Source organism: Amaricoccus macauensis, assembly GCF_049800915.1.
Taxonomy (GTDB): domain Bacteria; phylum Pseudomonadota; class Alphaproteobacteria; order Rhodobacterales; family Rhodobacteraceae; genus Amaricoccus; species Amaricoccus macauensis_A.
Map to the genome: position 1 here is coordinate 598,491 of NZ_JBNAFY010000002.1, position 56,343 is coordinate 654,833.

Annotated in this window: 50 protein-coding genes (2 of these 50 running past the window's edge); 29 read left to right on the top strand and 21 right to left on the bottom strand. The window is 65.4% G+C overall.

Going from position 1 to position 56,343, the window contains the following annotated elements; all coding sequences use genetic code 11:
• The 3 genes in view from ACP15W_RS07030 to ACP15W_RS07040 are tightly spaced (each overlapping or abutting the next) and all read left to right on the top strand, a layout consistent with a single transcriptional unit that may run on beyond the window.
• Positions 1-34, top strand: partial view of a 6,7-dimethyl-8-ribityllumazine synthase gene (locus tag ACP15W_RS07030; protein ID WP_424932141.1) — the 3' portion only. Its footprint begins 503 nt before the window's first position; 34 of the gene's 537 nt are visible here — the last part of the coding sequence; its start codon lies off the left edge, out of view; the stop codon is at positions 32-34.
• Positions 18-518 carry a transcription antitermination factor NusB gene (nusB, locus tag ACP15W_RS07035; protein WP_424932142.1) on the top strand — a complete coding sequence of 167 codons (501 nt, stop codon included), beginning with the start codon at positions 18-20 and terminating at the stop codon, positions 516-518. Before ACP15W_RS07030 ends, nusB begins: the two co-directional genes overlap by 17 nt.
• Positions 515-1,264, top strand: a complete 750-nt coding sequence (locus tag ACP15W_RS07040; RefSeq protein ID WP_424932143.1) for a hypothetical protein — start codon at positions 515-517, stop codon at positions 1,262-1,264. Before nusB ends, ACP15W_RS07040 begins: the two co-directional genes overlap by 4 nt.
• Positions 1,265-1,453: 189 nt before the next feature.
• Here ACP15W_RS07040 and ACP15W_RS07045 read toward each other — a convergent pair whose 3' ends face one another.
• The 4 genes from ACP15W_RS07045 to ACP15W_RS07060 all read right to left on the bottom strand — a co-directional run bounded on the left by ACP15W_RS07045 (position 1,454) and on the right by ACP15W_RS07060 (position 7,916).
• Positions 1,454-2,377: an HNH endonuclease gene (locus tag ACP15W_RS07045; RefSeq protein ID WP_424932144.1), complete on the bottom strand. Its 924-nt coding sequence runs from the start codon at positions 2,375-2,377 to the stop codon at positions 1,454-1,456.
• 100 nt (positions 2,378-2,477) lie between these two features.
• Positions 2,478-5,768, bottom strand: coding sequence for an error-prone DNA polymerase (locus tag ACP15W_RS07050; RefSeq protein ID WP_424932145.1), 3,291 nt, complete (start codon positions 5,766-5,768; stop codon positions 2,478-2,480).
• Positions 5,768-7,273 carry a Y-family DNA polymerase gene (locus tag ACP15W_RS07055; protein ID WP_424932295.1) on the bottom strand — a complete coding sequence of 502 codons (1,506 nt, stop codon included), beginning with the start codon at positions 7,271-7,273 and terminating at the stop codon, positions 5,768-5,770. Before ACP15W_RS07055 ends, ACP15W_RS07050 begins: the two co-directional genes overlap by 1 nt.
• Positions 7,221-7,916, bottom strand: a complete 696-nt coding sequence (locus tag ACP15W_RS07060) for a hypothetical protein (protein WP_424932146.1) — start codon at positions 7,914-7,916, stop codon at positions 7,221-7,223. Before ACP15W_RS07060 ends, ACP15W_RS07055 begins: the two co-directional genes overlap by 53 nt.
• Before the next feature lie 181 nt (positions 7,917-8,097).
• Here ACP15W_RS07060 and ACP15W_RS07065 point away from each other — a divergent pair, with 181 nt between their 5' ends.
• Positions 8,098-9,495, top strand: a complete 1,398-nt coding sequence (locus ACP15W_RS07065) for a hypothetical protein (protein ID WP_424932147.1) — start codon at positions 8,098-8,100, stop codon at positions 9,493-9,495.
• 40 nt (positions 9,496-9,535) lie between these two features.
• Here ACP15W_RS07065 and ACP15W_RS07070 read toward each other — a convergent pair whose 3' ends face one another.
• Together ACP15W_RS07070 and ACP15W_RS07075 are read right to left on the bottom strand one after the other, a co-directional pair.
• Positions 9,536-9,844 carry a DUF1244 domain-containing protein gene (locus ACP15W_RS07070; protein ID WP_424932148.1) on the bottom strand — a complete coding sequence of 103 codons (309 nt, stop codon included), beginning with the start codon at positions 9,842-9,844 and terminating at the stop codon, positions 9,536-9,538.
• Positions 9,841-10,641, bottom strand: a complete 801-nt coding sequence (locus tag ACP15W_RS07075; RefSeq protein ID WP_424932149.1) for an N-formylglutamate amidohydrolase — start codon at positions 10,639-10,641, stop codon at positions 9,841-9,843. Before ACP15W_RS07075 ends, ACP15W_RS07070 begins: the two co-directional genes overlap by 4 nt.
• A 148-nt stretch (positions 10,642-10,789) precedes the next feature.
• Here ACP15W_RS07075 and pyk point away from each other — a divergent pair, with 148 nt between their 5' ends.
• Positions 10,790-12,250: a pyruvate kinase gene (pyk, locus tag ACP15W_RS07080; RefSeq protein ID WP_424932150.1), complete on the top strand. Its 1,461-nt coding sequence runs from the start codon at positions 10,790-10,792 to the stop codon at positions 12,248-12,250.
• Between the two features lie 88 nt (positions 12,251-12,338).
• On the opposite strand, the gene ACP15W_RS07085 is transcribed toward pyk, so the two are convergent.
• Together ACP15W_RS07085 and ACP15W_RS07090 are read right to left on the bottom strand one after the other, a co-directional pair.
• Positions 12,339-13,775, bottom strand: coding sequence for an alkaline phosphatase D family protein (locus ACP15W_RS07085; RefSeq protein ID WP_424932151.1), 1,437 nt, complete (start codon positions 13,773-13,775; stop codon positions 12,339-12,341).
• Between the two features lie 105 nt (positions 13,776-13,880).
• Positions 13,881-14,897, bottom strand: coding sequence for a LacI family DNA-binding transcriptional regulator (locus tag ACP15W_RS07090; protein ID WP_424932152.1), 1,017 nt, complete (start codon positions 14,895-14,897; stop codon positions 13,881-13,883).
• Between the two features lie 95 nt (positions 14,898-14,992).
• On the opposite strand from ACP15W_RS07090, the gene ACP15W_RS07095 reads away from it, so the two are divergent.
• From ACP15W_RS07095 to rplT, 3 genes are all read left to right on the top strand, one after another.
• Positions 14,993-16,171, top strand: a complete 1,179-nt coding sequence (locus ACP15W_RS07095; RefSeq protein ID WP_424932153.1) for a phytanoyl-CoA dioxygenase family protein — start codon at positions 14,993-14,995, stop codon at positions 16,169-16,171.
• 162 nt (positions 16,172-16,333) lie between these two features.
• On the top strand, positions 16,334-16,534 hold the full coding sequence (gene rpmI / locus ACP15W_RS07100) for a 50S ribosomal protein L35 (protein ID WP_424932154.1): 201 nt from the start codon (positions 16,334-16,336) through the stop codon (positions 16,532-16,534).
• Positions 16,535-16,552: 18 nt separating this feature from the next.
• Entirely contained in the window at positions 16,553-16,915 is a 363-nt protein-coding gene (rplT, locus tag ACP15W_RS07105; protein WP_424932155.1) for a 50S ribosomal protein L20, read from the top strand.
• A 135-nt stretch (positions 16,916-17,050) separates the two neighbouring features.
• On the opposite strand, the gene ACP15W_RS07110 is transcribed toward rplT, so the two are convergent.
• The 4 genes from ACP15W_RS07110 to ACP15W_RS07125 all read right to left on the bottom strand — a co-directional run bounded on the left by ACP15W_RS07110 (position 17,051) and on the right by ACP15W_RS07125 (position 21,219).
• Entirely contained in the window at positions 17,051-18,295 is a 1,245-nt protein-coding gene (locus ACP15W_RS07110; protein WP_424932156.1) for an MFS transporter, read from the bottom strand.
• 130 nt (positions 18,296-18,425) lie between these two features.
• Positions 18,426-19,151 (bottom strand): chromosomal replication initiator DnaA, encoded by a 726-nt coding sequence (locus ACP15W_RS07115; RefSeq protein ID WP_424932157.1) that lies wholly within the window; start codon positions 19,149-19,151, stop codon positions 18,426-18,428.
• A complete protein-coding gene (locus ACP15W_RS07120; protein WP_424932158.1) occupies positions 19,151-20,284 on the bottom strand; it encodes an AI-2E family transporter in 1,134 nt (377 codons plus the stop codon). The genes ACP15W_RS07115 and ACP15W_RS07120 overlap by 1 nt, the downstream gene beginning before the upstream one ends.
• Before the next feature lie 170 nt (positions 20,285-20,454).
• Positions 20,455-21,219: an NAD kinase gene (locus ACP15W_RS07125; RefSeq protein WP_424932159.1), complete on the bottom strand. Its 765-nt coding sequence runs from the start codon at positions 21,217-21,219 to the stop codon at positions 20,455-20,457.
• Positions 21,220-21,533: 314 nt separating this feature from the next.
• Here ACP15W_RS07125 and ACP15W_RS07130 point away from each other — a divergent pair, with 314 nt between their 5' ends.
• Positions 21,534-22,292, top strand: coding sequence for a DUF1194 domain-containing protein (locus ACP15W_RS07130; RefSeq protein ID WP_424932160.1), 759 nt, complete (start codon positions 21,534-21,536; stop codon positions 22,290-22,292).
• A 53-nt stretch (positions 22,293-22,345) separates the two neighbouring features.
• Here the strand turns inward: ACP15W_RS07130 and ACP15W_RS07135 are convergent, their stop codons facing one another.
• The gene (locus tag ACP15W_RS07135) at positions 22,346-23,245 is read right to left on the bottom strand and encodes an HD domain-containing protein (protein ID WP_424932161.1); all 900 of its coding nucleotides are present in this window, start codon (positions 23,243-23,245) and stop codon (positions 22,346-22,348) included.
• Positions 23,246-23,385: 140 nt separating this feature from the next.
• Between ACP15W_RS07135 and ACP15W_RS07140 the strand changes: the two genes are divergently transcribed.
• On the top strand, positions 23,386-24,558 hold the full coding sequence (locus ACP15W_RS07140) for an amidohydrolase (RefSeq protein ID WP_424932162.1): 1,173 nt from the start codon (positions 23,386-23,388) through the stop codon (positions 24,556-24,558).
• 15 nt (positions 24,559-24,573) lie between these two features.
• Here the strand turns inward: ACP15W_RS07140 and ACP15W_RS07145 are convergent, their stop codons facing one another.
• Positions 24,574-25,401, bottom strand: a complete 828-nt coding sequence (locus tag ACP15W_RS07145; RefSeq protein WP_424932163.1) for a lipo-like protein — start codon at positions 25,399-25,401, stop codon at positions 24,574-24,576.
• Between the two features lie 466 nt (positions 25,402-25,867).
• Between ACP15W_RS07145 and ACP15W_RS07150 the strand changes: the two genes are divergently transcribed.
• From ACP15W_RS07150 to der, 5 genes are all read left to right on the top strand, one after another.
• Positions 25,868-26,416: a sigma-70 family RNA polymerase sigma factor gene (locus tag ACP15W_RS07150; protein WP_424932164.1), complete on the top strand. Its 549-nt coding sequence runs from the start codon at positions 25,868-25,870 to the stop codon at positions 26,414-26,416.
• Positions 26,413-27,048: an NrsF family protein gene (locus tag ACP15W_RS07155; protein WP_424932165.1), complete on the top strand. Its 636-nt coding sequence runs from the start codon at positions 26,413-26,415 to the stop codon at positions 27,046-27,048. Before ACP15W_RS07150 ends, ACP15W_RS07155 begins: the two co-directional genes overlap by 4 nt.
• 97 nt (positions 27,049-27,145) lie before the next feature.
• Positions 27,146-27,883, top strand: a complete 738-nt coding sequence (locus ACP15W_RS07160) for a tetratricopeptide repeat protein (RefSeq protein ID WP_424932166.1) — start codon at positions 27,146-27,148, stop codon at positions 27,881-27,883.
• Positions 27,884-27,899: 16 nt separating this feature from the next.
• A complete protein-coding gene (locus tag ACP15W_RS07165) occupies positions 27,900-29,261 on the top strand; it encodes a PQQ-binding-like beta-propeller repeat protein (protein ID WP_424932167.1) in 1,362 nt (453 codons plus the stop codon).
• A gap of 114 nt (positions 29,262-29,375) precedes the next feature.
• Positions 29,376-30,827 (top strand): ribosome biogenesis GTPase Der, encoded by a 1,452-nt coding sequence (gene der / locus ACP15W_RS07170; protein WP_424932168.1) that lies wholly within the window; start codon positions 29,376-29,378, stop codon positions 30,825-30,827.
• 37 nt (positions 30,828-30,864) lie between these two features.
• On the opposite strand, the gene ACP15W_RS07175 is transcribed toward der, so the two are convergent.
• On the bottom strand, positions 30,865-32,154 hold the full coding sequence (locus tag ACP15W_RS07175) for a PQQ-dependent sugar dehydrogenase (protein ID WP_424932169.1): 1,290 nt from the start codon (positions 32,152-32,154) through the stop codon (positions 30,865-30,867).
• Between the two features lie 88 nt (positions 32,155-32,242).
• Entirely contained in the window at positions 32,243-33,256 is a 1,014-nt protein-coding gene (locus ACP15W_RS07180) for a glutathione S-transferase family protein (RefSeq protein ID WP_424932170.1), read from the bottom strand.
• Between the two features lie 277 nt (positions 33,257-33,533).
• On the opposite strand from ACP15W_RS07180, the gene ACP15W_RS07185 reads away from it, so the two are divergent.
• The 7 genes from ACP15W_RS07185 (at position 33,534) to ACP15W_RS07215 (ending at position 39,414) form a co-directional block, all read left to right on the top strand.
• Positions 33,534-33,839: a hypothetical protein gene (locus tag ACP15W_RS07185; RefSeq protein ID WP_424932171.1), complete on the top strand. Its 306-nt coding sequence runs from the start codon at positions 33,534-33,536 to the stop codon at positions 33,837-33,839.
• Between the two features lie 161 nt (positions 33,840-34,000).
• Positions 34,001-34,996 carry an N-acetyltransferase DgcN gene (dgcN, locus tag ACP15W_RS07190; RefSeq protein WP_424932172.1) on the top strand — a complete coding sequence of 332 codons (996 nt, stop codon included), beginning with the start codon at positions 34,001-34,003 and terminating at the stop codon, positions 34,994-34,996.
• Complete coding sequence (locus ACP15W_RS07195; RefSeq protein WP_424932173.1) at positions 34,993-35,622, top strand: class I SAM-dependent methyltransferase; 630 nt, start codon at positions 34,993-34,995, stop codon at positions 35,620-35,622. Before dgcN ends, ACP15W_RS07195 begins: the two co-directional genes overlap by 4 nt.
• The gene (gene dgcA / locus ACP15W_RS07200; protein WP_424932174.1) at positions 35,619-36,584 is read left to right on the top strand and encodes an N-acetyl-D-Glu racemase DgcA; all 966 of its coding nucleotides are present in this window, start codon (positions 35,619-35,621) and stop codon (positions 36,582-36,584) included. Before ACP15W_RS07195 ends, dgcA begins: the two co-directional genes overlap by 4 nt.
• 46 nt (positions 36,585-36,630) lie before the next feature.
• The gene (locus tag ACP15W_RS07205) at positions 36,631-37,485 is read left to right on the top strand and encodes a D-amino-acid transaminase (RefSeq protein WP_424932175.1); all 855 of its coding nucleotides are present in this window, start codon (positions 36,631-36,633) and stop codon (positions 37,483-37,485) included.
• A 154-nt stretch (positions 37,486-37,639) separates the two neighbouring features.
• A complete protein-coding gene (locus tag ACP15W_RS07210) occupies positions 37,640-37,972 on the top strand; it encodes a BrnA antitoxin family protein (protein WP_424932176.1) in 333 nt (110 codons plus the stop codon).
• 455 nt (positions 37,973-38,427) lie between these two features.
• Complete coding sequence (locus ACP15W_RS07215; RefSeq protein WP_424932177.1) at positions 38,428-39,414, top strand: alpha/beta fold hydrolase; 987 nt, start codon at positions 38,428-38,430, stop codon at positions 39,412-39,414.
• Positions 39,415-39,588: 174 nt separating this feature from the next.
• Here the strand turns inward: ACP15W_RS07215 and gyrA are convergent, their stop codons facing one another.
• Complete coding sequence (gene gyrA / locus ACP15W_RS07220; protein ID WP_424932178.1) at positions 39,589-42,381, bottom strand: DNA gyrase subunit A; 2,793 nt, start codon at positions 42,379-42,381, stop codon at positions 39,589-39,591.
• A gap of 286 nt (positions 42,382-42,667) precedes the next feature.
• Here gyrA and ACP15W_RS07225 point away from each other — a divergent pair, with 286 nt between their 5' ends.
• The 4 genes from ACP15W_RS07225 (at position 42,668) to ACP15W_RS07240 (ending at position 48,895) form a co-directional block, all read left to right on the top strand.
• A complete protein-coding gene (locus tag ACP15W_RS07225) occupies positions 42,668-44,896 on the top strand; it encodes an RNA degradosome polyphosphate kinase (RefSeq protein ID WP_424932296.1) in 2,229 nt (742 codons plus the stop codon).
• Between the two features lie 40 nt (positions 44,897-44,936).
• Positions 44,937-46,478 carry an exopolyphosphatase gene (locus ACP15W_RS07230; protein ID WP_424932179.1) on the top strand — a complete coding sequence of 514 codons (1,542 nt, stop codon included), beginning with the start codon at positions 44,937-44,939 and terminating at the stop codon, positions 46,476-46,478.
• Positions 46,479-46,985: 507 nt separating this feature from the next.
• Positions 46,986-48,323: a proline--tRNA ligase gene (proS, locus tag ACP15W_RS07235; RefSeq protein ID WP_424932180.1), complete on the top strand. Its 1,338-nt coding sequence runs from the start codon at positions 46,986-46,988 to the stop codon at positions 48,321-48,323.
• A 29-nt stretch (positions 48,324-48,352) separates the two neighbouring features.
• On the top strand, positions 48,353-48,895 hold the full coding sequence (locus ACP15W_RS07240; protein ID WP_424932181.1) for a hypothetical protein: 543 nt from the start codon (positions 48,353-48,355) through the stop codon (positions 48,893-48,895).
• A 6-nt stretch (positions 48,896-48,901) separates the two neighbouring features.
• Here ACP15W_RS07240 and ACP15W_RS07245 read toward each other — a convergent pair whose 3' ends face one another.
• Entirely contained in the window at positions 48,902-49,183 is a 282-nt protein-coding gene (locus ACP15W_RS07245; protein WP_424932182.1) for a helix-turn-helix domain-containing protein, read from the bottom strand.
• A gap of 302 nt (positions 49,184-49,485) precedes the next feature.
• On the opposite strand from ACP15W_RS07245, the gene ACP15W_RS07250 reads away from it, so the two are divergent.
• Positions 49,486-50,019 carry a CBS domain-containing protein gene (locus ACP15W_RS07250; RefSeq protein ID WP_424932183.1) on the top strand — a complete coding sequence of 178 codons (534 nt, stop codon included), beginning with the start codon at positions 49,486-49,488 and terminating at the stop codon, positions 50,017-50,019.
• A 138-nt stretch (positions 50,020-50,157) separates the two neighbouring features.
• A complete protein-coding gene (locus tag ACP15W_RS07255) occupies positions 50,158-52,848 on the top strand; it encodes a GNAT family N-acetyltransferase (protein WP_424932184.1) in 2,691 nt (896 codons plus the stop codon).
• A 71-nt stretch (positions 52,849-52,919) separates the two neighbouring features.
• Here the strand turns inward: ACP15W_RS07255 and ACP15W_RS07260 are convergent, their stop codons facing one another.
• Positions 52,920-54,470 carry a helicase HerA-like domain-containing protein gene (locus tag ACP15W_RS07260; protein WP_424932185.1) on the bottom strand — a complete coding sequence of 517 codons (1,551 nt, stop codon included), beginning with the start codon at positions 54,468-54,470 and terminating at the stop codon, positions 52,920-52,922.
• A gap of 97 nt (positions 54,471-54,567) precedes the next feature.
• Between ACP15W_RS07260 and cutA the strand changes: the two genes are divergently transcribed.
• Entirely contained in the window at positions 54,568-54,927 is a 360-nt protein-coding gene (gene cutA / locus ACP15W_RS07265) for a divalent-cation tolerance protein CutA (protein ID WP_424932186.1), read from the top strand.
• Here the strand turns inward: cutA and ACP15W_RS07270 are convergent.
• Complete coding sequence (locus ACP15W_RS07270; protein ID WP_424932187.1) at positions 54,891-55,193, bottom strand: hypothetical protein; 303 nt, start codon at positions 55,191-55,193, stop codon at positions 54,891-54,893. The genes cutA and ACP15W_RS07270 overlap by 37 nt on opposite strands.
• 136 nt (positions 55,194-55,329) lie before the next feature.
• On the bottom strand, positions 55,330-56,343 hold the 3' portion of the coding sequence (locus ACP15W_RS07275; protein ID WP_424932188.1) for a TonB-dependent receptor domain-containing protein. 945 nt of this gene lie beyond the right edge of the window; 1,014 of the gene's 1,959 nt are visible here — the last part of the coding sequence; the start codon falls outside the window, past its right edge — the gene reads right to left on this strand; it ends in the stop codon at positions 55,330-55,332.

Below are 56,343 nucleotides of genomic sequence, written 5' to 3' on the forward strand. Positions count from 1 at the left end.
TCTTGCAGGCGGACAGAATGGCACTTTCACCTGAGCCCACCGGCAAACCGAAACCTCCTTCCAAGGGACGGCGGCAGCGTTCGGCGTCCCGGTTCTATGCCGTTCAGGCGCTTTTTCAGATGGAAGCGTCAGAAACGCCCTTGAATGAAGTCGAGGCAGAGTTCGAGACCCATCGTATCGGGGCCGAAGCCGATGGCATTGCCTGGGTCGAGGCGGACCGCGCGCATTTCCGCAAGCTGCTCCGCGCGAGCATCGAGAACCAGGCGCGGATCGATCAGATTGCCGATCGGGCTTTGGTGGCGAAGTGGCCGTTGGGGCGTATCGATCCGACCCTGCGCGCGGTTTTCCGGGCGGCGGGTGCGGAGTTCATCGCCTTTGACACGCCGCCAAAAGTGGCGATCACGGAGTTCGTCGAGGTGGCGAAGGCGTTCTTTCCCGATGGCAAGGAACCCAAATTCGTCAACGCCGTGCTTGATCACATGGCTCGCGAGGCCCGACCGGAAAGCTTTAAGGGATGATCAAGGTGCCGGGCGGAAACGAAGGCGGAATGCAGGCGCAGCGCGTGCTCGGCGAAAGCCTCCGGCTGCTCTTTCGCAATTTCGGCACGCTTTTCGTCTTGGCCCTGGCCCCGGCTCTGCTGATCGAAGCTGTTTTCGTGGCCGTCGCACCGGGTTCGTCGGACGCGGTCCCCCCGGAATTCGGCGGCGGCTTCCTCGTTGCCACCATCGTGAGCGCAGTCGCAGGCCAGCTTGTCGTGGCGTTGATCACACTCGCGAGTGTCGACGCACTTTCCGGGCGGGAACGGCGGCTCGATGCCTATTTCAGCATTGCTCTGGGGCATCTGGTACCGATCGTTCTCGTGGGGGTCATGCTCTCGGTCCTCGCCGGCCTTGCGGCGATGGTGTTTGTTCTGCCCGGGATCTACGTCTATGCGATGTTCTTCGTCTGGCTGCCCTGCATTCTCTATGAGGGGCGAGGAATTGGCGCGTTGGCCCGCGCGCAGGAACTCACCCGCGGGCATCGCTGGCCGCTTATCGGTGCGATCGCCTCGCTGATCCTGATCTTCGTCGGCATGATCATTCTGCTCGGACCGATATGGGCCGCGATGAGCGAGAGCGGGGCCGCTGTCATTGCTTCGGCTCTGAGCGGTGTTCTTTCGGCGTTCAGCTATGCCATTGTCGGCACCTTTGGCGCCCTAGTCTACCTGCGGCTGCGCTTTCTGGAAGATGGCACAAGTCCGGAACAGGTCGCGGACGCGATCTGAAATCGCGCGAAACAGCATACAGAAACGGTATGGTTCCGGTATGGAATCAATATGGCAATTTGCCTTACCAGCGACATGGCGCATGGGCCCCATCCGGAGATCTGCTCCCGGCTCGTCGGGAAACAGGCGGCTGGGCTGGCAAGGTCGCGTTCAGAAAACCCTGCCGAACTGATTTGAATTCCCGCTGACCTACTCCCATGGGGCGCCTGGTTCGGGCACAAAAGTACCGAAGACGTTTTCCCGATGCCATTTTAGGTTTTCAGGGTGAGGAGCGTCGCGAGGATCTTTCGGCGAGATTAGTTTTCCACCTGGCGAGATCAGGCGATTTACGACATCAGCCGGTACCTTGTTGGCCGATACGAGAATTGTTTCGCGGTCCTCCGCTATCGAGATCAGTCCGCGATCAAACATCCAATGGAGCGTACCTGACAAGGCAAGGCCGTTGCGCACCGAGTCACTTCCCTGACTTTCAACCGGGCGAATATGGGCAGCCTGAACTTCTGGACGACCTCCCCCATTGCGAAGCTGGAGTCCGGAAATGGCGCAGCGGTAATCGTAGGCTTCCCTGACCCTGCGCCGAAATGCGACGTCTCGATATGGCCGCCTTGTAAGTCTCTCCAAGACGGGGCGTTCGAAGGGCGCGGCCGCTTCCTCGAAAGCGGCCCGATCCGAGGTGTAGCGGGCCGCCTCGATTTGTTCCAGATTCTGAGGAAGTCCTATGTTGACGATCTTTTCGAATTCATGGCCGGGAAGTATCCGGACAGCACTTTGCACGACACCGCCGTGCTTTGGTGTCCCATCCGGTTCCATCAACGCGCTCTCCAGCGGACGGCCGCCCCAGAGTCTCGGTATTTCTCGATCAAAGGGAAGAAAACTTCCGGGTTCAATTCTTGCAAGGTACCTGCCCTCAGTTCTGGGCTTTGGTATGATTTCGGAGATTTTTGCGACTGCGAAGTAACCTCGTGGACCCGCTTTCACGGGTTCGTAGTAGACTACCCAGTCCCCGACAGCGCTTTCGACAGCCTTTAGATACGTCCGCGGGAAATCGTAGACGACATCTGGTTCGTCGTCATAGATCGAGTCCGCTTTATGGAGCAGCACCAGTTTGGCCATGATGCTAGGAAACCGTTGAACCGTCAGAATGCAAGTCCCTCTTTGGGGGCTGATGTTCCGAATTGCGATGATGGCGCCGCAAGCAGGCGGCTATCGAGGGTCAGTGGAAATCGCGCGATTTCGGAATGACGCGGACATCGCGGGGGTGGCGTGCGCCCTCGCCGCGGGCAGGTGTGGGGCCATTGGCGGTGTTTTCCTGGCTGGACATCCGGGCGATGGCGTCCGAACGGTCCTCGATCCGTTCCGCGACGAGATGGACGACCTGGCCGTCCGTCTGTACCCGGCCATGGACCGCCATGAGCCGCGCGCCCATGATCTCGGCCCGGAAACGGGCGAAGCGGTCTGGCCAGACCACGGCATTGGTGACACCGGTTTCATCCTCGAGGGTGATGAAGCACACCCCCTTGGCGCTGCCGGGACGCTGGCGGATCAGGACAAGGCCCGCCATCTTGCGGCGCCGGCCATGGGGTGAGCGAGTGATTTCGGCAGCGGTGGCATAGCCCTGGGAGCGGAGACTTTCGCGGAAGAACCGCATCGGATGGGCCTTCAGCGAGAGCCGGAGCGTCTGATAGTCGGCGACGACCTGTTCGCAGAGCGGTGCCGCGGGCAACCGGATTTCGCTTTCGCAACCTTCCACGCTGGTTTCGGCGGAGGTGAAGAGCGGCAGGTCCGGCGCATCGCGGAGCGCCTTGGTTTCCCAGAGAGCGGTGCGCCGGTCGAGCCCCATTGAGCGCAGCGCATCCGCTTCTGCGAGATGGCGCAGCACCGCGGCGCCGAGACGAGTGCGTGCCCGGAGCTCGGGAATGTCCTGAAAAGGGATGTCGCGGGCGGCGGTGATCCGGTCGGCTGCCTCGCGCTGGAGACCGTCGATCTGGCGCAGGCCGAGGCGCAGGGCAAAGCGCCCGGGTTCCGCTGGTTCAAGCGTGCAGTCCCATTCGGAGTGGTTCACGTCCGCTTCGCGGACCTCGATGCCATGGTCACGGGCGTCGCGTACGATCTGGGCCGGTGCGTAGAAGCCGAGCGGCTGGGAATTGAGCAGGCCGCAGGCGAAGACCTCCGGGTAGTGGCATTTGATCCAGGCCGAGACATAGACCAGCTTCGCGAAGCTCGCGGCATGGCTTTCGGGGAAGCCGTATTCGCCGAAGCCCTTGATCTGGTCGAAGCAGCGCTGGGCAAAGGCGGCATCATAGCCGCGCGCGACCATGCGGCCGACCATCTTTTCCTGCAGCTTGCCGATCGTGCCGCGGGAGCGGAAGGTGGCCATGGCCTTGCGCAACTCGTTGGCTTCCGCCGGTGAGAATCTGGCAGCCTCGATGGCAATCTTCATGGCCTGTTCCTGAAAGATCGGCACGCCCTTGGTGCGGCCCAGGATCTGGCGCAGTTCGTCGGGCGGTTGGCCGGGACCGGGCGAGGGGTATTCCTCCGGTTCGAGGCCGGCGCGGCGGCGCAGGTAGGGGTGGACCATGTCACCCTGGATGGGGCCCGGGCGGACGATGGCGACCTCGATCACCAGGTCGTAGAATTCACGCGGGCGGAGCTTGGGCAGCATCGCCATCTGTGCCCGGCTCTCGACCTGGAAGACGCCGACGGAATCGGCCGCACAAAGCATGTCGTAGGTGGCTTCGTCTTCCTGCGGGATGGTGGCCATGTCGTAGCTCCGCCCGTGATGCGCGGCAATGAGGTCGAGGCATTTGGCGATGCAGGTGAGCATGCCGAGCGAGAGCACGTCCATCTTGAAGATGCCGAGCGCGTCGATGTCGTCCTTGTCCCATTCGATGAAGCTGCGGTCGGCCATGGCACCGTTGCCGACGGGGACGGTCTCGATCAGCGGACGGTTTGTGAGGATGAAGCCGCCGACATGCTGGGAGAGGTGGCGAGGCAGGCCGGTGAGTTCGCCCGCGAGGCGCAGCACGCGGCGCAGCAGCGGGTCTTCCGGGTCGAGCCCGGCCTGGGTGACATGGACCTCGTCGACGCTCTTGCCGAAGCTGCCCCAGACGGTGCCGGCGAGGGCAGAGGTCATGTCCTCGGAGAGGCCCATGACCTTGCCGACCTCGCGCACGGCGGAGCGCGGGCGGTAGTGGATCACGGTGGCGCAGAGCCCGGCGCGGTCGCGGCCGTAGAGCGCGTAGATGTGCTGGATCACCTCCTCCCGGCGCTCGTGCTCGAAATCGACGTCGATGTCGGGGGGCTCGTCGCGCTCTTCGGAGATGAAGCGTTCGAAGAGCACGTCGTGCTGGTCGGGGTCGACGGCGGTGATGCCGAGGCAGAAGCAGACCGCGGAGTTCGCGGCCGAGCCCCGGCCCTGGGCGAGAATGGGGGGCTTTGCCTCCTCGCGGGCGAAGCGGACGATGGAGTCGACGGTGAGGAAGTAGCGCGCGATGTCCATCTTCCCGATGAGCGCCAGTTCCTTCTCAAGCGTGGTGCGGACCTCGGCCGGAATGCCTTCGGGGTAGCGTTTCGCCGCGCCTTTCCAGGTGAGGTCGGCGAGGTGGGATTGCGGTGTCCGGCCCTCGGGCACGGTTTCGCGGGGGTATTCATAGGCGAGGTCGTCGAGCGAGAAGGTGCAGGCGCGCGCGATCTCGAGGCTGGCGGCAAGCGCGCCGGGGTGGTCTGCGAAGAGCCGGGCCATTTCGGCGGGGCCTTTCAGGTGGCGTTCGGCATTGGCCTCGAGCCGGTAGCCCGCCTGCGCGACGGTGGTTTTCTCGCGGATACAGGTCATCACGTCCTGCAGCGGGCGTTTTTCTGGCGCGTGGTAGAGCACATCGTTGGTGGCGAGCAGGCCGAGGTCGTGACTGCGGGCGATCTCGGCGAGCCGATTGATGCGGGCGCGGTCGTCGCCGCGGTAGAGGTGGCGGGCGGCGATATGGGTGAGGCTTGGCAGGTGGTCGCGGAGCCGGGGCAGGCGGGCGGTGAAGCGCGCGAGGTCGGGGTCGGGCAGGACGATCAGGCGCAGACCCTCGGCGTGGGTGGCGAGCAGGCCGAGCGTGAGGTCTGTTTCGCCCTTCGCCTGCCAGTTGCCGCGGGCATCGCGCATCTTGGCCCGTGAAAGGGCGGTGGAGAGGCGGCCATAGGCGTCGCGGTCCTTCGGGTAGGCGAGGAGTTCGGCTCCGCAGGTGAGCCGCAGCCGGCAGCCGATCAGCGGTCTGAGACCCGTGGCCTTCGCGGCGGTGTGCATGCGGACGACGCCCGCGAGCGTGTTGAGGTCGGCGATCCCGATCCGGTCGTAGCCGAGCGCATGGGCCGTGGCAGCCAGTTCGCCCGCTTCCGAGGCGCCGCGCAGGAAGGAGAAGCAGGTCGCGAGGCCCAGTTCCACGAAGGGTGCCGGCGGATTGGGCGGGAAGCTGTCGGGGTCCGGTCCGGGGGGGCGGTGCTTTGGTGGCTGCTCGGGCATCAGGGGAAGATCCCGTGCAGGAACCAGAGCGGGGCGGGGCCGCGGCCGTCGTGGTGCAGCCCTTCGCGGTAGATCCAGAAGCGGGGACCCTCGGCGGTCTCGGTCTTGAAGTAGTCGCGGAGCCGGGCCTGTGGGCGGTCGCGCCACCATTCGGGGGCGATGCGCTCGGGGCCCTGCTGGCGGGTGACGCGATAGGGGCGGCGGCGCCAGGTGAAGTGCAGCGGCGGGCCGTCCGGGACGGCGTAGATCACACCGATTTCCTCGGGCGGGTCGATGAGACGGAGCGGGCGTTCGCGGCCAGGGGGCGCGTGCTCGCGCATGGGCTGGCGTGCGCAGAGAGCTTCCGGTGCGAAGGCGTGGCGTGCGGTTTCGGCGCGTTCGGGCAGGTGGCTCTCGCGCAAGGTCGGCCAGTGCAGGCTCTCGGAGCCGAAGCGTGCGGCGAGCCGGTCCACCAGGTCTGGCAGGGGGAGCCTGCGCCTGCCGCCCTCGGTGAGGTGGCTCTGGATGGCCGGGAGCGGTTCGGTGGCAAGGGCCTCGAGGGTGAGGAGGTCGAAGCCGCAGCCGGGGTCGAGTCCGTCGAGACGACCGTCAAAGAGGCGGGTGAGGTGGGCGGCATCGCGGCTCGCGCGGGCGCAGGCAATGGCGACCGAGCGCATCTCGCCATCGACGCGGTAGAGCCTGAGTTGCATCCGCCGCAGGCCGAGCCCCGCTTCGCGGAGCCTGTCGCAGAGCCGGCGCGCAAGCTCGGGCAGGTGCGGTACAGGATCCTGCACCGTTTCGGGCAGGTCGATGCGCGCAACGGGCCTGTCTGGATCCTCCGGGGCGTCGAGGGGGTCCTGCATCCGGCCCAGGGCCTGGTCGAGGCGCAGGGGCAGGTCCGAACCGTCCTGGCCGAAGCGGCGGGCAAGGGCCGCGCGCGGGATATCGATCAGCCGTCCGATGGTGCCGAGGCCCAATCGGCGCAGGAGCAGCGCGGTGGCGCCGGTGATCCGCAGCGCCTCCACCGGCAGCGGGGCAAGCGCGGTTTCGAGACCGCCTTCGGGGCAGACCCGCGCCGCCGGGGAACCGTGGCGCGCAAGGGCCCAGGCGGCTCCGCGGGTGGGGGCGATGGCCGGGCGCAGGCTCAGGCCCGCGGCCCCAAGGCGGGATTCCATCTCGGCGAGCATGGCCGTCTCGCCGCCCCAGAGGTGGTCGGACCCCGTGGTCTCGAGCGCGATCCCGTCCGTCCCCTCCACGCTCGACCAGGGGGCCCAGCGGCGCACCCAATGAGCCAGCTGCGCCAGCGCCTCGGCATCGCCCGCAAGGTCGGCATCGCGCACGAGGAGATCGGGGCAGAGCGCGCGCATGTCCACAACCCGTCCGCCCGTGGTGAGGCCAAGGGTGCGCGCGGCGGGGTTGAGCGCATGGACCACCGGGCCATGGGTGCCTTCACGCGCCAGGGCGAGGGGCAGTTCAGCCGGTGGCTTCTGCCCCTGGCGCGCCGCCTCCCTGAGCCAACGCTCCATGGCGAAATCCGGGAACCAGAGCGAGGTGATCCGCCGCGACGGCACCTCCCGCGCTTTCGGGCCTGACCCGGTCATGGCTGGCGACCCAGCTGCCGGGGCAGCCATCCCGGGTGCGCAACGCCTGGACCTCCCAGCGCGGAGCGCCGGGGGCGGCGGCATCGTGGGGGTGGACCCTCGAGGGCAGGGCTTCGATACGACAGCGGCTGCGCGCGGCACTCAGCCCGGTATTCTCGGAGCGCAGCAGGAAGACGGGCACGCCGGAGGCCTCCGCCCTGAGCTTCAGCCGCTTGGTGGCGACGAAATCGAGCGCTTTCGGCTCCCCGTGAATCTCTCCGATCACGGCGGCAAGATCCTGGCATGATGCGCCTTCCTCCATGACCCGCAGCACATCCACCGGCCGGCTCACGCGCATGTAGAGCACGGGCCGGTTGGTGAGCTGTCGCACCCCGGCCCAGCAGGGCCGCCCGGCCTCGCGCCGGGAGGAATGGTCCTGCGCCCAGAGGATCGGCCCGGGGCGCGTGAGCCGGTGCAGCAGTTCCGCGGTCAGCGCACCGGCACTTCGGGGCGCGGCGGCGGCCTCCTCCAGAAGAACAGGAGCGGAAAGCGGCTCCTGAACGGGGTGTCTGCGGTTTCGGTTCTCCATAAATGTTCTCTAAATGTTCTATTTGATTCGAGCAATCGGATCCTGTCCCCCCTCTCGCATTATGGTTAACGTGCCGCCCCGCCAGACCCTTGGGGATGCCCATTAACCAAACTGGCTGAAATCACTTTCGCCCGAAGTGAGGAAAGTCGTAGGGATTAGAACATTGGAACAAAACGGGAAAATGCGCCAGTTTCTTAAGAAACTCTCAAGCAGGATCGAGGTTTTTCAGGCCATTCTCGCCTGTGTTCTCCTGTGTCTGGGCGCCGGCGCTTCCATCGCCGCGAATGAGGAGGACAGGTTCTGTATCAGGCCTCTCGCGTTCGATGCATCCTTCGCGGCGAAGGCCCTCCCTGACCTTGAGACCGTGATCAAGATGCCGACGCCCGCGCATGACATCTTCCATTTCAACATCCATACGGAAAACGGTCGACGGATGGTCGCGGCGCGGCGGAGCGAGAGCCGGTTCATGCCGGTGCAGGAGACCTTCCCGCGCAACCATCTCAACAGCGAGATCGTCGTGACGCCCCATGGCGATGTGCTGGGCGTGGGCGGCCCGATCGGAGAGCGCCGCCTCTACCGCATGGACCCGGTGACCGGGCGCTTTGCGGAGGCGGAGGTCAATACGGACCACAACCTTGAGCGGCTTCGCGGCATTGCCTGGTCCACGCCGCTCGATGCACCAATCCTGTTGCTTGGCGGAGTGGCTCCCGATCCGGAGCGCGGTGCGGTGCTGATGCTGGACGGCAAGACGCCCCGTCCGGTGGAAGGGATCACTCAATGGGTCCCCCATGTCACCGATTTTCCCGACCTTCGCCTGACGGTTCTGATCAGCCAAACGACAGAGCGTGTCCATGTCATCGACGGAGCGAAGAAACTTCACAGGCTGGTCGATCTCGAACTGGGAGGTGGGCGATACATTCGGCAAACGTATTTTCTGCCTGACCCGCCACGGCTGCTCCTACAGGCCAATTCCTTCGGGCTGTTCCTGATCCGACTAGAACAGTCGGAGGGAATCTGGCGGCCTGCCGAACAGCAGGACTGGTCCGATCTGACAGCGGGGTTTCCGAGGATCACCCCGGGACGGATACCGATCCTCGCCCACACATATGATCCGGTTCACGAACGCTACCTCATCTATGGCGAGCACTATCATACTCTGGCCGAAAAATGGATCGGGAACCTGTCCGAAACGGTTCGCAGAAGCAATGCCGGCCTCTTCGAGGTCGGAGCGGAAGGCCTCGAGACGCTCGACGCAGCCAACCCGGACGTGCAGGCCAGCCTGCCTTTCAAGATCGTATATCAGATGGACCGGGAGAAGGGATTGGAGATGCTTCGCAACCAGGAGACGGCGTGGCCCGCTTCGAAGGCGGTGGTGACGCGCTCCGATGGGCGGCTTCTGGTGGTCGATTCGGATGGCCGCGCCCATGAGCCGGAGCCGGACATCTTCAGATATGGGTATCTCCACAGCTATCGCGATGGCTGGATCGTTCGGGTATGGATCAGTGATCGGCAAGCCTCCCGCGAGAGGCTCATTTTTCTGAGGGACCGCGAGACGGCCGGCCCGGAAGCTTGCGGCTGAAGGCAGGTCCGCGCCCGGACTGAGGCTGTCGGTGCGGGCATCAGCCCTTGCCGTGTTCCTTCGCGAAGGCTTCCTGCGCTCCGGGGCTGGCCTCGGTCTGGTGCTTCGCCTTCCACTCGGCATAAGGCATGCCGTAGAAAAGCTCGCGCGCCTCGTCCTGGCTCATATCGAGCCCACGTTCGTTGGCGGCCTCGGCATACCAGCGTGACAGGCAATTGCGGCAGAAGCCCGCGAGGTTCATCAGGTCGATGTTCTGTACATCCGAACGGTTGCGCAGATGGTCGCGCAGGGTGCGGAAGGCGGCGGCTTCAAGCTCGGTCTGGGTCGGTCTGCTCTGAGCGTCGCTCATGGGGCGGGGTTCCTCGCTGCGGTTTTGACGGTTTCTGCCAAGATGGGTGCGAGACGGGCGGCCCACAACCTCTGATCGGCCTCCGTCTCGATCAGGTCATGGCGCAATTCGATCAGCACATGGGGCAGGCCGCGCCCGGTGCCGTGGCGGCTCATGGTGTCGCCTTCAAGCTGGCCGGAATAGGGTTCGTTGTCGCCGATGCAGAGATCAGGTTCGGCGCGCAGGCGCTCCATCAGCGGAAGCGCGAGGCGACCGTCATGGTGCCAGAGCACGCCCACATGCCAGGGCCGGGGCGCACGACCCTGAAGGCGCGGCGTGTAGGAGTGGATCGAGATCAGCGCGGGGATTCGGCCCCCGGCTTCCATCCTGTCGATTTGCGCGTCGATGGCCTGGTGATAGGGGCGGTGCCAATCTGCGATGCGGCGCGCCTTCTCTTCCTCGGTGATGTGGCGGTTGGCAGGGATGATCGTGCCGTCATAAAGCCGCATGACGAGCGTCGGGTCGTCCTCGCCGCGGTTGGGGTCGATCACCAGCCGGGAGAAGCGGGTGAGGAGCGCGGGCGCATCGAGGAGCCGCGCGAGCTCCAGTGTCACGGCGCGCGCACCGATATCGAAGGCGATGTGCCGCCCCATGTCTTCGGGCGGGAGGCCGAGATCGCCGCCCGCCACGCTGGGCGGCACGATGTTGGTCGCATGGTCGCAGAGCAGCAGAATCGCCGCTTCTCCCTCGCAATGCGCGGCTTCGAAGGCTTTTTCGTCCAAGAGATTCGCCGTAGGCTGGAAATTATCTTGCTGCATTTGGGGCCAACATATGGCTCTGTTTCAGCGAGTGCCAGAAGCACGGGGCAAATTCGCCACACTCCCCATGCGGGCGGCATTAACTGTTTCGCTTTTGCTTCGAATGCTTATAAGCGAAACCCATAACGAACATATTAGAGGGGCTGGAATGGATCACCTCCGCCGACAGCGCAGTGTCAAGATCGTCGCCACATTGGGACCTGCGTCGAACAGCCGCGACATGATCCGCAAGCTGTATCTCGCAGGGGCAGATGTCTTCCGCCTCAACATGAGCCACGGCACGCAGGATGACATCGCCTGGAGGCACAAGCAGATCCGCGCGGTCGAGGCAGAACTGAACCGACCGATTGGAATTCTCGCCGATCTTCAGGGACCGAAGCTGCGCTGCGGCGTCTTCGCGGATGGCCCCTATACGCTGGAGGAGGGCGCGCCCTTCCGCTTCGACCTCGAGGAGGTCGAAGGCGATCAGACCCGTGTCTGCCTGCCGCATCCCGAAATCTTCGAGGCGCTGGAAGAGGGCTCCACCCTTCTGGTCAATGACGGCAAGATCCAGCTCCGGGTGACGGACTGCTCGCCGAATCATGCCAATACCGAGGTCGTGGTCGGGGGCGAGATCTCCAACCGCAAGGGCGTGAACGTGCCCGATGTGGTGCTGCCGCTCGCCGCGCTTTCCAGGAAGGATCGCAAGGATCTCGAGTTCGTCTGCGAACTCGGCGTGGACTGGCTGGCGCTTTCCTTCGTGCAGCGCGCGGCCGATGTGGCCGAGGCACGCGAACTGGCCCGGGGCCGGGCCGCTATCCTCTCGAAGATCGAGAAACCCGCGGCGGTCGACGCCTATGACGAGATCCTCGCAGCTTCCGACGGAATCATGGTCGCGCGCGGCGATCTGGGCGTGGAGCTTCCCGTGCAGGCGCTGCCGCCGATCCAGAAGAAGCTGGTGCGCCAGGCACGCGCCGTGGGCAAGCCGGTGATCGTCGCGACCCAGATGCTTGAAAGCATGATCACGGCCCCGGTGCCGACCCGCGCGGAAGTTTCCGACGTGGCGACCGCGATCTACGAAGGTGCCGATGCGGTCATGCTTTCGGCGGAATCGGCGGCTGGCGACTACCCGATCCAAGCTGTCCGCACGATGGATAACGTGGCCCGATCGGTCGAGTCGGATGACATCTATACACAGGTGATCACGGCCTCGCGCACCCCCCACCGCGAAAGTGTGGCGGATGCAATCAGCGCGGCGGCCCGCGAAATCGCCGAAACCGCGAACATCAAGGCGATCGCCTGCTTCAGCCACACCGGCACGACGGCGCTTCTGGCATCCCGCGAACGCCCGGTGGTGCCGATCCTGGCGCTGACCCCGTTCCACGAGACCGCCCGACGGCTCGCGCTTTCCTGGGGTCTGCACTGCACCGTGGTCGAACAGCCGGTGGGCCGATTCAAGGAAGCCGTCGTGAGCGCGGCGCGCGTGGCGCGCGATCACACCTTTGCGTTGGAAAACGAGATGATCGTCGTCATGGCGGGCGTTCCGTTCAACACGCCGGGTTCGACGAACATCCTTCGTGTTGCGGTCTGCAACGAGAAGGCGATCTACGAAGGCTGGGGCGAGGACTGATCCTCGCGCGCCTTATCAGGGCCAGTTCGAGAGGCCGTCCCGCACTGTGCAGGGCGGCCTCTCCGCTTGAATGTTCCATTGCCCGTTTTCAGATGGGCAGAGGTTCCGTCGGGCCGGAGTCCTCGAGATCCCAGATCGCCGTCCACTCTTCGCCATTGCGTTCGAGGATCAGGTAGTTTCGTTCGGCGGTATAGATTGCGCGGTGCCCCGGCAGGCGGTGGAGCTTGATCGGGTGCTGGCGAAGCGGTGCCTCGCCGAGGCGCGCCAGCAGGCTGAGGAACCCGGCCCAGGCGGTGGGCGGGGCAGGGTGCGAGATGCCCGAAGCGACGAGTTGGTGCAGGTCGCCCGCATCGGTGCGCATGGTGCCGCGGGTTGCGAGGTGGATCTCGCCGGAAATGAGACTGACCTTGTGGCCCGGGCGTTCGTGGGTCTCGATCACGGCGCGCAGGAAATCCTGCCACTCGCCACGGTGGGCGTAGCTCTGCCATTGATCGCGCAGGTCGTCCTCGTATTTGTCCATCCATGGGGTGGCCTTCATGATCCGCTCGAGGATCGAGAGGCGCGGGCCCAGAGCCGGCACGGTGGAGAGCACGAGCACACGGCCCTCCGGAGCGGATTCGAGTGCGAAGCGGAAGGCCTCCCAGCCTGACTGGCCCATCACCCGATCGGGGCGGCGCTGGGAGCGCAGGTCGGGCGCGATCACGGTGAGGCCCGGTAGGTTGACGCCCCAGGAGAGCCCGTCGCCGGTGGGGTCGATGCAGGTTTCCGGGATTTCGTCTGCCCCGGCGCCGCACTGGAACAGCAGGAAAAATTCGCGAGCGGCGGCGAAGAGAATGCGGCCCACGGCGCTGTCGAGTTTCCAGGCCTTGAGCGAGCCCCAGCCATCGCAGATGTCATGGTCGTCCCACATGGCAAGCGAGGGCACGCGAGCGGTAAGCCAGGCGAGGCCCGGCTGCGACCATTGTTCGAGGTATCGCTGGAAGAACGCTTCGCGGAGGGCCTGGCTGAGTTCCTCCTCCTCCTCCGGGGTCAGCTTTTCGGCATGACCGCTGGGCCAGGCGGAGGAGAGGTGGTGGCTCTCGGTGACCTCGTCGGCATAGAGCTGGTCGCCGCCATGGATCAGCAGGTTGAAGGGGCGCTCCCGGTGCCGGTCGCAGAGCCGGTGCCACATCTCATTGCGCTCGTCGCCCGGGCGGTTGAGATCGCCGTGTTCCTGCCCGTTGCAGGAGACGAAACCGATGCGCGCATCGCCAGAGATATCGGTGGCGACCTCGTAGCGGATATCGTCGAGCTCATACCAGGCATTCACGGCGCAAGGCAGGGCGAAATCGTAGCGCAGCATGCGGTAACCCGACATCTGCGCGATCTGATCCGGCCAGACGTCGCCGGTATCGCAGCGCAACAATGGTGCGGTGGAACCGCGGATGATCACAAGGGCCGAGAGCCGCAGTGTTTCCTGTCTCTGGCCCCGGAGGAAGAGAAACGGACCGACCTTGTCGATCTGCTGGCTGGATTCGTCTTTCATGCTTTCCCCTCTCACGCGGTTCTTCTTAGACATGGGGCGGAGCGGCGCGCAATCACGCCGATGGTGCATTCGCGAAATGGCGCCGGTGAATGTAGGACAAGATGGCTAGGTGATATCTACAGGGCAGGCGATGCCGATCTCGGTCGTGCCGATTTCGACATCGCCAGGCACAAGACGGTAGTGCTTGGCGAAATGGAGCGCCGCGCGGCGGGCATCCTGCCGGAAATCGTGGTGGATGACGAAGCTGAGGGCGCCCTTGCGCAGGAGATCGCGGTTGGTGCGGTCGAGATCATGGGCGGCGAAGACGTCAATCCGGCGGCCTGCCTTGGCGAAAGCATCGAGGATGGCGGCATTTCCGCCGCCGCTCGAGTAGACGCAGGCGATGTCGCGGTGGGTGTCGAGCGCCTTCAGGGTGAGTGCGCCGGTGGTGCGATTGACACCGAAGCCCTCGGAGATGGTGGTGGTCGACAGATGCGGCGCGTGGCGGGTGAGATATTCGATGAAGCCCTGCCGCCGCTGGTCCTCGCCCAGGAACATGTGGCTTGAAAGCGTGATGAGAATGCGGGGTGCGCGCCCGGCACACATGCGGTGGGTCAGGTAGGCGGCCGTGGCACCCGCGCGCCGATTCTCCATGCCGACATAGGCAAGGCGAAGGGGAGCCGCGACATCTGTCACGTAGGTGACAACCGGGATCCTGCGCGAGGCAAGCTCGACAAGGCAGTCCTCGATGGCCGGGGTGGCGGGGGCCTTGAGCAGGATGCCGTCGCTGCCGCGCCGGGCGATGGCGCGCAGCCGGGCAACCATCTCGCGTTCCTCCATTATCTCGGCCATGTGGAAGCGGGCGCGAAAGGCGGCGGGACGCATGAGCGGCAGCTCGGCCTCGAAGGCTGCACGGATGGCAAAGGTGAAGCGCGAGGGCGCCTGAGCGAAGATGTCGATGGTGAGCCGGGTGCCGCCGAGCGTGCTGGCGGCGTATTGCGCCTCAAGCTCGGCCAGGGCGGCAGCGACCCGGTCCCGGGTGAGCTGTCGGACATTCTCCCGGCCATGAAGCGCGCGATCCACCGTTGCCGAGCTCAGGCCCGCCTGAAGGGCGATTTCCTTGATGGTGAATTTTCGCGACATGGCTAATCCTGAGGTGATTTTGAGGTGAAAGGCAACTATCGCGAGCGCTCGGCTTCGGTCAGATTTCCTGTCAGAACACAGGGAGGAGACCCAAAATGAACATGCAGAACGCTGCAGCCAAACGTGTCGCGCCGGTCTGGATCGATGCGGACAGCGGTGATTTCGAGAGTTTCCGTGCACAGGTGAGCCAGACGAAGGATCCTGCCGATGTGCCGCAGGCCGCCGAGATCCTGTGCAACGTGCCGATCTACGACGGTGCCATGGCCGAGCGGGCGGCGGCGGACCCGGCACGACGCCGAGCGCTTATGGAGGAATGGTGCAACGTGCTGGGCAATGGGGCCGGGATCATCGTGATCCGGCAGGCGCTGACCGATCACGGGATCATCGACCGGGCAAGTGCGGTTTTCGAGGAGATCATCACGCTGGAGAAGCAGGCCGCGGTTGGCGGAGGCGACCATTTCGCCAAGCCCGGCGCGAATGACCGGATATGGAACTCGCTGGAAAAGCATTGTCTCGCCGATCCGGCCAATTTCGCGGCCTACTACAGCGCTTCGGGCGTGGCGCTGGCGGCAGAAGCCTGGCTTGGGCCCGCCTATCAGATGACGGCGCAGGTCAACCGGGTCAATCCGGGCGGTGCGGCGCAGCAGGCCCATCGCGACTACCATCTGGGTTTCATGGCGGCCGAGCGCATGGCGCAGTATCCTGCGCATATCCATAGCGTTTCGCCGGCGCTCACGCTTCAGGGCGCCATTGCGCATTGCGACATGCCGCTCGAAACGGGACCGACGCTGTTCCTGCCATTCTCACAGCTCTTCTTCGAGGGCTATCTCGCGTTCACCCGGCCCGAGTATCAGGAGTATTTTGCGGAGCATCACGTGCAGCTACCGCTCGAGAAGGGCGATGCCGTCTTCTTCAACCCGGCGGTCATGCACGGGGCCGGTGCGAACGTGACAGAAGACAGGTTCAGGCTGGCAACCCTGCTGCAGGTCTCTTCGGCCTTCGGGCGGGCAATGGAGACGGTGGATCGCGACCGGATGGTGCGTGCGCTCTATCCGGCGCTGCGCGATGCCGGAGATCTCGTGAACGTCGAGAATGTCATCGCGGCTTCGGCGGAGGGCTATCCCTTCCCGACCAATCTCGACCGGAACCCGCCCGTGGGTGGGCTCGCGCCGAAGACCCAGGCCGAGATGATGCGCAGTGCGCTTGCGGAAGGCATGGACGAGGTGCAATTCTTCGCTGAGCTTGATGCGCTCCAGTGGAAGAATGCGACCTGACCTTCCCGAAGCGGAAGGGCGGAAGGCGCGCTTTCGGGTGCGTCTTTTTCCGGGGCTTGCAAAGCCCGCGCGGCCCCGTTATAGGGCCAGCTTCGCGGATGCTCCGGCTGATATGGGCTGCCGAGTTTGCGTCCAACGACCAATCCCAAAGAGGAGATGGAAATGCCCAAGATGAAGACGAAGTCGAGCGCGAAGAAGCGCTTCAAGGTGACCGGTGGCGGCAAGGTGCTCGCAGCACAGGCCGGCAAGCGTCACGGCATGATCAAGCGGTCGAACAAGTTCATCCGTCAGGCACGCGGCACCAGCACGCTGTCCGAGCCGGATGCGAAGATCGTGAAGTCCTACATGCCCTACGCCCGCTGAACCGGAGGTCTTTGAAAAATGGCACGTGTAAAGGGAGGCGTGAAGACTCACGCCCGTCACCGCAAGGTCGTCAAGCAGGCATCCGGCTACTATGGCGCCCGCTCCACCAATTTCCGTACCGCCAAGCAGGCGGTCGACAAGGCGCTCCAGTATGCGACGCGCGACCGCAAGGTTCGCAAGCGGAACTTCCGCGCACTCTGGATCCAGCGCATCAACGCCGCCGTGCGCGAGCATGACAGCGCGCTGACCTACTCGACCTTCATCAACGGTCTTTCGAAGGCCGGCATCGAGGTCGACCGTAAGGTTCTCGCCGATCTGGCCGTGCGCGAGCCGGAAGCATTCGGTGCGATTGTTGCACAGGCGAAGTCGGCCCTGGCCTGAGCCGGAGGCGCATCGGACTTCAAGGTTCGACAGCGGAATTCGAGGGGGCTGGCCTTTGGGCCGGCCCTTCTTCGTTTTCATGGAAGTTCGGTTTGCGCACCATGCTTTTGGGGCGTGCCGAGGCTCCGCTTGCGCTCAGGCGTGATCCGACGCTGGACCTGAAACCGGGCGGTCGGTCGCATGCCGGTCACGAAGGGCGGCTGCGGTAGCTGCGGGCAGAATGGCGGTGCCGAGCAGCATGGCCTGCGAACCGAGGCTGTCTGCGACCAGACCGGCCAGAGCGGGACCCACGACGCTGCCCACGGCCACGGCCAGCAGCGCGGCGGTGAAGCCGAGCGAGGGAAGGGCGGGGAACAGCCGGTCCGACCAGAAGGCGAGCACGGCGCTCGTCATCATGACATGCACACCTTGGAGCCCGGCCGAGGCGATCAGGCCCGACCAGCTGCTTGGTGCGAGTGCCACCGGAGCGATCGATATGGCGCCTGCGAGCAGGAGAAGGCGCAGCAGCATCGGCAGACCCAAAACCGCACGGGCCTGGCCGCTGAAGGCGCCGACCAGGCCGATCAGGCCGTAGCAGATGAATATGAGAGCCGGGGTCGCGGTTTGGGGAAGTCCCGGAACTCCACCGGCTTCTGTCATGTGATCGGCCGCGAAAGAGATGTAGACCGCTGATGTCACGCCATAGCAGACGCCGATGGCATAAAGCGGCAGGGTGTCACGTTGGAGCAGGGCTTTCCATTCCCGTCCGGTCCTGCCCGCCGGGGGACTGCCGACACGGTGCATTGCTGCACGGTTGCCCAGGAACGCGAGAGCGCTCGCGCCGGCAAAGAGCGCCCAGCCAGCGCGCCAGGAAAACCCGGTGAACACCACAGCGAGGGCGGCAAGGCCAGCCCCTGCAATGCCGATCCCCGTGCCGGTGCTGATGGCGGAAAGGGCAGCGGGGCGATCCCTGTCCGTCAGTGTGCGGTGGGCCGCACTGTTGAACGGTGTCCATGCAAAGCCGGCGCTCGAGGCCGCCAGAAACACGCCCGCCGCCAGAACGGGGAGGTTCGGCGCCGATGCGACGATGGCCATGCCGAGTGTCGCGGCAAGAAGACCGCAGAGAACCGGCGCTTCCGGCCCCTTGCGCGCCAGCAGTGGCGGAGCGATCAGCAGGCCGATGAAGAACCCGAGAAACCCAAGGCTAGACACGACACCGATGGCCGATGTCGACATGGAGAATTCCGAGCGGAACTCGGATGCGAAAAGCCCGAACCCCATGCGGGCCGGTCCGAAGCTGATGGCGGTGGCGGCGAAACCTGCCGCGGAAAGTGTCCAGAAATGGGTGATGGCATGGCCCTCCTTGTTCCGACCAATGCCGGGGCCCGGGCCATGTTCCATTCGGAAAGGGCCGGGCGGGCATCATGGGCGAGGAGGCGCGCAGATTGTCCTTGCTGCCCGCTGGGAAGGTTTCGTGGACCTAGATGCATAGCCAGGCGGCTATCTGGAATTGTAGCCGTTGACCGATGGATTAATGCGCGGTGCCCGGGGCATTCCCGGAACTGCCGTCCTGACGTTTGAGCACTTCCGCGGCGAGGCGGGGGGTGATCTGACGCTTGCGCGAGAGGGCTGCGCGGTCGAGTTCGCCTACAAGTGCCTTTGCGCCGGAGAACGAGCGCTCCATTCGCGGCAAGAGGTAGTCGACGAGATCGGGGCTGACCTCGACCTGCCGGTCGGCAAAGAGCTTGAGCAGCACGGCGGAGAGCAGTTCGTCATCTGGCGGCTCCAGCCGCGCAACACCTGCAACGCCGAGCCGGCTTGCGAGATCGGGAAGCCGCAAGCCCCAGCGGGCCGGCGCATTGCGCCCGGTAACGAGCAGCGTGCCACCGCCGGTACGCAGCCGGTTGCAGAGGTGGAAGAGGACCTCCTCCGCGCCTCGGCCATCGCGTGCGCGGGGCAATGTGTCTGCATCCTCCACGGCGAGGGCGGCATCCGCGGGAATGTCGAGCGGATCGGTGCGCGCAAGATCGCGGGCCTGCAGAATCCGGGCGCGGGCCCGGGCCGCCCAGACGTGGGTGAGGTGCGTCTTGCCCGATCCTGTCGGGCCGGTGACCGCCATCCTGCCTTCCGGCCAATCTGGCCAGGCGTCGATCTGGGCGAGCGCAAGCGCGTTCGACGGCGTGATATAGAACGCCTCCCGCCCGAGCGCGGGACGCGCGGGCAGGTCGAGCACGAGTTGGCGGGGCCGCGGAGACATCACGGAGCGCCGGGCGGCTCTTCGCCCGTCCGTTCGATCCGTTCGTTTGGCGGCAGTATCAATTCGGTTGTGTGCGCATGTTCGGCGCGTACGCCACTGTAGAGCGGGCTTTCGAGGTAGCGGTCGATCAGGAAGCGCCCGACGACCCCCAGGGAAGCCGCGGTCGGTACGGCGATGAGCATTCCCGCGAAGCCGAAAAGCTTGCCGAAGACCGCGAGGGCCAAGATCAGGATTACCGGATGCAGACCCACTGATTTGCCCACCAGTTTGGGGGAGAGGATATTGCCTTCGACAAACTGGCCGAAGCCGAAGATCGCGGCCGTGGCGATGATCCAGATCGGATCGCCCCAGAAGGTCACCAGAGCAATGCCGATGGAGAGTACGCCACCGGTCATCGAGCCGACGTAGGGGATGAAGGAGAGAAAGCCTGCGACCATGCCCACGAGGAAGCCGAAAGGCAGCCCGATGAGCGAGAGGCCGATGGCATAGAAGGTGCCGAGGATCACGCAGACACTGAACTGGCCGCGAACAAAACCGGCAAGCACCTTGTCGATGTCGCTGAAGATCTTGCGGATCGTCGCGGCATGGTGCCGGGGCAGCCAGGAATCTGCCTTTGCGATCATCCGGTCCCAGTCGAGCAGAAGGTAGAAGGCGACCACCGGGGCCACCACCATCAGCACCACGAAATCCATCACCGCAAGCGAGGAGGAGAGGACGGAATTGGCGATGTTCGGGCCCACATCCGCGAGGCTGCCTTCGACGCTGGCGAGCGCGCGGCGCAGGAGCTGATCCTCGCCGCTGAAGCGTGGGAAGATCGTGGTGATCCAGGATTGCAACCGGCTGAGCAGCCCCGGGAAGGCAGTGATGGCCTGGCGGATCTGTTCGACGAGAGCGGGGACGATGAGAAGGATCGTCAGCACGAAGCAGAGGATCACGCCCGCACTGATGATGGCGGTTGCGAGAACCCGGCTCATGCCGATCCGCTCGAGCCGGTCGGCCACCGGATCAAGGAAATAGGCGATCGCGGCGCCTAGCACGAAGGGGAGAAGCGTGTCACCGAGGAGCCAGAGCGCTCCGATGAAGAGCGCAAGCGCCACCGCCCAGAACACGGCCTGTCTGCGTCGTGAATCCATGCGAACGTTCCCTTGCTGGCATGCCAGACGCCATTGGCCCATTCCCTGGCCAGCGCCGGATTTTCTGTTCGGAGCCATGCCGCAGCGGAGCATGGCTGGCAAGCGCGAAACCCAGTTCGGGCTGCCGCGCGTCGCGATTCAGCCCATGAGTTGTGCGGCCCGCGGCGGGGTCAGACGAACTGCTCCCGGATCAGGCGCTCTTCGAGACCGTGTCCGTGATCGAAGAGGATGCAGTGTTCCACATCAAGGGCGCTTTCCACGTCGATCCGTGTGCAGTTGCGGACCTCGAACGCATCGGCCGAGGCCGAGACAGGGCGCTTCTCCACCTCGAGGATCTCGAAGGTCACATGCGCCTCATGGGGCAGGATCGCGCCGCGCCAGCGCCGTGGGCGGAAGGCCGCCATGGGGGTCAGAGCCATCACTTCGGCCTTAATCGGCAGGATCGGCCCGTGGGCGGAATAGTTGTAGGCGGTCGAGCCGGCCGGCGTCGAGACGAGCGCGCCGTCGCAGACGAGCTCGGACATGCGTTCGCGTCCGTCGATCAGGATGCGGAGCTTGGCCGCCTGGGGGCCCGCGCGAATGATTGAAACCTCGTTGATCGCCAGCGCTTCGACCTTGCTGCCGTCCTCGCGGCAGGCGCGCATCCGAAGCGGGTGGATCATGGCGGCTTCGGCCGAGTTCAGCCTGCCGAAGAGATCCTCCTCGGAGTAGTTGTTCATCAGAAAGCCGACCGTGCCGCGGTTCATGCCGTAGATCGGCAGCTTCCGGTCCATGGTGTTCTGAAGCGCCGACAGCATGAGGCCGTCGCCACCGAGTGCGACGATGACTTCGGCGTCATCGATGGCGGATTGGCCATAGCGTTCGGAAAGCCGCGCAAGTGCCTCTCGCGCGAGCGCTCCGGTGCTGGCGACGAAGTGAATGTTGCGAAAGGTCAAAGGGAATGTCCGGGTAATGGAGCTATGGCGGCACTGTCGCGCGGGACGCGCGCGAAGTCCAGTCGTTGCGGGACGGGCGCGAAATCCAGTCGCTGCGGGACGCGCGCGAAGTCCAGTCGTTGCGGGGAATGCGTGAAATCGGCTCGTTCAGGTGTCAGGTTATGTGGTTTTTCTGAAGCCCGAAGGGATGGCAGTAGACGCCACTTGCCGTGAACTCTCAAATGCTCGTGACTTGACGAAGGCGGGACCCGGCCCGCAGGCTTTGCCGTGCCGGAATTTTGCCGGCCATGCCGCGGGACAGACGAGAGGATTAGATGCGCAAACTTGTGACCGTTTTCCTCGCCGTGTTCGCTATGGCTGTCTCGGCGGTGGCTGAACTGGCCCGGGCACAGGAAGATCAGGCTTCCGTCGATCTGGAGCTGGTTTTGCTGGCGGATGCGTCCGGTTCGATCGACACGGGCGAGATCCGGCTTCAGAGGGCCGGTTATGCCGAGGCGTTGCGCCATGAGGAGGTGCTCTGGGCTATCGCCAATGGCGGGCGCCACGGACGGATCGCCGTGATTTTCATGGAGTGGGCGAGCCATCGGAGCCAGGATGTGGTTGTGCCCTGGACGGTGATCGAGACCGCCGAGGACGCGGTCGCGTTCGGCGAGGCAATCCTCGCGGCACCGCGGCGGACGGTGGGTTCGAACGCCATTGGCGCGGCTCTTCTGGCGGGGCTCGCGTTGATCGACGGAAACGAGTTCGACGCCTTTCGCAGAGTGATCGATCTCTCGGCGGACAGTCTGTGGAATTCGTCCGGCCCCTCCATCGCCGAGGCACGCGACATCGTGCTCGGGGCCGATGTGGTGATCAACGGGCTGGCGGTGGAATGCCGGAGTTGCAACGGGCGGCCGCGGCCGGGCGATCTCGAACAGGAGTTCACGGACAAGGTGATCGGCGGGCCGGGGTCCTTCGTGGTCACGGCGGACAGCGATGTCTCCTTCTCGCGCGCGGTGCGCCGGAAGCTCATCATGGAGATTGCCGATCTGGCCGGAGCGGGCGGGAGCGAGGCCCCGGTTTTCGCTCGCTAGACGCCCTGCTCCTGCAGCGCCGGAGCAATACAGCCGCGTACCGAGGCCGCACATCAGGCGGTGTCGTCGGCATAGATGCGGATGAAGCGCCCGCCGACCTCCAGCCCCATAAAGCGCTGGTCGAATTCGATGCAGAGCCGCTGGGCCAGTGCAACCACGCCGTCGGTGCTGTCGGTTCGGATGCGGGCGAGCAGGATCGGCCGCCGCATCCCGTCGAAGATCGCGTCCGCGGTCTGGATCGTGGCGGAGGGAAAGCTGCGCGCGATGGTGTTGCAGAGATGGTCGATATCGGCGTCGGTGATCTCGCGGCCCGACGTATTGGGCAGGTAGATGAGATGGACCGGCTGGCCGATGACCCCGTCGAGATTGCGTGGCGCTACGGCGTGCCTTCCTGGTTCAAGAGCGCCGTCGGCGCGGATCGTGCATTCCGCTTCGGCGGCTGTCTGGTCAAAGATCGCTTCGAGCGCGGCGTTGGCACCTCGGCCCGCGTCGATCAGGTGGCGACATCCGTCGAGATAACCGAGCTTGCGGTCGGTTCCCCAGCCCGCAGGCGGAGAGACCGCGATGGCGCGCAGGTTCGAGATCACGTCCGCCGTCTTCACGATGCGTGCATCCAGAGATTTGTGCGGCATTGCCGCGATGCGCCGGCGCCGGCGTTCATCCTTGGGCAGCGACATGTCATCAGAGTTTTCGGTGACGATACGCGCAACCCGGTCGCCGAATTCCGCTGCAAGCTGTTCGGCGGTGATCGGCGTGTCCTCGACGACATCGTGCAGCAAGGCGGCGATGAGCAGTTCCTCGTCTTCCCCGCCGGTTGTCCGGGCAACAAGTTCAAGCACTTCGAGAAGGTGGTTGATGTAGGGTTCTTGGGCGGCACCCTTGCGGCGCTGGTTCGCGTGCGCCTCCGCGGCATAGACAAGTGCGCGGGTCAGCCCCACCATTGCCGTATTCATGTCCGGCGACCTCCAGCCCGAGATCCTCAACTGCGCAAGCCTTCCTAGCACGGCTCTTCGCGGGTGCAAACGGTCTTGAACCTCGGGGCAGGTAGCGCGCAAAGCTGGCAGGTGCCGGGACGAGAAACAGAGGAAGGCCCATGATACGCGAGACGATTGCACCACAGGAGCATGACCTCGAGCGGTCCGTGCAGTTGCGCCGTGCCCTGCATCGCGCTCCGGAGCTTTCGGAGAAGGAACTGCGCACCGCTGCGACGATTGCAGAGGCAATGCGATCGGCCGGGGCGAGCGAGGTTCTGACCGGCGTCGGTGGGCACGGTGTGGTCGCGATCTTCGATGGGCCAAAGCCGGGACCGGCGGTGATGCTGCGGGCCGAACTCGATGCGCTGCCGATCCGGGAAGAAACCGGGGTTGCCCATTGCTCCGAAGTGCCGGGGCGCGCCCATCTTTGTGGGCATGACGGGCATATGGCGATTCTTCATGCGGTCGCGATGATGCTTGGGCGGAACCGCCCGCAGTCCGGGCGAGCCATTCTGCTGTTTCAGCCTGCCGAGGAGAATGGGGAGGGGGCACGGGCGATGCTGGCCGATCCGCGGGTGCCGGCGCTCGCGCCCGACTGGATCTTTGCGCTTCACAATCTTCCGGGCCTATCATTCGGGCATGTGTCGCTTGCCGAGGGGCAGTTCGCCTGTGCATCGGGGGGAATGCGGGTCGCATTTCAGGGTCGTGCCGCCCATGCCTCGAGCCCGGAGACAGGCATCTCCCCTCGCGCCGCGCTTGCCCGGCTGATGGAAGCACTGCCCGCGCTGGGTTCCGAGGCCCGGTTCCCGGATCCGGACTTTGCGCTGGTGACGATCGCACGCGTGGCGATGGGTGCCCAGGCCTTCGGTGTTTCACCTGGCGAAGGCGAAATTTGGGCAACGCTCCGCACGCTCAGCGACGAGACCATGGCGAGGCTCGTCTCCCGCGCCGAGACGCTGGCCCGTCTCGAGGCCGAGGCCGGGGGACTTGGCTGCACGATCAGCTATCACGAGGTGTTTCAATCCTGCCGCAACGACCCGGAGGCGGTTGTGCGCCTGCGGGCGGCCTTCGACGATCTCGGGGTGCCTCATGGGCCCGAGGGGCAGCCCTGGCGGCCATCGGAGGATTTCGGGCTGTTCGGTGCCCTTGCGCCGTCCGCGATGTTCTTCCTCGGATCGGGAATCGAACAGCCGCCGCTGCACGATCCGGCCTTCGACTTTCCCGACGACCTTATAGCCGTCGGTGCGAGGATCTTCCTGCGAGTTCTCGAGCGCGAACTTGGGCTCGACTGAAACCGCCCCTCCCGGTCAGGCTGCGCCGGTTTCGGTCAGTTCTTCCGGGGGTGGCGGAATGAGCACTTCGGTTGGTTCGTGCCAGGTGAGGGTGCGGTGATCGAATCCGTCCGCGAGCGTCGGCTTCACGATCTCGAAATAGGGTGAGAGGTCGAAGTCGCGTGGCGCGAAAAGCGAGTGGTGCCGAATGTGGAGGATCTCCCTGCGCTGCCGGCGGGCGAGCTTGTCGGCTCGGAAGTCCTTGGTGATCTTCGGCAGGATCGGGTAGTGCACCTTCTGGAACGCCTCGGCGATCAGCGAGGAGCAGATCGCGCGCGTGGGGTCGCCGGACCCGAAGGAAAGCATGCGCCTGCGCCAGCGTACCGGGACCGGTGGTGTTGGGAGGAAGAAGCGCATGAGGTCCAGGATGTTCTTCGTATCGTAGCGCAGGCCGATGCTCGATATCATGAAGTGCACGATCGTCGCCCGATCCTGGTCCGACAGGCTCGCGGCGCGGCAGATGCGCGTATTGTAGTGCTCGTATTTCGAGAGCGGGGCCGCCACGCAGCCTTCGCCGACGTTGACCTCCACGAGGCTCAGCGGTTCGCCCGAGGCGGACACCCGACCGAGTGCATTCCCGACGTAAAGCGCCGAGTGCGACCACGTCGATTGGGTGAGATACTTGATGGCAGTGGAAATGCGCGCGTGACCTTCCACGAGCAAGACGTCGCCCGGCTGCAGAACCCGGCGCAATGCGGCGATGTTGGCGTGGGTATAGGGGCGGAACCCGGGGCGGGGCCGGTCCAGCCGCGTGGCGAGGTAGCGTCCCGCCCTGTCCATCAAGGTCTCGCCGTATTCACTCATGATCCTGCCCCGCACTGCCCCAGCGCCATGCAGGGGCGTCTCCTTCCTCTTCGCAGGATGCACCGAAATCCTTTCGCAGTCCTCACTTTCCGTAAACTGACTGTGAAACGCATCGTCATCCTGTCGCGTTCGGGAACGATGCCGAGGCAGGGCTTCCGGCCTTGCGCAACTGCGCGGGGCAGGGGCTTGGGAGCCCGCACTTAGGGGCATTTTTGTCAGCGCTCCCAATGAAAACAGGGCGTGGGGCAAGGCCAAATGGCCCGCGATTCCTGTATTCCAGCCGCCTGCAGGGCGTTAACCGAATTCGCACTTCTGTCGCGGCAATCTCGGCTGAAACGGCACAGCGCAACTCAAGTGTGATCTCGGATTGTCTTTCAAACTGAATTGCTTTCGGGCTAGCTTCCCGCAACCGCGCCGAGGCGCATACGATGTAACAAATCCTCCAGACCCGACGAAGGATGAGTGAATGGACCCGGCGAACGCACCACAGCTCGAAGATCTGCTGAGGGCGGCAAATCGGGGGGACCGGCGGGCCTATGCCTCCTTCCTCAAGTCGATCACGCCGCTTGTGCGGGGCGTCGCCAGGTCACGAAGTTCGGGTCTTGGAATGGATATCTGCGAGGACATCGTGCAGGAAACCCTGCTCGCGATACATCAGAAGCGCCATACGTGGCGGGAGGACATGCCTGTGCGCCCCTGGCTCTATGCCATCGTGCGCTACAAGGTGATCGATGCCTTCCGCGCGCGGGGTCGGCGGGTACACGTGCCCATCGACGAGTTCGCAGAAGTCATTCCGGCCGAGCCCGGAGAAGATCCGACCCAGCGCGGAGACGTCGAGCGTGTGATCTCGAAGCTCGATGTGCGTTCGTCGCGGATCGTCCGGGCCATTGGTCTTGAAGGCGCAAGCATTGCCGATGTTGCTGCGGAACACGACATGTCCGAGACGGCGGTGCGCGTAGCGCTTCATCGCGGGCTCAAGCGGCTCGCGAAACTGCGGGAAAGCATGATCGAATGAAGACGGAAACGCTGATCGACACACTTTCTGCCGATGTCATGCCAAGATCGAGGGTGGAGGCCGTTCTGCCCTGGATCCTGTTGGCGACGACCTTGGTATTCGGCGGCGCCTATCTGGTGATTGCGGGCGTACGGCCCGACCTTGTGGTGGCCTTGGGCCATGCGAACGTGCTCATCAAGCAGGTCTTCCCGGCGCTGCTGGCGGTAGGCGGGCTCGGGCTTGTCATGCGGCTGGGCTGTCCCGGCTCGGGAACGGGGCGCTGGCCGCTGCTTCTGATGGCGGGGGCGGTCTCGGTTCTCGTGGCGATGGTCGTGCAGCTCGTCGTCCTGCCGGCCTCGGTCTGGCCCATGGCCTTCCGCGGCAAGAGCCTAGCTGTCTGCCTTACGGTCATTCCGCTTATGTCGCTGCCGATCCTGGCCGGTTCGCTGCTTGTGTTGCGCCAGTCCGCGCCGATCCATCCGGGCCTTTGCGGGGCGGTGGCCGGGTTGATGAGCGCGGGTGCGGCCGCGACGGCCTATGCCTTCTTCTGCACTGACGACAATCCGCTTTTCTACGGCACCTGGTACGGCGCGGGCATCCTTGGCATTGCATTCCTCGGGTATCTCCTCGGCCGGCGATTCCTGCGCTGGTAACTCCGGGCCCGGCTCGCAGGCGGCGCTTGGCTCAATCGGGCTTGGCAGGCTGCTGGCGGGCCGGTATACCGCCCCCCTGACGTTGTGGAGGTCCGGTTTGAGCGAGAGCGATTCCTTTATTTCGGAGGTGAGCGAAGAAGTTCGCCGCGACAAGCTCTATGCGTTTCTGCGCCGCTGGGGCTGGCTCCTCGGCCTGGTGATCCTGCTGATTGTCGGTGGCACCGCGACGATGGAATGGCGCAAGCACCAGAGCGAGCAGGCCGCCCGCGCCAGCGGCGACGAGATCCGCGCGGCGCTGGCCGAGACCGATCCGGCGGCCCGTGCCGAAGCGTTGGCACCGATTTCCGAGGGCGCTTCCGGTGCCGCGGTGGTTGCACGCTTCGCGCGAGCGAGCAGTCTTGCGGAAGCGGGCGATCTCGAAACTGCTGGTGCCACGCTCGCAGGCATCGCCGCCGACCCGGAAACCTCCGATCTCTACCGCAATCTCGCCCGCCTTCAGCGGGTCATGATCATGGGCGATGCGCTGCCGGCCTCGGAACGGCTGGCTGCACTCGAGACGCTGACACTGGCGGGCTCGCCCTTCCGGGCCATCGGCCTCGAGCAGCGCGCGATGGTGCGCATCGAAACCGGTGAGACCGAGGCAGCGATCGATGATCTGCGGGCCGTGCTCGACGCCCCCGGTGCGTCCGAGGAGCAGCGCAACCGGGTGCAGCAATTCATCATCGCGCTGGGCGAAGAGGTAATCCCCGAAGCACCGGAGGTGCCCGAGACGCCGGCGCCCGACGACGGCGAGGGCGAGACGGATGCGTCCGGCGCCGGCCCGGCGGACGGCTAGGGGCGGAGGGCGACCGATGGGCGAGACCGTTACTACGCGCAATTCCGCTGCGTTCGGCCTGCCCCGGTTCGGGGTTCTGGCGCTCGCCGCTGTTCTCGCGATTGCCGGTTGCGATCGCGGCGACAAGCCGCTGCCCGGCGAACGGGAGCCCGTCCGCCCGCAAACCGGCATTCTGGATGATGCAGCGGCGCCGACGCGTGCCAGGCCCATCAGCCTGCCTGCCGCAATAACCAATGCGGACTGGGCGCAGCGAAATGGAACAGCCGCCGGCCGTCTTTCGCACCCAGCTCTCGCCCCGCTCCCTCAGATCCGCTGGACGCGCGATATCGGGGAAGGCTCGGGCCGTCGGTCGAAGCTCGTCATTTCGCCGGTCGCGGCAGGCGGGCTGGTCTTTGCGGTGGATGCCGCCGCGCAACTCAGCGCGTTGACTCCCCAGGGCGAGACGGTCTGGTCGCTCAGCCTGGTGCCCGAAGGCCAGCGCCCCGATGCGGGGCCGGGCGGCGGGCTCGGAGTGTCGGGGGGCGTGCTCTACGCCTCAACAGGGTTCGGTGAGGTCTTTGCCATTTCGGCCGGCACGGGCCAGATCCTCTGGCGCGAAACCGTGGAAGCGCCGATCCGCTCCGCGCCGGTCATCGAGGGTGGCCGGGTGACGGTCGTGCTCGGTGACGACCGCGCCATGGCATTCTCGGCCTCGGACGGCAGCCTGGTCTGGGAGGTCAGCAGCACCGGAGGCACCGGTCTGATGGGCGGCGCGACGCCTGCGGTTTCGGGCGGGCTGACGGTCATTCCGTTCGCATCCGGCGAGATCCGGGGCGTCTCGGCCTCAGGCGGGCTCTGGCAGTGGGCCACGGTGATCACAATGGGCCGTCTCGATCTGGCCCGCAGTGCCATCGGGGACATTTCGGGCGATCCGGTCTTCTCGGGCTCCAGCGTTTTCGCCTCAAGCCAGAATGGCCGGACGATCCGCATCGACCGCAACACCGGCGAGCGGCTCTGGACCATGCCGGAGGGGGCCTATGGCCCGGTCTGGCCGGCGGGCGGCTCGATCTTCCTCGTCTCGGACGAATCGCGGCTCGTGCGGGCCGATGCGAGCCAGGGAACCGAGATCTGGGCCGTGGACCTGCCGGACCTGTTTCCGAACCGCAACTGGCTTGGCGACCGCCAGCCTTTCCGCGCGATCACCCATTTCGGGCCGATCCTGGCAGGCGGCAGGCTCTGGGTTGCGAGTGGCGACGCGATGTTGCGGGCCTATTCCCCGACCGATGGCGCACTTCTGGCCGAGATCCCGCTGCCTGCGGGCGCGGCGGCCCCACCGATCGTCGCGGGCGGCATCATGTATGTGGTGACGGAAGACGCAGAACTGATCGCACTGCAATAGGCGGTGCGGTCACAGGCGTCGCAATCAATCCCGGATCGAATTGCAATCCGGACCGGTTTCGGGCAAGGAAGCGCGCTCTGATACCGCGCGCCGCTTCCCCGGAGTAGACCGCACATGCCTTTCACCCTCGCGATCATCGGTCGCCCCAATGTCGGCAAGTCCACGCTGTTCAACCGGCTCGTGGGCCGCAAGCTTGCGCTGGTGGACGACCAGCCCGGCGTGACCCGCGATCTGCGCGAGGGCGATGCGCGGCTCGGGCCGCTCCGGTTCCAGGTGGTCGATACCGCGGGGCTGGAGGAGGCCACCGACGAAAGCCTTCAAGGGCGAATGCGTCAGCTGACGGAGCGGGCCATTGCCATGGCCGATGCCTGCCTCTTCATCGTCGATGCGCGCACCGGGCTGACGCCGCTGGACCGGGATCTCGCCCAGCTTCTGCGCCGCAGGGGGGTGAACGTCATTCTGGCCGCCAACAAGTCCGAAGGCCGCGCCGCGGAAGGCGGTCTCATCGAGGCTTACGAACTGGGTCTGGGCGAGCCGATCGCCATGTCAGCCGAGCACGGGCAGGGCATGGGCGAGTTGCAGGAAGTGCTCGACCGGCTGATCGCGGAGGCGCAGGAACTCGATGATCGCGCCGAGGCGATCGTGGAAATCGATGACAGCGTGGACGAGGATGGAGAGGGCGCCGAAATTCCCGAGGGTCGCCCGATCCAGATCGCCATCGTGGGCAGGCCCAATGCGGGCAAGTCGACGCTGGTAAACAAGATCATCGGCGAGGATCGTCTCCTGACGGGGCCGGAGGCGGGCATCACCCGCGATGCCATCGCGGTGCGTACCGAATGGATGGGCACGCCCTTCCGGATCTTCGATACGGCCGGCATTCGCAAGAAGGCACGCGTGCAGGAGAAGCTCGAGAAGCTCTCCGTTGCGGACGGGTTGCGCGCGGTCCGGTTCGCCGAGGTCGTCGTGGTATTGCTCGATGTGCAGATCCCCTTCGAGAGCCAGGATCTGCGGATTGCCGACCTTGCCGAGCGGGAGGGCCGGGCGGTCGTCGTCGCGGTCAACAAATGGGATCTCGAGACGGAAAAACCGCAGAAGCTCAACGAGCTGCGCGAAGCTTTCGAGCGCCTGTTGCCGCAGCTGCGCGGCGCGCCCATGGTGATGGTTTCGGCGCGAACCGGAAAGGGGCTTGACCGGCTCCACGATGCAATCAGCAAGGCCTATGCGGTCTGGAATACCCGCATCTCGACGGCGAAGCTCAACCGCTGGCTGGCGGATCAGATCGCCGACCACCCGCCGCCCGCACCGGGTGGTCGCCGGATCCGGCTGCGCTACATGACGCAGGTAAAGACCCGACCGCCGACATTCGTGACCTTTGCCTCGATCCCGGACCAAGTGCCGGAAGATTACAAGCGCTTCCTCGTGAACGGGCTCCGGCGCGATTTCGCCATGCCGGGCACGCCGATCCGTCTGTTCCTGCGTTCGGGCGACAACCCCTACAAGGACCGCAAGAAGTTCAACGTGACCTCGCTGACCAAGCACAAGAAACCGCGCCGCAGAAACCCCTGAGGGGTTCCCGCGGGCGGTTGGGCCGGGCGGTGGCCGGTCAGGCCGACGTCACGCGCCAGACGATGTCGCCTACATCGTCGACCACCAGCAGCGAGGCCTTGTCCGCGCCGACGGCAACACCCACAGGGCGTCCATAGGAGACCTTCTCGTCATCCGAGAGGAACCCCCAAAGGATGTCACGGGGCGGGCCTGCCGGCTTTCCGTTCTCGAACGGCACGAAAATCACCCGGTAGCCGCTCAGGATCGAGCGGTTCCAGGACCCGTGCTGGCCGATGACCATGCCATCGGGAAACCCCGGAAGCGTGCCTGCGGGCATCCAGCAAAGACCGAGTGATGCGGTGTGCCCTCCGAGTGCATAGTCGGGCTGGATGGCGGAGGCGACCATGGCTGCATCCTGTGGGACTCGGTCATCGACCGTCCGGCCCCAGTAGCAGTAGGGCCAGCCGTAGAAGCCGCCCTCCTGAACGCTCGTGAGGTAGTCGGGCGGAGTTTCGTCACCCAGGCCATCACGCTCGTTCACCACCGTCCAGAGCGCACCGGTGTTGGGCTCCCAGGCCATGCCCACGGCATTGCGGAGCCCGGAGGCGAAGATGCGCGCCTGTTCGGTCGCTACATCCAGTTCCCAGATGGCCGCCCGGCCTTCTTCGGCTTCCATGCCATGGTCGCCGATGTTGGAAAGCGAACCGACGCCGGCGTAGATCTTGGTCTGGTCCGGCGAGACGAGCAGGCTGCGGGTCCAATGGCCACCGGGCTTGAAATCGACGAGCTTGCGTCCCGGACCGGCTAGGCGGGTCGCGCCCTCCTCGTAGTCGAAGGCGACGATCCCGTCCGTATTGCCGATGTAGAATGTGTCGCCAATGAGGGCCATGCCGAAGGGCTGGTTCTGGTTCTCGACGAAGACATGCCGGGTTTCGGCGACACCATCTCCGTCCTCGTCACGCCAGAGCGTGATGCGATTGGCGCTTTCGCCGATGGCCTTTGCCCGTTTCATTGTCGCCTTGGCTGCGCGGTCCATGATTCCGGTGGGTTTGCCAGCCTTCTCTTTCGACTCCGCGACCAGGAGATCTCCATTTGGCAGAACCTCCACCCAGCGGGGGTGGTCGAGATCCGACACGAAGGCGTTCACCTTGAGCCCCGGCGCACATTCGGGAACCGATCCCTCGGGCCAACCCTGCGCCGTGGGCATCTTGAGTGTCATGATGCCCTGCTTCTTCGCCGCGGGAATGGCGGGTTGCATCCCGACTGCCTGCGTGTTTGGCGACTCGGCGCGCCGAAGCCTCACCATCACGCCACCGACCACGGTAGCGGCCTTCTCGAAGATATCCATTTGACCCGTTCCAACCCTGAAGTCTGTTTGAGCGGGACAGTATCCATGGCCGGAGACGGGTCAATGACGGATTGCGCTTGCGGACCTCTCAGGCGTCCTGAAGGTCGGCAGCCCGCGCATTGGCAGCGTTATCGCGACTGTGTGGCGCATCCCAGTCGATCTCCGGGCCGATCGGCACGATGCCGGAGGGGTTCACGGTGGTCTGGCTCTGGTAATAGTGTCGCGTGATGTGGCTGAAATTCACCGTCCCCCGAATGGCGGGGTTCTGGTAAAGTTCACGCGTGTAAGGCCAGAGGTTCGGATAGTCCTGAAGCCGGTGCAGGTTGCACTTGAAATGGCCGTGATACACCGGGTCGAAGCGGAACAGCGTGGTGACGAGGCGCACGTCGGCCTCCGTGAGCGCGTCGCCCATCAGGTAGCGGCTGCGGGAGAGGCGGTCATCAAGCCAGTCAAGCGTTTCGAACAGCGGCTGCACCGCGTTGTCATACGCTTCCTGCGACGTCGCGAATCCGGCCTTGTAGACTCCGTTGTTCACCGTGTCATAGACCCGGTCATTCACTGAATCGATCTCCGAACGCAGTTCTTCGGGGTAGAAGTCCTCGTGGTTGCCGGAAATTTCATCAAATGCGGAATTGAGCATCCGGATAATCTCGGCCGATTCATTGGAGACGATTGTCTGGCGTTTCTTGTCCCAAAGCACGGGCACCGTCACCCGTGTTGACGCCTTGGGATCGGCCGCAACGTAGATCTCGCGCAGGAAGGACTTGTCCAGAAGCCGGTCACCGGTCGCGCCTTCGGAGTCGGTCTCGAAGGTCCAGCCATCCTTGCCCATGTAAGGATGCACGACATCGACACTGATATGATCCTCGAGACCCTTCAAGGCGCGCATGATGAGCGTGCGATGCGCCCAGGGACAGGCGTAGGAGACATAAAGGTGGTAGCGGCCGCTCTCGGCCTCGAACCCGCCTTCGCCGCTTGGTCCGGGTGCTCCGTCGGCCGTCACCCAGTTCCGGAAGCTCGATTGTGGGCGTTCGAACTTTCCGCCTGTTGATTTCGTGTCATACCAGCCAGTATGCCATTCGCCGTCCTTGAGATAGCCCATGTCCGTGTCCTCATTTTATGTCTATGAGGCATATAGAGCGCCGATCAGGTTTTAAACGGCAGATCCGGAACTCAATTGTTGCTGTATCGGAAACTGAGCGCGGGCGAGAATGTGCCCCGCGGCAGGACCGGAAGCGGGGGAGCGCACCTTTGCGTGAACCGGAATGCCACGCTTTCGAGAAAGATTTGTCACGTTAACCCCACCGTGCTTCCATCTAAGATACTGAGTCGTGGTATCGCGCTTTTGGCGGTATTCACTGTTTGGACAGGAGGCGGACATGGATGATTATGCGGGCGATGTGCCGGCGCCGGAGTCCCCGATCCTCGAGCATCGCGCAAAACCCGGAATGGAACTGCGGACCGACAAGGGTGCGTTTCCCATTCTCGATCTCGCCCATGACGACTGTCTGATCGAGATGAACGGGCCAGGCCATCTCAGAGGCTATGCTGACATCTTCGAAGGCGACAAGCTGAAAGCGCGCTGCCTGATCGTGATGACGGAGCCCGAGGGTTCCTATGTGCGCTGCGGTTTCAAGCGCCGCACCGACGTGCGTGATACGCCGCCGGTAGATTTCCCTCTCTGATCTCGGGCCGGCGGAAGTCGCTTCCGACCATGGACCGCCGGCCATTCGTTGACTATCACGGAGTCTGGGTTCCCTGACCGCATCCTTGGCCGAGGGGTCTTTCGCGGATGCGGGCGGGGCTGTTTTGCCGTGCGTTTGCAACGATCGAGAGAGGCGTCGACATGATCTCTACCCCCTATCTGCTGTTTCTGGGCGATGCTCCGGACCCGCTGGCTGCAAAGGTCGCCCAGGGCATTCGGGACTGGCGCCCGGATGTCTCCATCGGGCAATACCGCATGGATGGCTGCAAGGCGGATATGGGGCTGCCGGACATGACCATCCCGGAGGCGGTCGCTGCGGGAGCGAAGACGCTGGTGGTGGGCGTCGCGAACCGTGGCGGCGTGATCTCGCCCGCCTGGCTGAGCATTCTGGAAGAGGCGCTGCTGCACGGGATGGACATCGCCTCGGGCCTGCACAACCTCCTGCACGACGAGCCGCAGCTTGTGGCCACGGCGCGGGCCAAGGGCCGCACCCTCTACGACGTGCGCGTGCCGGGGGTGAAGTATCCCATTGCGAACGGCAAGCGGCGGAGCGGCAAGCGCTGCCTCGCGGTCGGCACCGACTGCTCGGTTGGCAAGATGTATACGGCGCTCGCCATGGAGAAGGATATGCGCGCGCGGGGCATGAAGGCCAGTTTCCGCGCCACCGGTCAGACCGGCATCCTGATCACTGGCGACGGAGTGCCGCTCGATGCCGTCGTTGCTGATTTCATGGCCGGGTCCATCGAATACCTGACCCCGGACAACGATCCCGATCACTGGGATCTGATCGAGGGGCAGGGGAGCCTGTTTCACGCTTCCTACTCCGGCGTGACGCTGGCGCTCATTCACGGCGGTCAGCCCGACACGCTGATCCTCTGCCACGAACCGACGCGGGCGCACATGCGCGGGCTGCCGGACTACAAGCTGCCGAGCCTCGAGGCGCTGCAGGATCTGGCTCTGACGATGGCACGTGTGGTGAACCCGGACGTGACCGTGACAGGCATTTCGGTGAACACCGCGGCCATGAGCGAGGCCGAGGCGGAAGACTATCTTGCCGGTGTCGAGGCGAAGATGGGGCTGCCGGCCGTGGATCCCTATCGTCAGGGCGCGGGCCGGCTGGTGGATGCGCTTGAATGAGCGATGCTCAACTCGCGGAACTCGCGCTCACGACGCAAGACGTCTACGAGCGCAATGCGGCGCGCTTCGATGCCGAGCGTCCCAAGGGTCTCCATGAGCGTGTCTGGCTCGACCGGTTTGCCGCCTGCCTCGCGCCCGGTGCGGCGATCCTCGATCTGGGCTGTGGCGCCGGCGATCCGATTGCCGCATATTTCGCGAGCCGCGGCTTCCGCGTGACAGGGCTCGATGCCTCGGCGGCGATGTTGCGGCTGGCGCGCGCCAAGATGCCCAAGGGAGATTGGCGTCACGTCGACATGCGCGGGCTCGATCTGGGCGAAGTCTTTGACGGGATCATCGGCTGGAACAGTTTCTTTCATCTTAACCCGGAGGAGCAGCGTGCGCTGCTTCCACGGATCGCGGCGCATCTTGCACCGGGGGGAGTGCTGATGCTGACCGTCGGGCCCGAAGCGGGCGAGGTCGGCGGTCACGTGGGCGATGATCCCGTCTATCATTCGAGCCTCGACCCCAAGGATTACCGTGAGATCCTCGCGTCTTATGGTGTTGATGTCACTGCATTCGTGGCCGAGGATCCGGACTGCGAGCGCCAGACCGTTCTGCTGGCTCGCAAGCAAGGAGCGAAGGAATGAAGGTTACCTCACTGGTGCGCAGTTTCCGGCTCGCCGAGACATTCACCATCAGCCGCGGATCGCGGACCGAGGCGGAGGTGGTCGAGGTGACGATCGAGGATGGCATTGCGGTCGGGCGTGGCGAATGCGTGCCCTATGCCCGCTACGGCGAAACGCTCGAGAGCGTGCAGGCGCAGATCGCGGGGCTGCCGGAGAGCTTCGATCGCACAGAGCTTCAAGGCCTTCTGCCTGCCGGTGCTGCGCGGAACGCGGTCGATTGCGCGCTATGGGATCTCGAGGCGAAACGGGCCGACGAGCCGGTCTGGCAGCTCGCGGGCCTTTCGACACCGGGACCGGAGATCACCGCCTACACGCTTTCGCTGGCGGAGCCGGCGGCAATGGAGGCCAAGGCGCGCCAGCATGCGCATCGGCCGCTCCTGAAGATCAAGCTTGGCGGCGAGGGCGACATGGCCCGGCTCGAGGCCGTGCGGCGCGGGGCGCCGGATGCGCGGATCATCGTCGATGCCAACGAAGGTTGGACCGCGGAGGCCTATGCCGAGCTTGCGCCGGCTCTTGTCCGGCTCGGGGTGGAAATGGTCGAACAGCCGTTTCCGGCGGGCGATGACGGGGCGCTTGCGGAGATCGAGCGGGTGCTGCCGGTCTGTGCCGACGAGAGCTGCCATGATCGCCAAAGCCTTGCGGGACTGCGCGGCAAATACGACATGGTGAACATCAAGCTCGACAAGACCGGCGGGTTGACCGAGGCGCTGGAACTGCGCCATGCGGCGCGGGCCGAAGGCTATTCGGTGATGGTGGGCTGCATGGTCGGATCGAGTCTCGCCATGGCGCCGGCGGTGCTCGTAGCGCAGGGGGCGGCGGTGACGGATCTCGACGGGCCGCTGCTGCTAGCCGAGGATCGCGACCCGCCACTGGCCTTCGACGAGGCGGGCGTGCATCCGGCCCCCCGCGCGCTCTGGGGCTAGGTGCCGGCGAATTGTGTAACGATTGGAGAGGGGTAAGGTAAACGACATGTCCCGCATTGTCTATGTGAACGGAGAGTATCTGCCCGAGGACGCCGCGAAGATCTCCGTGTTCGATCGCGGTTTCCTGTTCGCCGATGCGATCTACGAGGTGACGAGCGTGCTCGACGGCAAGCTTCTCGATTTCGAGGGGCATATGCGGCGGCTCCATCGCTCACTGGGCGAACTGGAGATGGAAGCCCCATGCGAGGATGCAGCACTTGAGGCGATCCACCGCGAGCTGATGGTGCGCAATGCGTTGTCCGAAGGGCTGATCTACCTCCAGGTGACGCGGGGCGCAGCGGACCGGGATTTCCTTTATCCTGAAGGGGTTGCGCCAAGCCTCGTCATGTTTACCCAGGCGAAGGGGCTGCGTGTCTCCCCGGCGGCGGAGCGGGGGACGAAGGTCGTCTCGATCCCCGATCAGCGCTGGGCGCGACGCGACATCAAGACGGTGCAGCTTCTGCCCTCGGCCATGGGCAAGATGGCGGCGAAGAAGGCCGGCGCGGACGATGCCTGGATGATCGAGGACGGCTTCGTCACCGAAGGCACGTCGAACAACGCCTATATCGTGACGAAGGACGGGACGATCGTGACCCGCGATCTGTCGAACGCGATTCTGCACGGGATTACAAGGGCTTCGGTTCTCACATTTGCCCGTGAAGCACAGATGAAGGTCGAGGAACGGGCCTTCACGCTTGAGGAGGCGAAGGGGGCGGCGGAGGCCTTTTTCACCTCGGCCTCGTCCTTCGTGATGCCGGTGGTCGAGATCGACGGGCAGCCGATCGGGGCGGGCGTTCCGGGGCCGGTGGCGACGCGGTTGCGGGAGATCTACATTGCGGAGGCCCTGGCGCGCGCGAGCTAGGGTTTTCCGGTTCAACCCGCTGAAAGGGCGGGAAAATTTCCATGCAGCTTGTATGCATATTCCATGCATATTTCATGCATACGATTGCCTGCGAAACCGGCGGTTAACCGGTTTGTGGCAGGGTCGGCTCGTTTTCATCACATGAGGATGGGCCATGACCCTACGAAAGCGCACCAAGCGCGAGGAGCGGAGCTATGCCCAGTTGCTCGTCGATCTCCAGGAACTGGAGGTCTGGGCGCGCAACGACCGGCTGAAGCGCGACCATATTCCCGAGGACTGGCACCGTATGGCCACGCAGGCGCCGGTGAAGCCGCACAAGACCCGGCTGACGGCGGCCTTCGATACGGACGTGGTGCGGTGGTATCGCGGGCTTGGGCGAGGCTATCAGGCCCGGATGAACACGGTTTTGCGCGCCTACATGCTCGCGGTGATCTCGAAGGAGATCGAGGGTATCGGTGACCGGGACTGGAAGGGCGATCCGATCTGAGGGGGGGCATGCGGCGGCCCGTGGGGTGGCGCAATACCGCCTGTTCGACGCGGTTCATGGCGACGATATTGCCTAGGTTTGCACGAAGGCCCCGCATCGACCATGCGCCAGCCCGGCGGGACGGGCCGTCGCAGGCACGGCGCCTTCGGCTCGTTCCGTGCCCGGCCAAGCTCATCCGTCGAAATGAGGTCGGCCCAACCAGAGCAACGGCTCGGCGTCGCCGCATTTTGCGGCGACCGCGCGTCGATGTGGGCGTTTGCTGCGTTACCCCCCGGCCCGCCGCCGGTCCGGCGCTTTCGGCGTGTTCCCGGCCAGAGGCCCCATCAACGTCCGCTAGAGCGAAATCTCCTGCCGTATTCGCTTCCGTCGGAACGGTTTCGCTCTACCTCTCCAGACATGCAGAGTGATCGGCGTGTCTGCACGCCACATATCTGGTGTGTTTGTCCCTGGGGGTAATGTTGAAGATCCTGCTCGTTCTACTGATCTGTCTGGCGCTCGCCGTTGCGTTCGTGGTCTGGCGTCTCTCGGAGCGTTCCGCTTCGGCGAGAGCCAATTTCCCGCCCAATGGCCAGATGATCGATGTCGGGGGCGTCGAGGTTCATGCCTATGTGGCGGGCGAGGGGCCTGATCTGGTGCTGATCCATGGCGCGGGCGGCAATCTCAGGGATTTCACCTTCGATCTGACCGACAGGCTGACCGACCGCTACAGGGTGATCGCCTTCGACCGGCCCGGTTTCGGCTACACAGGCCATCCGCCGGATGCGGACGTGGAGCGCGGCGAAAGCCCGCGCGAGCAGGCCAGACTGCTACAGGCGGCAGCGGACGCGCTTGGCGTGACGGACCCGGTGGTTCTGGGTCACAGTTTCGGCGGCGCGGTGGCGATGGCCTGGGCGCTGGAACGACCCGATGCGACGGGCGCGCTCGTGGTGCTTGGCGGGGCGACCATGCCGTGGCCCGGCGATCTCGACCCGCTCTACGGGATCAATGCCTCCGCGGTGGGCGGTGCGATCGTCGTGCCGCTGATCTCCGCCTTTGCAACGCATGACATGGCGGTGAAGGTGCTGGAGCGGGTCTTCGCGCCGGATCCGGTGCCTGCGGGATACAGCGACGCCTTCGGAATTCCGCTGACGCTTCGCCGCGAGACGCAGCTCTCGAATGCGCGGCAGGTGAACGGTCTGCGCCCGCATGTTGTCAGCATGTCGGAGTCGTATGCCGGGCTGACGGTGCCGGTCGAACTGGTTCACGGCACGGCGGATGAAATCGTTCCGGCGGAGGTTCATGCGATCCCGCTGTCGGGGATCTTGCCGGATGCGGAATTGACCCTGCTGCCCGGTGTCGGACACATGCCGCATCATGCGGCCACCGGTGAAGTGATTGCGGCCATAGACCGGGCGGCCGGACGGCGGCGTGCCGACGCTCGGGCCGAAGCGGCCTCGAAGTGAGCAAGGCGCTGAAGGCCGTGCTTGCCTTGGGCTCATTCCGCGCGTGAAATAGTTTCCAAGTATATTTGTCAAAAAGGTGAAAATTCACGGCAACGTTGATGGCGCCGCATTTCGCGGCGACCGCGCGTCGATATGGACGTTTGCTGTCGTCCGCAGGTGGGTAGCGAGGCGCGGTTACGCCTCGCTCTCCGGGTTGTCGGGCGCCTCGGGGGCGGCCTGATCCTCATCTTCCGCGCCGTTCTCCGCGATCAGTGCCACGGAGACCACGCGCTCGCCATTGGAGGTGTGGAAGACGCGCACGCCGCCCGCGCTGCGGGAGCGGAAGGAGATGCCGCCCACGGGACAGCGGATCGACTGGCCCGCATTGGTGGCGAGCATGATCTGGTCGTCGGTCTCCACCGGGAAGAGCGTGACGAGCGGCCCGCCGCGCATGGCCTTGTCCATCGCCATGACGCCCTGGCCGCCGCGTCCGCGCAGGGGATAGTCGTGCGACGAGGAAAGCTTTCCGGCCCCGTTTTCGGTGATGGTGAGCAGGAGGTCCTCGGCCTCGGACATGGCGACATAGCGCTCCTGGCCCAGCATGACGGCCTCGACGGCATCCTCCTCGTCGGTCTCGGGGGCGGCATCCTCGTCCTCGAGCGTGCCGGCGACCGCGCGGCGCATCTTGAGATAGGCGGCGCGCTCCTCGGAGGTGGCCTCGAAATGGCGGATGATCGCCATCGAGACGACCTCGTCGCCCTCGGCCAGCCGGATGCCGCGCACGCCGGTAGAGCCGCGGCCCTTGAAGACGCGCACATCGGCCACGGGGAAGCGGATTGCCTTGCCCGCCCGCGTGGTGAGCATCACGTCGTAATCCTCGTTGCAGATCCGCGCATTCATGAGCCGGGTGCCCTCGGGCAGCTTCATGGCGATCTTGCCGTTGGCCTTGACGTTGGTGAAGTCGTCGAGCGCGTTGCGGCGCACATCGCCCTGCGAGGTGGCGAACATGATCTGCAGGCTCGCCCAGTCCTCCTCGGGCTTGTCCACCGGCATGATGGCGGCGATCGAGACCCCGGACGCGATGGGCAGGATGTTGACGATCGCCTTGCCGCGGCCGTTGCGCCCGGCCTGGGGCAGACGCCAGGTCTTGAGCTTGTAGGCCATGCCGTCGGTGGTGAAGAACAGCAGCTGGGTATGGGTGTTGGCGACGAAGAGCGTGGTGACGAAATCCTCGTCCTTCGTGCTCATGCCCTGCGTGCCCTTGCCGCCGCGGCGCTGGGCGCGATACTCGGCGAGCGGCGTGCGTTTGATGTAGCCGCCCTGGGTCACGGTGACGACCATGTCCTCGCGTTCGATCAGGTCCTCGTCGTCGAGGTCGGCGTCCCATTCGACGATCTCGGTGCGGCGGGGCACGGCGAAGAGTTCGCGGACCTCGCGCAGTTCGTTGGAGATGATCTCCATGATCCGGGAGCGCGAGCGCAGGATATCGAGATAGTCGGTGATCTTGCCCGCGAGCTCCTGCAGCTCGTCGGTAACCTCCTTCACGCCCATCGCGGTGAGACGCTGGAGGCGCAGGTCGAGAATGGCGCGCGCCTGGGTCTCGGAGAGGAAGTAGGTGCCGTCGGGCTGGACCTTGTGGGAGGGATCGTCAATGAGCGCGATATAGGGCGCGATCTCCTCGGCGGGCCAGGCGCGTTTCATCAGCCGCTCGCGGGCCTCGGCCGGATCGGCGGAGGAGCGGATCGTGGCCACGACCTCGTCGATGTTGGAGACCGCGACCGCGTAGCCGCAGAGCACATGGGCGCGTTCGCGGGCCTTGCGCAACTCGAATGCCGTGCGCCGGGCCACAACCTCCTCGCGGAAGGAGATGAAGGCGGTGAGGAACTTGCGCAGGTCGAGCTGTTCCGGGCGGCCACCGTTGAGTGCGAGCATGTTGCAGCCGAAGGAGGTCTGCAGCGGGGTGAAGCGGAAGAGCTGGTTCAGGACGACATCGGGTGTCGCGTCGCGCTTCAGCTCGACCACCACGCGGACGCCGAAGCGGTCGCTTTCGTCCTGCACGTGGGCGATGCCCTCGACCCGCTTCTCGCGGGCGAGATCGGCGATGCGTTCGACCAGTGTCGCCTTGTTGACCTGGTAGGGGATCTCGTCGACCACGATGGCGTAGCGGTCCTTGCGGGTCTCCTCGATCCGGGTCTTGGCGCGGATGATCACCGAGCCGCGGCCCTCGTTGTAGGCCTTGCGGGCGCCGGAGCGGCCCAGGATGATCCCGCCAGTGGGGAAATCGGGGGCGGGGATGTATTCCATCAGGTCCGCGACGCCGAGATCTGGGGTCTCGATCAGCGCGAGCGTCGCGTCCACCACCTCGCCGAGGTTATGCGGCGGGATGTTGGTGGCCATGCCGACGGCGATGCCGCCCGCGCCGTTGACCAGCATGTTCGGGAAGCGCGCCGGCAGGACGGAAGGCTCGAGGTCCTTGCCGTCGTAGTTCGGCTGGAAGTCGACGGTTTCCTTGTCGATATCCGCGAGCAGGTAGGCCGCGGGCTTGTCCATGCGCACTTCGGTGTAGCGCATCGCCGCGGGGGCGTCGCCGTCCATGGAGCCGAAGTTGCCCTGGCCATCGAGGAGCGGCAGGGACATGGAGAAGTCCTGCGCCATGCGCACGAGGGCGTCGTAGATCGCGCTGTCGCCATGGGGGTGATACTTACCCATGACATCGCCCACAGGCCGCGCCGACTTGCGGTAGGGCTTCTCGTGTGTGTTGCCGGTTTCGTTCATCGCGTAAAGGATGCGGCGGTGAACCGGCTTCAGCCCGTCGCGCAGGTCGGGAATTGCGCGGCTCACGATCACGCTCATGGCGTAATCGAGATAGGATGCGCGCATTTCCGCCTCGATCGCGATCGCCGGCCCGGAATGGATCGGTCGCTCGGGGCCGCTGCCCCCTGCGTCTTCGGGGCCGTTCTCGGGTTCGTCTTCGGGAGTGTCGTTCAAGGTCTGGCCCTTGCGGCAGTCTGGAATAGCTAGATTGTGTATAGTCCGACCCTGCGCGCGATGCAATGACGCAGCCGAAGTCCTTGCGGAATGTCCCAAAAATCGGTCTCGGCGCCAAGGGGCGTTCACCCGCCCGCCGGTGATCCCGCCCGGCGCTCGGCGCCCCGGCATGGCCTTTCCATCGCAAACGGTTTTGGTCTAGGTTGGACGTTTCCGTTGATCGCGCCCGTCTTCCGGAGTTTGCCGGCCTGGTGCGCGTATATATTTCGAGAGGGAGATCATGAACATGCAAGGGGCCTCCGTCCCGGCCGAGAGCGCCGAGCCGATGCAGGCAGATCACGTCAACGCGGATTTCCTGAATGCGAGTGCCGGACCCGGCCGCGCGGTTCCGGGGCTCGATCTCGGGAGCGAGGCGCGGTTCGTCAATCGCGAGTTGAGCTGGCTCGGGTTCAACTGGCGTGTGATGGCCGAGGCGGAAAACCCGGACGTGCCGCTTCTGGAACGGGTGCGCTTCCTTGCGATCTCGGGTGCCAATCTCGACGAATTCTACACGGTGCGCGTGGCGGGTCTGCGGGCCATGGTGCGGCAGGGCGTGGGCCGGGCCTCGGCGGACGGGCTGACCCCGGCCGAACAGCTCGAACGGATCGAGCGGGACGCCCGTGCCCTGATGGACCGGCAGCAGGTGGCGTGGAAGACGCTGCAGGACGAGATGCGCTCGGCGAAGGTGCGGGTGCTTGGCCCCTCGGAGCTGCGCGCGGCCGATCTCAAGGTGCTGGAGGGCTACTTCTTCGAGCAGGTCTTCCCGATCCTCACCCCGCTTGCCATCGACCCGGCGCACCCGTTCCCCTTCATTGCCTCGGGCGGCTTCGCCATGGGGCTGAAGCTGCGGCGCAATGCCACGGGGCGCGAGCTCGATGCACTCCTGCCGGTTCCGGCACAGGTCGCACGCTTCGTGCGCCTGCCCGAGGGTGCGGGCGGCGAGATCCGGCTCCTGCCGCTGGAAGGGCTGCTCGAGGTGTTCGTGGACCGGCTCTTTCCGGGCTACACCATGCTCGGCACATGCGCCTTCCGGGTTCTGCGCGACAGCGATCTGGAAGTGGAGGAAGAGGCCGAGGATCTCGTGCGCGAATTCGAGACCGCGCTCAAGCGCCGTCGTCGCGGGGAGGTGATGCGGCTCGAGATGACGGCGGATGCGCCCGAGGATCTGCGCGAAACGCTGGTGAACGAACTGGGCGTGGCGCAGGAGGAGATCGTCGAGATCCGCGGGATCGTCGGCATCGCCAACCTCTCCGAGCTCTGTTCGGTCGGGCGCAAGGATCTGCTCTGGACGCCGTTCACCCCGCGCGTGCCCGAGCGGGTGCAGGATTTCGACGGCGATGTCTTCGCGGCGATCCGGCAGAAGGACATGCTGCTGCACCACCCCTACGAGACCTTCGACATCGTGGTGCGGTTCCTGCAGCAGGCGGCGCGCGATCCGGATGTGCTCGCGATCAAGCAGACGCTCTACCGCACCAGCCGCAACTCGCCCATCGTCTCGGCGCTTTGCGAGGCGGCGGAGGACGGCAAGTCGGTCACGGCACTGGTGGAGCTGAAGGCACGCTTCGACGAAGCGGCCAACATCCGGCTTTCGCGCCAGCTCGAGCGCGCGGGCGCGCAGGTGGTCTACGGGTTCGTGGACTGGAAGACCCACGCGAAACTTTCGAGCGTGGTTCGCCGGGAGGGCAGCGAACTTGTCACCTACAGCCATTTCGGCACCGGGAACTACCACCCCGGCACCGCGAACATTTATACCGACCTCTCGCTCTTCACCTGTGACCGGGCGCTGGGCCGCGACGCGGTGAAGGTGTTCAACTACGTCACCGGCTACGTTAAGCCCGAGACGCTCGACAACCTCGCGATCTCGCCGCACATGATCAAGCCGCGGATCATCGAGAGCCTCGAGGCCGAGATCGAGCATGTGAAGGCCGGTCGGCCGGGGCATGTCTGGGTGAAGGTCAACTCCATCACCGATGCGGAAGTGATCGATGCGCTCTATGCCGCGAGCCAGGCGGGCGTGCGCATCGACATGGTGGTGCGCGGGATCTGCTCGCTGCGGCCCGGTGTGAAGGGGCTCTCGGAGAACATCCGGGTCAAGTCGATCATCGGCCGGTTCCTCGAACACAGCCGGATCGTCTGTTTCGGCAACGGGAAGGGTCTGCCCTCCGAGGAGGCGCGGGTCTACATCAGTTCGGCGGACTGGATGGACCGCAACCTGAACCGGCGCATCGAATCGCTCGTGGAGATCACCAACCCCACGGTGCATGCCCAGATCATGGATCAGATCATGGCGGCCAACATGCGTGACACGGTGCAGAGCTGGGTGGCGCAGCCCGACGGCATGTTCCTGCGCCATGAAGGCGGGGGCGAGGAACGCCCGTTCAGTTGCCACCGCTACTTCATGGAGAAACCCTCGCTCTCGGGGCGCGGGCGGGCCGGGTCACGTGACGTGTTGCCGCTGGTAGACGAGTTCGGTTAGGCCTTTGCCCGAGAGCCGGGCAAATGCAGGGGAAGATTCCGTGACATTCCAGGAAAACGCGGCGCGGGCCGAGGATCACGTGCCTCTCTTCGAGATCGACGAGGCGGTGAAGGCCCGGCTGCGGCGGATCGGTGTGATCGACGTGGGGTCCAACTCGATCCGGCTCGTCGTTTTCGACGGCATGGCCCGGAGCCCGGCCTATTTCTTCAACGAGAAGGTGCTCTGCGGGCTGGGCGCGGGGCTTGGCGAGACCGGGCGGCTCAACCCGGAGGGGCGCAGGAAGGCGCTGGGCGCGCTGCACCGCTTCGTGGCCCTGGCTTCGCGGCTTCATCTCTCCGGCATGATCGCGGTGGCGACCGCGGCGGTTCGCGATGCGGAGGACGGCCCGGATTTCTGCGCCCAGGTGGAAGCGGAGACAGGCCTTCAGATCCATGTGGCCAGCGGTGCGGAGGAGGCGCGGCTCTCGGCCAAGGGGGTGCTTCTCGGCTGGCCGGATGCGGAAGGCATCGTCTGCGACATGGGTGGCTCCTCGATGGAGCTTGCCATTCTGCGCGAGAGCCGCATCCACGGTTGCGAGACCTCTCCGCTCGGGCCGCTCAAGCTCGCGGATTTCACCGACATGGAGAAGCGCGACAAGTATATCCGCAAGCAGGTGAAGGCACTGGCGAAGGCGGTCGCGGCCGGGGAGGGCGAAGTGCTCTTTCTCGTGGGCGGGTCCTGGCGGGCGGTGGCACGGCTCGACATGCTGCGCCGGGGCTACCGGCTGACTGTGCTGCACGGCTACGAGCCGCCGGTGGAGGAACTGCTGGAGACGCTGGCCTGGATCCCGAACCAGGACATTGCCGCGCTTTCGGATGCCACCGGCACCTCGACCGCACGGCTGTCGCTGATCCCGGACGTGGCGCCGGTTCTGGCCGAGGTCATCCGGCGGCTGGCGCCCCGGAAGGTGGTGATTTCGGCCTACGGTCTGCGCGAGGGGCTGCTTTACCGGCAGATGCCGGAAACCATGCGCGAGCGCGACCCGCTGATCGAGGCGGCGCGGCACATGGAAAAGCACAAGTCGCGCATTCCCGGTTTCGGGCGGGTGCTCTTCAACTGGCTCAAGCCGCTCTACGCGGAAGCCGATGCGCAGGAATTGCGGCTCATCGAGGCGGCCTGCCTGATGCATGACGTCCATTGGCGGGCGCATCCCGAATATCGCGCCGAGCACTGTTTTGCCTCGGTGACGCGGGCGAACATCGGCGGGGTGAATCACGTCGACCGGGTCTTCATCGGCTTTGCGCTGCTCAACCGCTACAAGGCAAGCCCGCCGGCGAACATCATGGAGAGCTTCGGCCCGATGCTGGGCAAGGAGCGCCTGGCCGAGGCGGCGCAGCTTGGCCGCGCGATGCGGCTGGGTTCCATGCTGTCGGGCTCGGCGCATGAGGTTTTGGAGAGCGCCGATCTCAGGGTGCGCGACGGGGTCCTGAGCCTCACGTTGCGCGGGGTGGCCTGCGAGTGCGCGGGCGAGGCGGTGGAGCGGCGGTTGCAGGGGCTTGCGAGCCGCATGGGACTTCCCGCGGAACTCAAGCTCGAGCCCTGATCCCAAACCTTTCGATCTTTGCGATCTGGTGCCGCGGGCGCTGTCTTTCGGGGTGGCGGGCCGGGCTGCCGGGCGGGTTTGTCGCGCGGTGCTGCGAGACGAATTGCGCGAAACGCAAGTCACGGGATCACGTGAGGGCAGGAATTCGGTGGTCCAGAATCTTAAAAGCGGCCTGCGATGCAGGCCGCTTTGACTTCCCCCCTCAGACTTGAGCCATTCCCAACCATTGTTGGCATCGCCGGTCCGTGCTGCCGCTGCCAGGATGTGCCTCGTTGTCGGGCCTAGGCTTGTTCGGCCCCGTCTTTAAATCAAGTTTGTGCATGAAATGCAATGCAGAATTCATCAAGGTGCATAGCTGGGAAAGATTCAATTGCAGGTAATAGAACTGTCGCAGTTCAAACGCTTCACGGGTGTGTGAGCACAGAAGCGGCAAGATTCGACCTTTCTCCCGAACATATCTTGCTCTAGACGGACAGCAAGTCGAGAAAGCCCGGAGCCGATCGGAACATGCGCCTGACCCGTTATTTCCTGCCCGTCCTGAGGGAAAACCCTGCCGAAGCCCAGATCGCGAGCCATCGGCTCATGCTGCGTGCGGGGATGATTCGCCAGGCGAGCGCGGGGATCTATTCCTGGCTGCCGCTCGGTTACCGGGTTCTGCAGCGGATCCAGCAGATCGTTCACGAGGAGCAGCAGCGCGCGGGCCACATTCCGCTGCTCATGCCCACGCTCCAGCCGGCGGATCTCTGGCAGGAGAGCGGGCGCTACAACGCCTACGGACCGGAGATGCTGCGCATCCGCGACCGTCACGAGCGCGACATGCTCTACGGGCCGACCAACGAGGAGATGATCACCGACATCTTCCGCTCGGCCGTGGGCAGCTACAAGGATCTGCCGCTCACGCTCTATCACATCCAGTGGAAGTTCCGCGACGAGGTGCGCCCGCGCTTCGGGGTGATGCGGGGCCGCGAGTTCCTGATGAAGGACGGCTACAACTTCGACCTGACCAAGGAAGATGCGCTGCACGCCTACAACCGCCACCTGGTAAGCTACCTGCGGACCTATGAGCGGATGGGGCTCAAGGCGATCCCGATGCGCGCCGATGGCGGGCCGATCGGGGGCGACTACACGCATGAGTTCCTGGTGCTGGCGGAGACGGGCGAGTCGGAAGTCTTCTACGACAGCGAGATCACCGATCTGACCTTCGGCGACCGGACGATCGACTATGACGACGTCGCCCAGTGCCAGGCGGTGCTGGAGGAGTTCACATCGCGCTATGCTCGCACCGACGAGACCCATGACGAGGCGGTCTTCGCGGAGGTGCCCGAGGCGCGGCGGCGGAGTGCGCGCGGCATCGAGGTCGGCCAGATCTTCTATTTCGGCACCAAATATTCCGACGCGATGAACGCGGTGGTGGTGAACGAGCAGGGCGAGCGTGTGCCGGTGCACATGGGCTCGCACGGGATCGGGGTCAGCCGCCTCGTCGGCGCGCTGATCGAGGCGAACCACGACGAGAAGGGCATCATCTGGCCCGAGGGCGTGACGCCCTTCCACTGCGGCATCGTCAATCTCAAGCAGGGCGACGAAGCCGCCGACGGGGCCTGCGACGCGCTCTATGCCGGGCTGAAGGCCAAGGGCCTCGACCCGCTCTACGACGATCGGAACGAGCGCGCGGGCGCGAAGTTCGCCACCATGGACCTGATCGGTCTGCCCTGGCGGATCACCGTCGGGCCGCGCGGGTTGAAGAACGGCGTGGTGGAATTGACCTCGCGGCGCACGGGCGAGAGCGAGGAGATGCCGCCCGAAGCGGCGATCGAACGCGTGGCGCAGATCTACGCCGGGATCTGAGGGCCAGCGCCGAACGGAGGGTGGACGGAATGATTTCCAGTCGGATCGCGGGTGCTTTTGCCCTTTCTTTCACTCTCGCGGCGGGCGCGATGGCCGAAGAGGTCGAGATTACCCTAATCGATCCGCTCGACGGCGATCTCAACAGCTATTGCCTCGATATTTCGGGCGGGCTGGGCGAGGGGGCCGATCCGGCCGCCGGGCTTCAGGCGCATACCTGCTACAGCTATCGCGGGTCGCTAGAGGTCGATCAGATCTTCGAGGCCGATCGGTTCGCTGATGGCGTTCTCTACATGCCGCGGTTCGATGTCTGTGCAACGCTGGTGGGGCGCGAGGCCGGTGCCATGATAGGGCTTGCCGCCTGCGATGGCGGCGACATGCAGATGATCGCGCTGCAGGAGGATGGCACCCTGCGGCCTGCAGTGGCGCAGGAAATGTGCCTGACGGTGGGGGAAGAGACCCGCATGGGCCGGGGTGGCACCTCGCCGCACCAGATCAAGTCGCTGACGCTGGAGGCCTGTGATGCGGAGCTTGCCACCTACCAGGCCTGGCGCCCCCGCACCGAGAACGACTGAGCGGGATCAGCCGCAGCAGCCGCTTTTGCAGGTTGAGGCGGTGACGGGCACGAGATCGTCGTCCGTGAGGGGCAGGGCGCCGGTAATCACGCCCGGCGGTACGTGCAGGGCGGCGGCGATGCGTTCGACGGTCTCGTCGGAAATCGCACCGTGGGTTGCGCCGGTGACCTCGAGACGTGCGATCTGGCGTTCCGTCAGGCCGGTGAGCTTGCCCAGTTTGGGGCGGCCGATCTTGCGGGCCTTGCGGACGGTCTTGAGCTTCTCTGCGTCGATTTGCAGGGCTTCCATATGATCTTCCTTCTGGTGGGCGCATCCATCGGGACGGATCGCTCAACGGTTTCGAGACGCGTTCGGCATCGGTGTGGAGAATTGCCGGGCAGATTTACGCGTGGGGGCGATTTTTGCAAGCCCGCCGGTTTGCCTGTCACCTGCGCGGAATGCCCGGATCGGGGCAGCCGGATTGCACGAAATCGTGCTGAATCCCCATGATGTGCGAAACATCTGGAAATCCCGCCATGCGGGTCTAAACTGATTTTCGAATGAGAACATCGTCCGGTGCGCCGGGCCACAACATGCGAGGAAGGAAAGCCATGTCTTTTGTTGAATCCTACCGCGGCCATCTCAAGGCCGACGACGAAGGTCAGAAATCGCACTCCCAGTCAGCGGATTCGAACCTCATGCCAGGCAAGGGTGCGGCAACGGTCTCGACCATCCTCGAGGACAAGGGCCACGTGATCTATTCGGTGAAGCCCGAATCGAGCGTTTCGGATGCGGTTTCTCTGCTGAAGGCCCATCGCATCGGTGCCGTGCTGGTGCTGGGGGCCGACGGCGGCCTGGTCGGGATCCTGTCCGAGCGCGACGTGGTGCGCAAGATGGCCGATGCCGGCGGGCATGTGCTGACCCTGCCGGTCAGCGATCTGATGACGTCCAATCCCGTGACCTGCCAGTCGAACGAGCGGCTGATCGAGATGATGCATCGGATGACCGAAGGCCGGTTCCGCCACCTGCCGGTGGTCGACGACGGCAAGCTTGTCGGGCTGATCACCATCGGCGATGTGGTCAAGCATCGGCTTCTGGAGCTGGAATACGAAGCGCTCAAGATGAAGCAGATGATCGTCGGCTGAAGGTTTCGGCGAGGATCGTCCCGGTGCGGGACCGGAAAGACACGCGTCGGACCATGCGCGTATCCGGGGCGTGACAGGCGGTGCCCGGCACCCTAAACATCGGGCAAGTGTGCAGATGCGAAGGGCACCGGAGAAACAATGACGATCCGTAACCTGGACAAGGTCCTGGATCCGGGGCCGATTGCCTTGGTCTGCCAGGGCCGGGTGGGCGATATCCAGGGCGTCGCCGCGCTTGCCAACATCACCTCCGGCGGGTTCGAGAGCCGGATGTGGATCGTTCATCCGGACAATCCGGCCTTTGGCGGGCAAAACGCCCTTGCCTCCATTCATGACCTGCCGACGGCGCCGGGCATGGCGGTGCTGGCCGTGCCACGCGAGACGCTACCCGAGCGGATTACCGAGCTGGGCGAGAAGGGCTGCCGTCTGGCGGTGGTGCTCACGCCGGGCGTGAAGGATGTCGAGGGGCTGACCCAGCGGATGCTCGATGCGGCGCGGCCCTTTACCCTGCGCATCGTCGGGCCGGACACGGTCGGGATCATTGCTCCGAAGGCGAAACTCAATGCGGGTGTCGCGCAGCGGATGCCGCGGCCGGGCAAGCTGGCGCTCCTGTCGCAATCGGCGGCCGTGGCGACGACGCTGATCGACTGGGCGGACGAACACGAGATCGGGTTTTCCCTGATCGCCTCGATGGGCGAGCTGGCCGATGTGGACATGTCGGATTTCCTCGACCTGCTCTCTTCGGATTTCGATACGCGCGCCGTGCTGATGTATCTGGCGCATGTGAAGGATGCGCGGAAGTTCCTCTCGGCGGCACGGGCGGCCGCGCGGATGAAGCCGGTGATCGCGATCAAGGCCGGGCGCACCGCGCGGGCGGCCCATGCCTCCGCCACCCATACCGGGGCGCTTGCCGCGGAGGACGCGGTGATGGATGCGGCCCTGCGCCGTGCGGGTGTTCTGCGCGTCAAGGGCATGTCGGAGATGTTTGCGGCCGCGGAGACGGTGGCCCGCTTCCGTCCGCTCGACCGGGCGCGGCTCGGGATCGTCACCAATGGCGGCGGGGCCGGGGTCATGGCGGTGGATCGGCTGATGGATGGCTCGGGGCAGTTGGCGGAACTTGCGCCCGGCACCATCGCGAAGCTCGACGAGATCCTGCCTCCGTCCTGGAGCGGATCGAACCCGGTGGACATCCTCGGCGATGCGGGGCCGGAGCGCTATGGCGCGGCGCTGGAGGCGCTGGCGGCGGATCGCAATGTCGATGTGGTCATGGCGATCAACTGTCCGAGCGCCCTGGGAGATTCGGCGGCCATTGCCGATGCGGTCGCGGCGAAGACCCGGCGCAGCATGATCGGCCGCAAGCCCGTTCTGGCCTGCTGGATGGGGGGCGCGGACGCGCGGGAAGCGCGCCGTGTCCTGCGGCGCAAGGAGGTGGCGACCTTCTCGACCCCGGCGAGTGCGGCCGCGGCGGTCGGGCACCTCACGGACTGGGGCCGGGCGCAGGCCGCGCTTCTGCGGGTTCCGGACCGCTCGGTGGAGGAAGCGCTGCGCTCTTCGCCGGCGCGTGCCTCGGAGGCGGTGCGCGGGATCTTCCGCAAGCTGGCCGCCGAGGGGCGCAGCATGCTCACCGAGCCCGAGGCGAAGTCGGTTGTGGCCGCTTACGGCATCCCGATCCCGGAGCTTCGCGAGGCTGCCGATGTCGAGGCGGTGGGGGTGGCGGCGGCGGATCTGCTCTCGCGACACGCGCGGGTGGTGGTGAAGTTCGTCTCGCGCGAGATCCTGCACAAGAGCGACGTGGGCGGCGTGGTGCTCAACATCGAGACGGCACGGCAGGCGATGGAAGCTGCGCGCGCGATCGAGGAGCGGGTGGCCGCGGCGGGCGAGGCGGACCGCGTTGGCGGGTATTCCGTCGAGCCGATGATCCAGCGGCCGGGCTCGCACGAGCTGATCCTCGGACTGACGCTCGACCGGTATTTCGGGCCGACGATCATGTTCGGCTCCGGTGGCATCGACGTGGAGATCCTGCGCGATACCGCCGTGGCGCTGCCGCCGCTCGACGCGAGCCTTGCCTCCGATCTGATCGGGCGGACGCGGGTGGGCCGGGTGCTCTCGGGCTATCGGGGCCGCAAGCCGGTGGATGCGGCCGCGTTGCAGGGGGCGCTGGTGGCGCTCTCGCATATGGCGGAAGATTTCCCCTGCCTCAAGGCGCTCGAGATCAACCCTCTGGTGACGGACGAGACCGGTGTGATCGCGCTCGATGCCGCGATCGAGATCGACCCCGCGCGGGTGGAGGAGACGGGCCCCAATCCGCGTCTCGCGATCCGGCCCTATCCGAGCGAATGGAGGCGCGAATACGTGCTGAAGGGCGAGACCTACACCTTTCGGCCCGTGCGGCCCGCCGATGCGCTGCTCTATCCCGATTTCCTCGCCAATGTCTCGCCCGAGGACATCCGCATGCGCTTCATGTCGCCGCGGACGAGTTTCCCCGAGGAAATGGCGCTGAAGATGACCCAGCTCGATTACGACCGGGACATGGCCTTCGTGGCGATCGCGCCGGACGGACGGATGGCCGGGGTTTCGCGCATGGCCTCCGATCCCTCCCGCAAGGCCGCCGAATACGCGCTTCTGGTGCGCAGCGATCTGGCGGGGCGCGGGCTCGGGCGGACGCTGATGACCCATCTCATCGAGTATGCCCGAGCGCAGGGCTACGAGAAGCTCGACGGCATCATCCTGTCGGAGAACCACGGGATGCTGCGGCTGGTGGAGAAGCTCGGCTTCCGCAACCGGCATGACCCCGAGGAAGCGGGGGTGATGGTCTCGAAGCTGGAGCTTTGAAGGGCGGGGGCTGCTTTGGGGGGTGAGGCACGGACCGGCGCAGTCATTCAGGTCGCCCCTTGCCCCGCGCCCTACCGCCCCTTGAAGAGCGAGCCGAGAATGCCGCGCACGAGGCGTTGGCCCTCGCGGGTGGAGAGTTGCTTCACCACCATTTTCGCCAGCCCGGACCCTGCGGAAGCGGAGGAGGAAGACCGACGCGAAGGGCTGTTCGGTGCCTCGTAGCGGCGGGCGCGGCTCGAGGCCGGGGGCGCCTGCTGCGTGGATTTCTTCGCTTCCAGTTCGGCCAGCATCTTCTCGGCCAGTTCGACATCCTTGCTAGAGGCCTCCGCGCGTTCGGCCAGCATTTCGGCGGCGGACTCGCGGTCGATGGCGGTGTCGTAGCGCCCGGCGAGTGGAGAGGCCGCAAGCGCATCAAGCCGTTCGCCCTCCGTGAGCGGGCCCATGCGCGACATGGGCGGGCGGATCAGAACGCGGCTGACCATCGCCGGCACGCCCTTGTCCTCAAGCAGGGAAACCACGGCTTCGCCGGTGCCGACCTCGCGGATCGCGGTTTCCGTGTCGAAGGCCGGGTTGGGGCGGAAGGTTTCGGCCGCCATCCTGAGCGCCTTCTTGTCACGCGGCGTGAAGGCGCGCAGCGCGTGCTGGATGCGGTTGCCGAGCTGGCCCAGCACCTCGGGGGGCACATCGTCGGGGTTCTGGGTGACGAAATAGACGCCGACACCCTTGGAACGGATGAGGCGGACGACCTGGGAGACCTTGTCCACCAGCGCCTTCGGGGCGTCGCGGAACAGGAGATGCGCCTCATCGAAGAAGAAGACCAGCACGGGCTTGTCGGGGTTGCCGACCTCGGGAAGCTCCTCGAAGAGCTCGGAGAGCAGCCAGAGCAGGAACATCGCGTAGAGGCGCGGTGCCTGCATCAGCCGGTCGGACATGAGCACGTTGATCCGGCCCATGTCGCCGTCTTTCGCCATGAGGTCGGAGAGGGAGAGGTGCGGCTCGCCGAAGAAACCGCCCGCGCCCTCGTTCTCGAGCACCAGCAGCTTGCGCTGAATCGCGCCGATGGTGGCCGTGGTGACATTGCCGTAGGTGCGGCTGACCGTCTCGCGGTTCTCGCCGAGCCAGACCAGCATGGCGCGGAGATCCTCGAGATCGAGCAGCAGCAGCCCTTCCTCGTCGGCCATGCGGAAGGCGATGTTGAGCGCGCCTTCCTGGGCGTCGGTGAGATCCATCATGCGCGAGAGGAGGAGCGGGCCCATCTCGCTGATCGTGGTCCGCACAGGGTGGCCCTTCTCGCCGTAGAGATCCCAGAAGACGGTGGGGTAGTCGCGGTAGCCGAAGCCCTCCATGCCGATCTTCGCGGCGCGGGAGGTGAGCGCCTCATGGGCCTTGCCGGCGGGATCGCCGGGCCGGGCGAGGCCGGAGACATCGCCCTTCACGTCCTGCACCACCACCGGCACGCCGGCGGCGGAAAAGCTTTCTGCGAGGATCTGGAGCGTGACGGTCTTGCCGGTGCCGGTGGCGCCGGTGATGAGCCCGTGCCGGTTGGCATATTCAAGCAGCAGTTCGCGTGGTTCGGCATATTCTGCGCCGCCTCCGCCCACAAAGATTCCGCCTGCGCTCATGCGATCCTCATTCCTCGTTCGAATTCATCGCGGGCGATGTTAAGCATCGGGCGGGCTTGAGAGAAAGCTTTTTCGGGGAAGGACCGAGGGGGAGGCCATGCGCAGGATCATCGGGATCTGGATCAATTGCAGTTCGGTGGAAGAGGCTGAGAAAGTCGGTCGCGCCCTGATGGCGTCGAAACTCGCGCCCGGCTTCAATCGCCATCCGCCCATCGCCAGCGCCTATGTCTGGCAGGGAGAAGTCCACGAGAGGGAAGAGGTGCCGCTTCTGGTCAAGACACGCGAAGAGCTCTTCGACCGGATCGTTGCGGAAGTGAAGGCGCATCACGGCTACAAGGTGCCCGCGATCACCTCCGTCGCGATCCCGCAGGCCAGCGCGGACTATGTCGGCTGGATCTACGAGAACACGTCGGGGGCCGATCAGGAGGAACGGTCGACCAGGGTTCCAGTGAAATAGGCGCTGCCTTCGGAGAAAAGGCGCTCCGCTGCGATGACGCGCGCGGGCTGCGGCACGGGCGTGCCATCCCAGACCAGTTCCTCGAGCCCGTGCTCCAGCCGGCGGCGAACCTTGTCCTCGGTCCGGCGGTCCTGGCGCCGGCGGCGGTCCTTGCCGGAGCGGACTATCTCGGCCTCGATGGCCTCCGAGCTCTCGTAGGACGGGCCGTGGCCGGCCTCCAGCGGAACGAGGGCTGTGTCGGTCGAGCGGCGCGCAGGCTTGGTCATCGGTTGGCTCCCGGAAGAGTTGTCTCTCTATCCGGCATGATACGCGGGATGCGCGCAAATTCGAGCAGATATTGGGAGCAGGGTTAAAGCGGGCGCGCGTGGTCGGGCACGGGCCGGAGCCCGCGCCCGATGCCGATCAGAACACCACGCGGGCGGCGATCGCGATTTCCCGGCCGGGTTCCGCGAGCGGCTCGACGGTGCCGAATTCCTGACCGTATGTGGCGCGGTCGGAATACATCTCGTCGAAAATGTTGTTCGCTTCGAGCCGCAGGGTGAGGTTCTCGTATTGCGCCGGCTGATACTCGGCCCAGAGGTTGACGACCGTGTAGCTCTCCAGTGCCTCGTAGCCCAGATCTTCGGTGTCGTCGTTCTCGAGCGCCGCGTCGATCGTGCCGCCCAGGGTCAGCCCGTAGCGGTCGATGCGCTGCACGGCCTCGAGCGCGATGGTCTGGCCCGAGGGCACGCCGAAATAGGTGAGCGTGTCGGAATCGACCGGATCGCCATCCGACGTCACTTCGGCGTCGACGAAGCTCGCGCGGACGAAGCCGGTGCTCCAGCTGTAGCCGGCCGAGAGACGGTAGCCTTCGGAGCGGAAGTCGAAGGGGATGAAGGGGCTGACCGAGTAGACCGCATCGCGTGCGTTGTCGATGTCGGTGCGGAAGACGGAGGCGCCCAGCTCGAAGCCCATGTGGTGGAACTCGAGGCCTGCATTCATGTTCTCCGACCGGACCGGCTCGAGTTCGTCATAGACCCAGGCCGGATTGTAGATATAGGGCTCGCCAAGAGCGATGCCGCCGAACACGTTGGAATAGCCGGCCTGGGCGGTGAACATCTCGTTGATGTCGTAGGCGACGGAGGCATTGCCCGAAAGGCCGGAATTGGTCTCCTTGCTGCCATCGACGCCCTCGAACCGCTGCTGGTCGGTGCGCAGACCCAGCGAGACGCGGAGCGGCTGGATCGGGGTCAGACGTGCCTGGCCGTAGAGGCCCCAGTTTGTGGCCTTCTCGGTCAGTTCGTCGGTGAAGGGATCCTCGTAGCTCGTTTCCTCGGAGTAGAAGTCGACGCCCGCGTTGATCGAGCCGAGATCGCCCAGTCCGAAGCGGTTCTCGACCTTGCCGTTCCAACCCTCGCCGGTGCCTTCGCTGCCCCA

Bases quoted from the DNA above. Each gene is read 5' to 3' on its own strand.
- nusB (WP_424932142.1), top strand. From the start codon at position 18: ATGGCACTTTCACCTGAGCCCACCGGCAAACCGAAACCTCCTTCCAAG.
- ACP15W_RS07040 (WP_424932143.1), top strand. From the start codon at position 515: ATGATCAAGGTGCCGGGCGGAAACGAAGGCGGAATGCAGGCGCAGCGC.
- ACP15W_RS07045 (WP_424932144.1), bottom strand. From the start codon at position 2,377: ATGGCCAAACTGGTGCTGCTCCATAAAGCGGACTCGATCTATGACGAC.
- ACP15W_RS07050 (WP_424932145.1), bottom strand. From the start codon at position 5,768: ATGCCCGAGCAGCCACCAAAGCACCGCCCCCCCGGACCGGACCCCGAC.
- ACP15W_RS07055 (WP_424932295.1), bottom strand. From the start codon at position 7,273: ATGGAGCGTTGGCTCAGGGAGGCGGCGCGCCAGGGGCAGAAGCCACCG.
- ACP15W_RS07060 (WP_424932146.1), bottom strand. From the start codon at position 7,916: ATGGAGAACCGAAACCGCAGACACCCCGTTCAGGAGCCGCTTTCCGCT.
- ACP15W_RS07065 (WP_424932147.1), top strand. From the start codon at position 8,098: ATGCGCCAGTTTCTTAAGAAACTCTCAAGCAGGATCGAGGTTTTTCAG.
- ACP15W_RS07070 (WP_424932148.1), bottom strand. From the start codon at position 9,844: ATGAGCGACGCTCAGAGCAGACCGACCCAGACCGAGCTTGAAGCCGCC.
- ACP15W_RS07075 (WP_424932149.1), bottom strand. From the start codon at position 10,641: ATGCAGCAAGATAATTTCCAGCCTACGGCGAATCTCTTGGACGAAAAA.
- pyk (WP_424932150.1), top strand. From the start codon at position 10,790: ATGGATCACCTCCGCCGACAGCGCAGTGTCAAGATCGTCGCCACATTG.
- ACP15W_RS07085 (WP_424932151.1), bottom strand. From the start codon at position 13,775: ATGAAAGACGAATCCAGCCAGCAGATCGACAAGGTCGGTCCGTTTCTC.
- ACP15W_RS07090 (WP_424932152.1), bottom strand. From the start codon at position 14,897: ATGTCGCGAAAATTCACCATCAAGGAAATCGCCCTTCAGGCGGGCCTG.
- ACP15W_RS07095 (WP_424932153.1), top strand. From the start codon at position 14,993: ATGAACATGCAGAACGCTGCAGCCAAACGTGTCGCGCCGGTCTGGATC.
- rpmI (WP_424932154.1), top strand. From the start codon at position 16,334: ATGCCCAAGATGAAGACGAAGTCGAGCGCGAAGAAGCGCTTCAAGGTG.
- rplT (WP_424932155.1), top strand. From the start codon at position 16,553: ATGGCACGTGTAAAGGGAGGCGTGAAGACTCACGCCCGTCACCGCAAG.
- ACP15W_RS07110 (WP_424932156.1), bottom strand. From the start codon at position 18,295: ATGGAACATGGCCCGGGCCCCGGCATTGGTCGGAACAAGGAGGGCCAT.
- ACP15W_RS07115 (WP_424932157.1), bottom strand. From the start codon at position 19,151: ATGTCTCCGCGGCCCCGCCAACTCGTGCTCGACCTGCCCGCGCGTCCC.
- ACP15W_RS07120 (WP_424932158.1), bottom strand. From the start codon at position 20,284: ATGGATTCACGACGCAGACAGGCCGTGTTCTGGGCGGTGGCGCTTGCG.
- ACP15W_RS07130 (WP_424932160.1), top strand. From the start codon at position 21,534: ATGCGCAAACTTGTGACCGTTTTCCTCGCCGTGTTCGCTATGGCTGTC.
- ACP15W_RS07135 (WP_424932161.1), bottom strand. From the start codon at position 23,245: ATGAATACGGCAATGGTGGGGCTGACCCGCGCACTTGTCTATGCCGCG.
- ACP15W_RS07140 (WP_424932162.1), top strand. From the start codon at position 23,386: ATGATACGCGAGACGATTGCACCACAGGAGCATGACCTCGAGCGGTCC.
- ACP15W_RS07145 (WP_424932163.1), bottom strand. From the start codon at position 25,401: ATGAGTGAATACGGCGAGACCTTGATGGACAGGGCGGGACGCTACCTC.
- ACP15W_RS07150 (WP_424932164.1), top strand. From the start codon at position 25,868: ATGGACCCGGCGAACGCACCACAGCTCGAAGATCTGCTGAGGGCGGCA.
- ACP15W_RS07155 (WP_424932165.1), top strand. From the start codon at position 26,413: ATGAAGACGGAAACGCTGATCGACACACTTTCTGCCGATGTCATGCCA.
- ACP15W_RS07165 (WP_424932167.1), top strand. From the start codon at position 27,900: ATGGGCGAGACCGTTACTACGCGCAATTCCGCTGCGTTCGGCCTGCCC.
- der (WP_424932168.1), top strand. From the start codon at position 29,376: ATGCCTTTCACCCTCGCGATCATCGGTCGCCCCAATGTCGGCAAGTCC.
- ACP15W_RS07175 (WP_424932169.1), bottom strand. From the start codon at position 32,154: ATGGATATCTTCGAGAAGGCCGCTACCGTGGTCGGTGGCGTGATGGTG.
- ACP15W_RS07180 (WP_424932170.1), bottom strand. From the start codon at position 33,256: ATGGGCTATCTCAAGGACGGCGAATGGCATACTGGCTGGTATGACACG.
- ACP15W_RS07185 (WP_424932171.1), top strand. From the start codon at position 33,534: ATGGATGATTATGCGGGCGATGTGCCGGCGCCGGAGTCCCCGATCCTC.
- dgcN (WP_424932172.1), top strand. From the start codon at position 34,001: ATGATCTCTACCCCCTATCTGCTGTTTCTGGGCGATGCTCCGGACCCG.
- ACP15W_RS07195 (WP_424932173.1), top strand. From the start codon at position 34,993: ATGAGCGATGCTCAACTCGCGGAACTCGCGCTCACGACGCAAGACGTC.
- dgcA (WP_424932174.1), top strand. From the start codon at position 35,619: ATGAAGGTTACCTCACTGGTGCGCAGTTTCCGGCTCGCCGAGACATTC.
- ACP15W_RS07205 (WP_424932175.1), top strand. From the start codon at position 36,631: ATGTCCCGCATTGTCTATGTGAACGGAGAGTATCTGCCCGAGGACGCC.
- ACP15W_RS07210 (WP_424932176.1), top strand. From the start codon at position 37,640: ATGACCCTACGAAAGCGCACCAAGCGCGAGGAGCGGAGCTATGCCCAG.
- ACP15W_RS07215 (WP_424932177.1), top strand. From the start codon at position 38,428: ATGTTGAAGATCCTGCTCGTTCTACTGATCTGTCTGGCGCTCGCCGTT.
- ACP15W_RS07225 (WP_424932296.1), top strand. From the start codon at position 42,668: ATGCAAGGGGCCTCCGTCCCGGCCGAGAGCGCCGAGCCGATGCAGGCA.
- proS (WP_424932180.1), top strand. From the start codon at position 46,986: ATGCGCCTGACCCGTTATTTCCTGCCCGTCCTGAGGGAAAACCCTGCC.
- ACP15W_RS07240 (WP_424932181.1), top strand. From the start codon at position 48,353: ATGATTTCCAGTCGGATCGCGGGTGCTTTTGCCCTTTCTTTCACTCTC.
- ACP15W_RS07245 (WP_424932182.1), bottom strand. From the start codon at position 49,183: ATGGAAGCCCTGCAAATCGACGCAGAGAAGCTCAAGACCGTCCGCAAG.
- ACP15W_RS07250 (WP_424932183.1), top strand. From the start codon at position 49,486: ATGTCTTTTGTTGAATCCTACCGCGGCCATCTCAAGGCCGACGACGAA.
- ACP15W_RS07255 (WP_424932184.1), top strand. From the start codon at position 50,158: ATGACGATCCGTAACCTGGACAAGGTCCTGGATCCGGGGCCGATTGCC.
- ACP15W_RS07260 (WP_424932185.1), bottom strand. From the start codon at position 54,470: ATGAGCGCAGGCGGAATCTTTGTGGGCGGAGGCGGCGCAGAATATGCC.
- cutA (WP_424932186.1), top strand. From the start codon at position 54,568: ATGCGCAGGATCATCGGGATCTGGATCAATTGCAGTTCGGTGGAAGAG.
- ACP15W_RS07270 (WP_424932187.1), bottom strand. From the start codon at position 55,193: ATGACCAAGCCTGCGCGCCGCTCGACCGACACAGCCCTCGTTCCGCTG.